The 56130-nt window shown below is 70.5% G+C and carries 53 protein-coding genes (1 of these 53 only partly in view); 21 read left to right on the top strand and 32 right to left on the bottom strand.

The window, feature by feature from the left end; all coding sequences use genetic code 11:
* The first annotated feature begins 215 nt into the window (after window positions 1-215).
* Complete coding sequence (locus DDV73_RS06690) at window positions 216-1319, top strand: hypothetical protein (protein WP_154402639.1); 1104 nt, start codon at window positions 216-218, stop codon at window positions 1317-1319.
* A gap of 4 nt (window positions 1320-1323) precedes the next feature.
* On the opposite strand, the gene DDV73_RS06695 is transcribed toward DDV73_RS06690, so the two are convergent.
* The 5 genes from DDV73_RS06695 to DDV73_RS06715 are packed head-to-tail and all read right to left on the bottom strand — an operon-like array spanning window position 1324 to window position 6999.
* Entirely contained in the window at window positions 1324-2505 is a 1182-nt protein-coding gene (locus DDV73_RS06695; RefSeq protein WP_109506478.1) for a hypothetical protein, read from the bottom strand.
* A gap of 1 nt (window position 2506) precedes the next feature.
* Window positions 2507-3661, bottom strand: coding sequence for a hypothetical protein (locus tag DDV73_RS06700; protein WP_109506479.1), 1155 nt, complete (start codon window positions 3659-3661; stop codon window positions 2507-2509).
* A 58-nt stretch (window positions 3662-3719) separates the two neighbouring features.
* The gene (locus DDV73_RS06705; RefSeq protein WP_109506480.1) at window positions 3720-4712 is read right to left on the bottom strand and encodes a uroporphyrinogen decarboxylase/cobalamine-independent methonine synthase family protein; all 993 of its coding nucleotides are present in this window, start codon (window positions 4710-4712) and stop codon (window positions 3720-3722) included.
* On the bottom strand, window positions 4709-5821 hold the full coding sequence (gene mnmA, locus DDV73_RS06710; protein ID WP_206050751.1) for a tRNA 2-thiouridine(34) synthase MnmA: 1113 nt from the start codon (window positions 5819-5821) through the stop codon (window positions 4709-4711). The genes DDV73_RS06705 and mnmA overlap by 4 nt, the downstream gene beginning before the upstream one ends.
* A complete protein-coding gene (locus DDV73_RS06715) occupies window positions 5818-6999 on the bottom strand; it encodes a cysteine desulfurase family protein (protein ID WP_109506481.1) in 1182 nt (393 codons plus the stop codon). The genes mnmA and DDV73_RS06715 overlap by 4 nt, the downstream gene beginning before the upstream one ends.
* A 100-nt stretch (window positions 7000-7099) precedes the next feature.
* Between DDV73_RS06715 and DDV73_RS06720 the strand changes: the two genes are divergently transcribed.
* Window positions 7100-9289 carry a DNA/RNA non-specific endonuclease gene (locus tag DDV73_RS06720; protein ID WP_109506482.1) on the top strand — a complete coding sequence of 730 codons (2190 nt, stop codon included), beginning with the start codon at window positions 7100-7102 and terminating at the stop codon, window positions 9287-9289.
* Between the two features lie 300 nt (window positions 9290-9589).
* On the opposite strand, the gene DDV73_RS06725 is transcribed toward DDV73_RS06720, so the two are convergent.
* Window positions 9590-10567, bottom strand: a complete 978-nt coding sequence (locus DDV73_RS06725) for an endonuclease/exonuclease/phosphatase family protein (protein ID WP_109506483.1) — start codon at window positions 10565-10567, stop codon at window positions 9590-9592.
* A 22-nt stretch (window positions 10568-10589) separates the two neighbouring features.
* Window positions 10590-11162, bottom strand: a complete 573-nt coding sequence (locus DDV73_RS06730) for a carboxymuconolactone decarboxylase family protein (RefSeq protein WP_109506484.1) — start codon at window positions 11160-11162, stop codon at window positions 10590-10592.
* 69 nt (window positions 11163-11231) lie between these two features.
* Between DDV73_RS06730 and DDV73_RS06735 the strand changes: the two genes are divergently transcribed.
* Window positions 11232-11558: a winged helix-turn-helix transcriptional regulator gene (locus DDV73_RS06735; protein WP_109506485.1), complete on the top strand. Its 327-nt coding sequence runs from the start codon at window positions 11232-11234 to the stop codon at window positions 11556-11558.
* On the opposite strand, the gene proB is transcribed toward DDV73_RS06735, so the two are convergent.
* From proB to DDV73_RS06770, 7 genes are all read right to left on the bottom strand, one after another.
* Complete coding sequence (gene proB / locus DDV73_RS06740) at window positions 11555-12670, bottom strand: glutamate 5-kinase (protein WP_109506486.1); 1116 nt, start codon at window positions 12668-12670, stop codon at window positions 11555-11557. The two genes, DDV73_RS06735 and proB, sit on opposite strands and share 4 nt — an antisense overlap.
* Window positions 12667-14214 (bottom strand): GTPase ObgE, encoded by a 1548-nt coding sequence (gene obgE, locus DDV73_RS06745; protein WP_109506487.1) that lies wholly within the window; start codon window positions 14212-14214, stop codon window positions 12667-12669. Before obgE ends, proB begins: the two co-directional genes overlap by 4 nt.
* A 91-nt stretch (window positions 14215-14305) precedes the next feature.
* Window positions 14306-14560, bottom strand: coding sequence for a 50S ribosomal protein L27 (gene rpmA / locus DDV73_RS06750; protein ID WP_109506488.1), 255 nt, complete (start codon window positions 14558-14560; stop codon window positions 14306-14308).
* A gap of 33 nt (window positions 14561-14593) precedes the next feature.
* On the bottom strand, window positions 14594-14896 hold the full coding sequence (gene rplU, locus DDV73_RS06755) for a 50S ribosomal protein L21 (protein ID WP_109506489.1): 303 nt from the start codon (window positions 14894-14896) through the stop codon (window positions 14594-14596).
* 203 nt (window positions 14897-15099) lie between these two features.
* The gene (locus DDV73_RS06760) at window positions 15100-18090 is read right to left on the bottom strand and encodes an Rne/Rng family ribonuclease (RefSeq protein ID WP_109506490.1); all 2991 of its coding nucleotides are present in this window, start codon (window positions 18088-18090) and stop codon (window positions 15100-15102) included.
* A 374-nt stretch (window positions 18091-18464) separates the two neighbouring features.
* Entirely contained in the window at window positions 18465-19181 is a 717-nt protein-coding gene (locus DDV73_RS06765; RefSeq protein WP_109506491.1) for a TIGR03936 family radical SAM-associated protein, read from the bottom strand.
* A gap of 26 nt (window positions 19182-19207) precedes the next feature.
* Window positions 19208-20419, bottom strand: a complete 1212-nt coding sequence (locus tag DDV73_RS06770) for a winged helix DNA-binding domain-containing protein (protein WP_109506492.1) — start codon at window positions 20417-20419, stop codon at window positions 19208-19210.
* Between the two features lie 51 nt (window positions 20420-20470).
* On the opposite strand from DDV73_RS06770, the gene DDV73_RS28370 reads away from it, so the two are divergent.
* Window positions 20471-21055, top strand: a complete 585-nt coding sequence (locus DDV73_RS28370; protein WP_154402640.1) for a hypothetical protein — start codon at window positions 20471-20473, stop codon at window positions 21053-21055.
* Between the two features lie 5 nt (window positions 21056-21060).
* Here the strand turns inward: DDV73_RS28370 and DDV73_RS06780 are convergent, their stop codons facing one another.
* The gene (locus DDV73_RS06780; RefSeq protein ID WP_109506494.1) at window positions 21061-21498 is read right to left on the bottom strand and encodes a hypothetical protein; all 438 of its coding nucleotides are present in this window, start codon (window positions 21496-21498) and stop codon (window positions 21061-21063) included.
* Window positions 21499-21619: 121 nt separating this feature from the next.
* Between DDV73_RS06780 and DDV73_RS06785 the strand changes: the two genes are divergently transcribed.
* From DDV73_RS06785 to DDV73_RS06795, 3 genes are read left to right on the top strand one after another with little or no spacing between them, the layout of a single operon-like run.
* The gene (locus DDV73_RS06785; RefSeq protein ID WP_109506495.1) at window positions 21620-22240 is read left to right on the top strand and encodes a hypothetical protein; all 621 of its coding nucleotides are present in this window, start codon (window positions 21620-21622) and stop codon (window positions 22238-22240) included.
* A 31-nt stretch (window positions 22241-22271) separates the two neighbouring features.
* Complete coding sequence (locus DDV73_RS06790) at window positions 22272-22532, top strand: type II toxin-antitoxin system Phd/YefM family antitoxin (RefSeq protein WP_109506496.1); 261 nt, start codon at window positions 22272-22274, stop codon at window positions 22530-22532.
* A complete protein-coding gene (locus DDV73_RS06795) occupies window positions 22529-22927 on the top strand; it encodes a type II toxin-antitoxin system VapC family toxin (protein ID WP_206050752.1) in 399 nt (132 codons plus the stop codon). The genes DDV73_RS06790 and DDV73_RS06795 overlap by 4 nt, the downstream gene beginning before the upstream one ends.
* A 2-nt stretch (window positions 22928-22929) precedes the next feature.
* Here the strand turns inward: DDV73_RS06795 and DDV73_RS06800 are convergent, their stop codons facing one another.
* The gene (locus tag DDV73_RS06800) at window positions 22930-23307 is read right to left on the bottom strand and encodes a nuclear transport factor 2 family protein (protein ID WP_109506600.1); all 378 of its coding nucleotides are present in this window, start codon (window positions 23305-23307) and stop codon (window positions 22930-22932) included.
* A 36-nt stretch (window positions 23308-23343) separates the two neighbouring features.
* Here DDV73_RS06800 and DDV73_RS06805 point away from each other — a divergent pair, with 36 nt between their 5' ends.
* Window positions 23344-23784, top strand: a complete 441-nt coding sequence (locus DDV73_RS06805; RefSeq protein ID WP_109506497.1) for a hypothetical protein — start codon at window positions 23344-23346, stop codon at window positions 23782-23784.
* Between the two features lie 23 nt (window positions 23785-23807).
* On the opposite strand, the gene DDV73_RS06810 is transcribed toward DDV73_RS06805, so the two are convergent.
* The 5 genes from DDV73_RS06810 to DDV73_RS06830 form a co-directional block, all read right to left on the bottom strand.
* Entirely contained in the window at window positions 23808-24038 is a 231-nt protein-coding gene (locus DDV73_RS06810; protein WP_109506498.1) for a hypothetical protein, read from the bottom strand.
* 603 nt (window positions 24039-24641) lie between these two features.
* Entirely contained in the window at window positions 24642-26627 is a 1986-nt protein-coding gene (locus tag DDV73_RS06815; protein WP_109506601.1) for a TIGR03960 family B12-binding radical SAM protein, read from the bottom strand.
* Window positions 26628-26727: 100 nt separating this feature from the next.
* The gene (locus DDV73_RS06820; RefSeq protein ID WP_109506499.1) at window positions 26728-27636 is read right to left on the bottom strand and encodes a TIGR03086 family metal-binding protein; all 909 of its coding nucleotides are present in this window, start codon (window positions 27634-27636) and stop codon (window positions 26728-26730) included.
* A gap of 20 nt (window positions 27637-27656) precedes the next feature.
* Window positions 27657-28631: a phosphotransferase gene (locus tag DDV73_RS06825; RefSeq protein WP_109506500.1), complete on the bottom strand. Its 975-nt coding sequence runs from the start codon at window positions 28629-28631 to the stop codon at window positions 27657-27659.
* Between the two features lie 66 nt (window positions 28632-28697).
* Window positions 28698-29174 carry a nitroreductase family deazaflavin-dependent oxidoreductase gene (locus DDV73_RS06830; protein WP_109506501.1) on the bottom strand — a complete coding sequence of 159 codons (477 nt, stop codon included), beginning with the start codon at window positions 29172-29174 and terminating at the stop codon, window positions 28698-28700.
* A 90-nt stretch (window positions 29175-29264) separates the two neighbouring features.
* On the opposite strand from DDV73_RS06830, the gene DDV73_RS06835 reads away from it, so the two are divergent.
* The 6 genes from DDV73_RS06835 (at window position 29265) to DDV73_RS06860 (ending at window position 35341) form a co-directional block, all read left to right on the top strand.
* Window positions 29265-30455 (top strand): amidohydrolase family protein, encoded by a 1191-nt coding sequence (locus DDV73_RS06835; protein ID WP_109506502.1) that lies wholly within the window; start codon window positions 29265-29267, stop codon window positions 30453-30455.
* Between the two features lie 301 nt (window positions 30456-30756).
* Entirely contained in the window at window positions 30757-31890 is a 1134-nt protein-coding gene (locus tag DDV73_RS06840) for an HNH endonuclease signature motif containing protein (protein WP_240617160.1), read from the top strand.
* Between the two features lie 204 nt (window positions 31891-32094).
* Window positions 32095-33285 (top strand): TIGR03118 family protein, encoded by a 1191-nt coding sequence (locus tag DDV73_RS06845; protein WP_109506504.1) that lies wholly within the window; start codon window positions 32095-32097, stop codon window positions 33283-33285.
* Between the two features lie 20 nt (window positions 33286-33305).
* Complete coding sequence (locus DDV73_RS06850) at window positions 33306-34424, top strand: calcium:cation antiporter (RefSeq protein WP_109506505.1); 1119 nt, start codon at window positions 33306-33308, stop codon at window positions 34422-34424.
* A gap of 6 nt (window positions 34425-34430) precedes the next feature.
* The gene (locus DDV73_RS06855) at window positions 34431-35114 is read left to right on the top strand and encodes a DUF2975 domain-containing protein (RefSeq protein WP_154402641.1); all 684 of its coding nucleotides are present in this window, start codon (window positions 34431-34433) and stop codon (window positions 35112-35114) included.
* Complete coding sequence (locus tag DDV73_RS06860; protein ID WP_109506507.1) at window positions 35114-35341, top strand: helix-turn-helix domain-containing protein; 228 nt, start codon at window positions 35114-35116, stop codon at window positions 35339-35341. Before DDV73_RS06855 ends, DDV73_RS06860 begins: the two co-directional genes overlap by 1 nt.
* Window positions 35342-35346: 5 nt before the next feature.
* On the opposite strand, the gene rodA is transcribed toward DDV73_RS06860, so the two are convergent.
* From rodA to DDV73_RS06885, 5 genes are read right to left on the bottom strand one after another with little or no spacing between them, the layout of a single operon-like run.
* Window positions 35347-36534, bottom strand: coding sequence for a rod shape-determining protein RodA (gene rodA / locus DDV73_RS06865; protein WP_109506508.1), 1188 nt, complete (start codon window positions 36532-36534; stop codon window positions 35347-35349).
* Window positions 36531-38666: a penicillin-binding protein 2 gene (gene mrdA, locus DDV73_RS06870; protein ID WP_109506509.1), complete on the bottom strand. Its 2136-nt coding sequence runs from the start codon at window positions 38664-38666 to the stop codon at window positions 36531-36533. The genes rodA and mrdA overlap by 4 nt, the downstream gene beginning before the upstream one ends.
* The gene (gene mreD / locus DDV73_RS06875; RefSeq protein ID WP_109506510.1) at window positions 38666-39208 is read right to left on the bottom strand and encodes a rod shape-determining protein MreD; all 543 of its coding nucleotides are present in this window, start codon (window positions 39206-39208) and stop codon (window positions 38666-38668) included. Before mreD ends, mrdA begins: the two co-directional genes overlap by 1 nt.
* A 7-nt stretch (window positions 39209-39215) precedes the next feature.
* On the bottom strand, window positions 39216-40136 hold the full coding sequence (mreC, locus tag DDV73_RS06880) for a rod shape-determining protein MreC (protein ID WP_109506511.1): 921 nt from the start codon (window positions 40134-40136) through the stop codon (window positions 39216-39218).
* On the bottom strand, window positions 40136-41164 hold the full coding sequence (locus DDV73_RS06885) for a rod shape-determining protein (RefSeq protein ID WP_109506512.1): 1029 nt from the start codon (window positions 41162-41164) through the stop codon (window positions 40136-40138). Before DDV73_RS06885 ends, mreC begins: the two co-directional genes overlap by 1 nt.
* Window positions 41165-41368: 204 nt before the next feature.
* Here DDV73_RS06885 and DDV73_RS06890 point away from each other — a divergent pair, with 204 nt between their 5' ends.
* From DDV73_RS06890 to DDV73_RS06910, 5 genes are all read left to right on the top strand, one after another.
* Window positions 41369-41923, top strand: a complete 555-nt coding sequence (locus tag DDV73_RS06890) for a DUF937 domain-containing protein (RefSeq protein ID WP_109506513.1) — start codon at window positions 41369-41371, stop codon at window positions 41921-41923.
* Window positions 41924-42040: 117 nt separating this feature from the next.
* Window positions 42041-45145, top strand: coding sequence for a M14 family metallopeptidase (locus tag DDV73_RS06895; RefSeq protein ID WP_109506514.1), 3105 nt, complete (start codon window positions 42041-42043; stop codon window positions 45143-45145).
* A 127-nt stretch (window positions 45146-45272) separates the two neighbouring features.
* Window positions 45273-45875 carry a class I SAM-dependent methyltransferase gene (locus DDV73_RS06900; protein WP_206050753.1) on the top strand — a complete coding sequence of 201 codons (603 nt, stop codon included), beginning with the start codon at window positions 45273-45275 and terminating at the stop codon, window positions 45873-45875.
* A gap of 43 nt (window positions 45876-45918) precedes the next feature.
* The gene (locus DDV73_RS06905; protein WP_109506516.1) at window positions 45919-46491 is read left to right on the top strand and encodes an RNA polymerase sigma factor; all 573 of its coding nucleotides are present in this window, start codon (window positions 45919-45921) and stop codon (window positions 46489-46491) included.
* Window positions 46484-47473: a CU044_5270 family protein gene (locus DDV73_RS06910; protein WP_109506517.1), complete on the top strand. Its 990-nt coding sequence runs from the start codon at window positions 46484-46486 to the stop codon at window positions 47471-47473. The genes DDV73_RS06905 and DDV73_RS06910 overlap by 8 nt, the downstream gene beginning before the upstream one ends.
* Window positions 47474-47482: 9 nt before the next feature.
* Here DDV73_RS06910 and ndk read toward each other — a convergent pair whose 3' ends face one another.
* Together ndk and DDV73_RS06920 are read right to left on the bottom strand one after the other, a co-directional pair.
* Window positions 47483-47890 (bottom strand): nucleoside-diphosphate kinase, encoded by a 408-nt coding sequence (ndk, locus tag DDV73_RS06915; protein ID WP_206050754.1) that lies wholly within the window; start codon window positions 47888-47890, stop codon window positions 47483-47485.
* Window positions 47891-47900: 10 nt separating this feature from the next.
* Entirely contained in the window at window positions 47901-48608 is a 708-nt protein-coding gene (locus tag DDV73_RS06920; RefSeq protein ID WP_109506518.1) for a pyridoxamine 5'-phosphate oxidase family protein, read from the bottom strand.
* Window positions 48609-48679: 71 nt separating this feature from the next.
* On the opposite strand from DDV73_RS06920, the gene pdxR reads away from it, so the two are divergent.
* Window positions 48680-50065, top strand: coding sequence for a MocR-like pyridoxine biosynthesis transcription factor PdxR (pdxR, locus tag DDV73_RS06925; protein ID WP_109506519.1), 1386 nt, complete (start codon window positions 48680-48682; stop codon window positions 50063-50065).
* 324 nt (window positions 50066-50389) lie between these two features.
* On the opposite strand, the gene DDV73_RS06930 is transcribed toward pdxR, so the two are convergent.
* Genes DDV73_RS06930 through DDV73_RS06940 form a run of 3 tightly spaced genes read right to left on the bottom strand, consistent with a single transcriptional unit; the run spans window position 50390 to window position 53064 of the window.
* The gene (locus DDV73_RS06930; protein WP_240617161.1) at window positions 50390-50794 is read right to left on the bottom strand and encodes a DUF4233 domain-containing protein; all 405 of its coding nucleotides are present in this window, start codon (window positions 50792-50794) and stop codon (window positions 50390-50392) included.
* Window positions 50791-52146, bottom strand: coding sequence for a bifunctional folylpolyglutamate synthase/dihydrofolate synthase (locus DDV73_RS06935; protein ID WP_109506520.1), 1356 nt, complete (start codon window positions 52144-52146; stop codon window positions 50791-50793). Before DDV73_RS06935 ends, DDV73_RS06930 begins: the two co-directional genes overlap by 4 nt.
* 24 nt (window positions 52147-52170) lie before the next feature.
* Window positions 52171-53064 (bottom strand): GNAT family N-acetyltransferase, encoded by an 894-nt coding sequence (locus DDV73_RS06940; RefSeq protein WP_109506521.1) that lies wholly within the window; start codon window positions 53062-53064, stop codon window positions 52171-52173.
* A 104-nt stretch (window positions 53065-53168) separates the two neighbouring features.
* Here DDV73_RS06940 and valS point away from each other — a divergent pair, with 104 nt between their 5' ends.
* A complete protein-coding gene (gene valS / locus DDV73_RS06945) occupies window positions 53169-55844 on the top strand; it encodes a valine--tRNA ligase (RefSeq protein ID WP_109506522.1) in 2676 nt (891 codons plus the stop codon).
* A 180-nt stretch (window positions 55845-56024) separates the two neighbouring features.
* Here valS and DDV73_RS06950 read toward each other — a convergent pair whose 3' ends face one another.
* Window positions 56025-56130, bottom strand: the 3' portion of a protein-coding gene (locus DDV73_RS06950; protein ID WP_109506523.1) for a hypothetical protein. The gene runs 653 nt beyond the window's last position; only the last 106 of its 759 coding nucleotides appear in the window; the start codon falls outside the window, past its right edge; its stop codon occupies window positions 56025-56027.

Below are 56130 nucleotides of genomic sequence, written 5' to 3' on the forward strand. Positions count from 1 at the left end.
TCGGTGTAGTTCTTCCTGGCCATGGGTGGATCTTCTCGCTCTCCCCAGCAGAACTGCTGGATTCAAGCGTGTCCACGATCCGGGGTCAGGCCCCCACCGACGGTCCCGAGGGCCCTGCCCACATGGCTGACCTCGTACGGCGCAGGCGCAGAGGCCGGACACACACCTTCACGGGGTGTCCGGCCCTCGTGCGTCCCGGCCCTAAGGTTGCCGGCATGCGACGTACCCCCGCCACCCTTCTCGTGGCCCTCTCGCTCACCGCCTCGGCGCTCAGCGCCTGCGGTGACGAGGGCGCTTCCGACAGCAACAGCAGTGAGGACCACCAGAAGCACGAGTGGCGGGTGGCCGGCGACCCGGACGCCACCGCGGACGAGATCATCGACGCCGGCAGCGCGGCGAGCGTCGCGACGAGTGGCGGACAGACCCTTGTCACCTACCGGGTCGAGTCCGACGACGACGAGGGCCCGCAGCAGGGGGCCTGGCGGCTGTACGACGACCAGGGCGAGCCGGTCGCCGACGAGAAGCTCGGGCAGGTCAGGGAGCAGGGCGCCGTGGCACGCGTCCGTGCGACCGACGGCGGCTTCCTGCTGGAGAGCTACACGGCGCCGGCACTGCTCCACGTCGCCGCGGACGGCACCACCACACCCGTCGAGGTGGCCAAGAAGCCGCGGCCGGTGCAGGCGGGCGACCTGCTCGTGCAGGGGGCCGAGGACGGCAATCTCGTGTACCGCCCGTCCGACAACGCGGCGTACCAGCTGCCGAAGCTGCCCACCGACCAGCCGCAGCGGATCGCTATCGACGAGGAGGGCGTGGTCTGGGTCGTCCTCGACTGGGCCGACGACCAGGTGAAGCTGGCGTTCTCGCCCGGCGGCACCGGGCCGTGGACCAAGGACCGGCTAGCCGCCGGCAAGGGCGGGTACCCGGTCTCCGAGATCCACACCGGGTCCGGCCGGCTGACGCTCGTCACCGGCCACGGCGGGGACGAGTACCCCGTGCTCGACTCGATCTGGACCCGTCCAGCAGGCCCGGGCAAGGTGGCCTGGCAGTCGAGCCCGCTGACCGGTGCGGACGGGTTGAAGGCGCTCGATGTGTACCTGGACACGCTGTCCGACGGGCGACTGCTGCTCGAGGGCGACGCCGAGGGCGCGTGGCTCCAGCAGGCCTCCGGCGACTTCGCAGAGCTGAAGCTGCCGGACAACCTCGGCTTCTTCCACAGCGTCTCGGCCGCCGGTGACCGGCTCTACACCACCGGCACCGAGAGCGGCGCCTTCCTGGTCAGCGACGACTTCGGCGAGAGCTGGGACGAGTTCGAGCGCTGACGCCTCACTCGCGCCACGCCCGAGTGATGCTGGTGTCTTCGGCGATCTCCGTGGTCGTCTGCAGGCCGATCGTCCCGACTCCCAGCTGCTGGTGGAGGTAGGCCCACTCGACCGCCGTCTCAACGGCAGCCAGCCTCGCCGGCACTCGGAAGCCGGTCTGGTGGAAGGCCACCAGCTGGTCCGGCCGCTGCTGGACCGCCCACACCTCCCCGGGTACGCCGGGAGCGGTCGGCGTCCACATCAGGTAGATCGGACCCGGGGCCGGAGGAAGCGGCGGTGCCATCTCGGCGATGCCGGCCTCGTACTCCTCGAAGGGCGCGTACTCCTTGCAACGACCGCGGAACCGGTCGGTGGCGCACGGGTCGCCCTTCAGCCAGGCCGGCGGCTGACTCGTGGCCAGCCAGTCGATGACGATCGGCGCCGTACCCAGCCCACCGCCGTGCAGCCGCGCACCGAGCGCCCCCTCCCCGAACATCGCCTTCAGTGGCGACGGCTCGATCGACGAGAACTCGCCGTACCCACCCCGAGTCGAGAGGTACGCCGCAGCAAGGGCACGGTCGGTCGAGGGGACGATGTCGCGGGCGTCCGGGTCGGGCTCGCCGCCCTCCCAGTCGTCGAGCTCCTCGCCGGCGGCGACGGCGTCCGGGCTGGTACGCAGCCGCAGCAGCGGGTCGCCGGCGGCGGCGATCAGGTCCTCGGCTGCGACCACGAGAGTCTGCTCGCGCGGATCCTCCTCGGTGAGGACGCTGCCCGACTCGCTGACCCTGATCTCGTCATCGCCACGGCGTACACGGACCCAGACGACGCCAGGATCCTCCTCCGGCTCCGCCGCCTGCCAGCCGAGCGTCATCGGTGTCCCGTCCTCGGCCTTCACCTCGATGCAGTCGACTGCGACCTCGCACATATCGTCCGCTTCACCCTCGGCCGGTTCGATCATGATCTGCACGGAGACCTCGCCGTAGTCGAGCTCAGCCCCCATCGCGTCGACGTACTGGTTGCCGCGGTCCATCGAGCGGCGGTGCTTGGTGCGCTCCGGGAGGTGCTCCAGGCCGATCGCGGCAATCGCCCGATCGGTGATCGGAACCCGCTCGCTCGCCTTCGGCAGCACCGCGTCGCTCAGATCGACGGACTCCTCGCCGCATGCCACGAGCACCAACAACATCCCGATCGCAGCGAGTCGTCGCACGTCAGCTCACCTCCTGCCACTTGCCGACGACGACGTCCGAGTCGGCGACGATCTCGAGCGTTGTCAGCCCGAGCACCGAGTTCGCGACGATGCCGCCCTGCCGGACCAGGTCGATCACCCGATGGACCTCCATCGCCCGGTGGGGGACGCGGAGGCCACTCCAGCGGAGCGCGACCACCTGGTCGACCCGCTGCTGCACCACCCAGATCTCGCCGCTCGGGCCGGGTCGCCACAGGATGTACACCGAGTTGTGGACAACCTTGCGGCGAGCGTCGCCGGTGAGCTCGGCGAAGGGCCAGGACGTGTCGCAGTAGCGGAAGCGCCTGCTCTCACACAGGTCGCCCGTCAGCCAGCTCGGACCCTCCTTGGCGGCCACGATGTCGAGGACACCGTCGCCGTGCAGGCGTGCGCCGATCGCACCAGCGCCGAAGTCCTTCTTCAGCGGTGACGGCTCGGCCCGGTTCACCTCGCCCGGGTCGCGCTGGTTCAGCAGGTACGCCGCGGCCAGGTCGCGGTCGCGTGCGGGTACCACGTCGGACCCCGCCGGATTGCCCTCGTCCTCGTCCCACCTGTCCAGCCGCTCGCCTGCGTCGACCGCCTCCTGGCTGGTCCGCAGCCGAAGCCGCGGGTCCTGGGCGATCTCGAGCGCCTGGTCCACCCACACTGACAGGTCCATCTCACGTGGATCGCCGAGGATCTCCTCCTGCCCGTGCAGCTCGATCCGCACCCGCTCGTCGCCGCGGTCCAGCACGACATCCACCACTCCGGGGTCCTCCTCGGGCTCCAGCTCCTGCCAGCGCAGGAACATCGGCGAGCCGTCGTCGGCCTTCAGCTCCTCACAGCCGTCGTACGGCTGCGGGCACGGCTCCTCGTCCACACGTGGGGAGACGAGCACGTCGAGAGAGACGTCGTCCTGCTCGCCGCCGTAGCCCAGGCGCGCTCCGGCCGCCCTCGGATCGTGGTCGACCGGACTCATCGGCTCACGCCGTTCGGTGTCAGCAGGGAGGTGGTCCAGCGCGATCGCGGCGATCGCACGTGAGGTGATCGGCACCCGGTCGCTCTCCGGCGGCAACGAGGTACCGGTGTCGGCCGCGGGGCCGGCGTCGTCGCACGCCATGAGCGTCAGCAGCAGTCCGACCAGGACCAGATGTCTCATGTGTTCCTCAACGAGGTGAGGATGTCGTTGGGTTGCAGGGGTGCGCCATTGACTTCGATCAGCCAAGATTCGCTGCTGCTTGACGGGCAAGCGCGAGCGCCTGGCGCGCCCAGGCGGGCGACGCACCGGCCAGGCCGCAGGTCGGCGTGACGACGAGTCGGTCGCCGACTTCCGCCGGGTCGAGGCCGAGCATGTCGAGCCAGCGCAGCACCTGTTCGGTGAGTCCCTTCTCGGTCGGCGCGGTGACCGGATCCAGCGCGGGTAGGACGCCGAGCAGCACCCGCTCACCCGCCTCCAGCGCCTCGGCGAGCCCGTCGTACGCGCTCGCGGCAACCGTGGTCAGATCCACCGACAGGCCGCGAGCGCCGGACTTGCGGAGCAGGTCGACCGGCACGTCACGGGCGCAGCAGTGCACGACCGGCGTCGCGCCGGACTCGCTGATCGCGGCGAGCACCCACTCGAGTGCCTCCGACGCGACCGGCAGGTCGACCGACCGGTGCCGATGAAAACCGGACGCGGTCGGCACCTCCCCGGAAAGTACGGCGGGCAGCGCCGGCTCGTCGACCTGGACCAGCAGCTCGGTGACGCCGGGCAGCCGGCGAAGGACGTCGGCGACATGGGTGCGCACCCCCTCGGCCAGCGCCTGGGCTAGATCGCGGCGGGCTCCGAAGTCGGACAGCACCCGGTCCCCGCGCGGCTTCTCGACGGTCGCGGCCAGCGTCCACGGGCCGGCGACCTGCACCTTGAACGCGCCTTCGTAGCCGGCCGCCTGCTCTTCCAGCCCGTCCAGGTCCTGGGCGAGCTGCGAGCGGGCCCGCCGGTGGTCGATGCCGGGGGCGTCGGTGAGCCGCCAGCCGGCGGGCTGCAGGTCGGCGCCGAGCTCGGAGACGATCGCCAGCGCGCGGCCGGTCAGGTCGGCGGGCGCACCGCGGCCGGGCACCTCGGGCAGGTGGGGCAGGTCGGGCACCTCGCCGAGCACCACCCGCAACGCCTCGGCGTACGCCGCATCGTCGTCGCCGGGATACGACCCGACGCCGGTCGCCAACGTCACGCGAGCGCCTCGCTGCGCGCGGTCTCGGCGATGGTGGCCGAGCCGACCACGCGGGTGCCGTCGTAGATCACCGCGGCTTGGCCGGGCGCGATCCCCTCGGCCGGGTCCAGCAGCTCAATGTCGACCTGGCTGTCCACCGTCGCCACGGTCGCGCGGTGCTCGCCGCCGTGGGCGCGCAGCTGGACGGTGACGTCGGGACCCGCCAGACGAGACGGGACGGTGCCGCACCAGCGCGCCTTGATGCCCCGGATCCGGTCGATCCGCAGCCGCTCGCGGGAGCCGACCGTGACGGTGCCGGAGACCGGCTCGATGTCGAGCACGAAGCGCGGCTTCCCGTCCGGCGCAGGGCGGCCGATCCGCAGACCCTTGCGCTGGCCGATGGTGAAGCCGAACGTACCTTCGTGCTGGCCGAGCACCTCGCCGGACGTCGCGTCGACGATGTCACCGCCGTGGTTGGGAGCCTGTTCACCGAGCTTCTCGCGCAGCCAGCCGGCGTTGTCGCCATCGGCGACGAAGCAGATGTCGTGGCTGTCGGGCTTGTCGGCGACCAGCAGTCCGCGCTCCTCGGCCTCGCGGCGTACGTCGGTCTTCACCGAGTCGCCCAGCGGGAACAGCGAGTGGGCGAGCTGCTCCTGGGTGAGTACGCCGAGCACGTAGGACTGGTCCTTGCCGTGGTCGACCGCGCGGTGCATCTCGATCAGCCCGTCGTCGCCGCGCCGCAGCTGTGCGTAGTGCCCAGTAGCGACCGCGTCGAAGCCCAGCGCGATCGCCCGGTCGAGGACCGCGGCGAACTTGATCTTCTCGTTGCAGCGCAGGCACGGGTTGGGGGTGCGGCCGGCGGCGTACTCGCTCATGAAGTCCTCGACCACGTCCTCGTGGAAGCGGTCGCTCATGTCCCACACGTAGAACGGGATGCCGATCACGTCGGCCGCGCGGCGGGCGTCGTTGGCGTCCTCGATGGTGCAGCAGCCACGGGCGCCGGTGCGGTACGACTTGGGGTTGCGCGAGAGAGCGAGGTGGATGCCGGTGACGTCGTGGCCGGCCTCGGCCGCCCGCGCGGCCGCCACCGCCGAGTCGACCCCGCCGGACATCGCAGCGAGCACCTTCACGACTTGATCCCCGCGGCTCGCGCCCGCTCCACGGCCGGGCCGATCGCCTCGACCAGCGCGTCAACGTCCTCCTGGGTCGAGGTGTGGCCGAGCGAGAACCGCAGCGAGCTGCGCGCCTCGGCGTCGGTGCAGCCCATCGCCAGCAGCACGTGCGACGGCTGCGGTACGCCGGCCGAGCATGCCGAGCCGGTCGAGCACTCGATGCCGCGCGCGTCGAGCAGCATTAGCAGCGAGTCGCCCTCGCAGCCGGGGAAGGCGAGGTGGGCGATGCCGGGAAGCCGATGGTCCGGGTTGCCGCGCGGTACGGCGTCCGGGACCACCTCGAGCACGCGGCGTACCAGGTCGTCGCGGAGCGCGCCGACCCGCACCGCGTGGTCGGCCTGCTCCTTGACCGCGACCTCGACGGCCGCGGCGAACCCGGCGATCGCCGGAGTGTCGATGGTGCCGCTGCGGATGTCGCGCTCCTGGCCGCCGCCGTGGACCAGCGGGGTGACCTCCAGCTCGCGCCGGACCACCAGCGCGCCGACGCCGTACGGGCCGCCGAGCTTGTGTCCGGTCAGGGTCAGCGCGTCGACGCCGGACGCCGCGAAGCCGACGGGCACCGCACCCACCGCCTGGACGGCGTCGGTGTGCACCGGGATGCCGTGCTCGCCAGCGATGGCGACCACCTCGTCGACCGGCTGGAGGGTGCCGACCTCGTTGTTGGCCCACATCACCGACACGAGCGAGACGGTGTCCGGCTCGCGCACGACGGCCGCCCTGAAGGCGGCCACGTCGAGCCGGCCGGTGTCGTCGACCGGCAGCAGCTCGATCTCCGCGCCGGACCCGCGCAGCCATTCGAGCGGGTCGAGGACGGCGTGGTGCTCGACCGCGGTGGTCAGGATCCGGGTACGGCGCGGGTCGGCGGCGTGCCGCGACCAGTGGATGCCCTTCAGCGCCAGGTTGTCGGCCTCGGTCCCGCCCGAGGTGAACACGATCTCTCCGGGCCGGCAGCCGAGCGCCTGGGCGATCCGCTCTCGCGACTCCTCGACCACCCGGCGGGCGTGTCGGCCGGATGCGTGCAGCGACGACGGGTTGCCGGTGCTGGTGAGCTGGGAGGTCAGCGCCTCGACCGCAGCCGGCAGCATCGGCGTGGTTGCTGCATGGTCGAGGTAGACGGTGGTCTCAGGGGCGCTCATCGCCTCCCAAGGGTACGGCGCTACGCATACCTCTGGTAAATGGCGCGAGTGTTAACCGAAGCAGACGTATCCGAGGTGTTATCAGACCCTCCTCACAGACATGGTGCTTCCCGACAACCTCCTCGCCGCGACCACCGAGCGGTTCGAGGAACGCACGGCCGAGCGCGCCGAGGTCGAGCAGAAGCTCGACGAGGTGAAGGCCGGCCGCGCCAGCGTGCTGGAGGTGGACTCCCCCGAGCGGGTCGCGCTGCGTGGCCAGCGGGTCGCAGCCCGCGACACCCTCGACGCCTCACCGGTCCCGGCCACCGAGAGCCCCGAGGTCCTCGAGCGGATCATCGACGGCAGCAACCTGCTGGCGGTGGCCTTCCTGGAGCTCGGCGCCCGGGTGGCCTCGACGGTCGGCCGGATCAACGTCCGTGACCAGGTGCAGCTGCGCGGCTTCGGCACCGGCTTCCTGGCCGCGCCGCGGGTGCTGATGACCAACAACCACGTGCTCTCCGACGCGGGCGAGGCCCGGTTCTCCCAGGTCGAGTTCGACCTGCAGAACGACATCGACGGCCGGCCGCGCCCGACGTACAGCTTCGACCTGCTGCCCGACGAGCTCTTCCTCACCAACCGCGAGCTCGACGTGACCATGGTCGCCGTCGCGCCCCGCTCCCGCGCGGACAGTACGGCGCCGCAGCGCGACCTGGCGGACTTCGGCAGCAACCGGCTCAGCCGCCTGCAGGGCAAGATTCTGCTCGGCGAGAGCATCAACATCATCCAGCACCCCGAGGGCCAGCCGAAGCAGCTGGCGCTGCAGCAGAACGAGTTGGTCGACCGGTTCGACGCCTTCCTGCACTACCGCAGCGACACCTCGCCCGGCTCGTCCGGGTCGCCGCTGTTCAACAACCAGTGGGAAGTGCTCGGCCTGCACCACTCCGGCGTACCGGCCAAGGACGCGCAGGGCCGGATCCTCGCCGTCGACGGCTCGGTCTGGGACCGCTCGATGGGCGACGACAAGATCAAGTGGATCGCCAACGAGGGGATCCGGATCTCCAGCGTGATCTCGTTCGCCGAGACCGAGGCCCCGAACCTCCCGCCGGCCGCCCGCGACCTGCTGCGGCTGGTCATCGACCCCGGCCCGGAGACCACCCCGATCACTCCCCTCCCAGCCGGAGTCGGCATCATCCCTGTCCCAGCCCCACCAAGCCCAGCCACGCTCGTCGGGTCCACCGAGACGCCGGCCGCGGCGACCACCACCTCGGTCGTCGCGGCCGCCCCGACGGCGGTCGCCCCGCAGGCGCCCGCTGGTACGGCGGACGTCACCGTCACGGTGCCGCTCAGGATCACCGTCCAGCTGGCCGGCCAGTCCGCTGCCGCGGTCACCCAGGCGGCGCCGGTCGCTGCGCCCGCCCTGGTCGAGGCGGTCAGCATCGACCCGGACTACACGACCCGCGCCGGCTACGACCCGGAGTTCACCGGCCTGACCGTGCCGCTGCCCGAGCTCACTGCCCAGCAGCGCGAGCAGGTCGCGATGAACCAGCAGCCGCTGCCCGGCCGCGATCCCGCCGTACTCGACTACCACCACTACAGCCTGGTCATGCACCGCGGCCGCCGGATCGCGTGGTACTCCGTGGTCAACATCGAGGGTGCGCTCTCGATGGAGCTCAACCGGGACCGCGACAAGTGGATCTTCGACCCGCGGATCGACCGCGAGGCGCAGATGGGCCCGGAGATCTACGAGGACAACGACTTCGACCGCGGCCATCTGGTACGGCGTCTCGACCCGGCCTGGGGCTCGGTGGAGAAGATCGCCCGGGTCGCCAACGACGACACCTTCCACTTCACCAACTGCTCGCCGCAACACAAGTTCTTCAACCAGGGCAAGACGCTGTGGGCCGGCCTCGAGGACCACCTGCTGCACGGCGCCCGCGCGGCCAAGCAGCGGATCACGGTGTTCAACGGCCCGGTGCTCAAGCCCGCCGACCCGATCTTCCGTGGTGTCCAGATCCCGCTGGCCTACTGGAAGGTGGTTGCCTTCCGGACCGCCGAGGGCAAGGGCGCCAGCGCGGCGTTCCTGATCAGCCAGAAGGAGCTGGTCGAGAAGGAGCTGGAGGCGGCGTTCGCGCCCGAGACCTTCCAGGTGCCGGTCCGCAGCATCGCCTCCCTGACCTCACTGGACTTCTCCCACCTGCGCGAGTTCGACTCGCTCGACGGCGAGCGCGAGGAGTCCGACGTGGTCGAGGAGTCCACCGACCTCCCCCTCCCCGGCGTCCGCCTCGGCTCGTACGACGACCTCCGCCTCTAACCCGACCCGGCCCGTCTTCACCCGTCAGCACGCCGACCCGGCCCGTCTTCACCCGTCAGCACGTCGACCCGGCCCGTCTTCACATGTCAGGCCAGCGACCCGGCCCGTGTTGACACGTTCTGCGTGAACACGAGCCGGGTCACCGTCGTACAGCGTCAACACGAGCCGGGTCAACGCCGTACAGCGTCAACACGAGCCGGGTCAGCGCCGTACGGCGTCAACACGAGCCGGGTCAGCGCCGTACGGCGTCAACACGGGCCGGGTCAGCGCCGTACAGCGTCAACGCGGGCCGGGTCGGCGTCAGACGAAGGCGACGTCGGCGATCACGGCCCGGTGGTCGGTGCCGGTGATGTCGACGGTGCGGGTGTCGAGGGCGGTGAGCCGCTCCCCCACCAGCACGTGGTCGATCTGGACGACCGGCGGCGAGGGCAGCCCGACCATCGACCCGTTGGCGGGCCAGGTCGGCTGCCAGCCGGCGTTGGCGACCTCGGCCGCGTCGCGGAAGCCGGCGTCGTAGATCCCGCGCATCGGGGCGTGGTCCGGAGTCGCGTTGAAGTCTCCGGCGAGCAGGTCGACCCGGTCGTCCGCCGTTTTCTCGATCACGCCGAGCTCGCCGGACCAGACGTCGGCGTTGTGCGGTGGCACCGGGTGTACGCCGAGCATCCGCACCTCGCCCTGGGGCAGCGCGACCGTCGCGGCGTACGAGCCCATGTGGGTGTCCAGGCGCGAGACCTCGGTGATCTCCCCGACGCTCAGGATCATCGTCCCCATGACCCCGAACCCCGGCTCGCCGGCCCGCTCCGGCAGTGCGGTCGACAGCCCGGCCTCGTCTAGCGCGGCCAGCGCCTCCGGAGTTACCTCCTGCAGCACCAGGATGTCGACCTGCTCGTTGGCGATCGTCTCCATCACCTCGAGCGGGTCCGCGTGGCCGGTCAGCAGGTTAGCGGTCATCACCTGGAAGGTCCGCGCGTCAGCCGCTGCGGCCGGCTGGCCGCCCGAGAACTGCGGCGCCAGCCACCAGCCGTGCAGGCCGAGCGGGAGCAGCGCGGCCACCGTCGCCGCCACCCACACCCGCCGCTGCCGGCCGGCGGGCCAGGCGATCCGGGCGAGCAGGAGTACCAGCGCCGCGGCGTACAACGGCAGCGCGAGCGGCGCGAACGACACGCCCCGTACCGCCGTACCGACGTCCGGCGTGGTCAGCCGCAGCACGGTCAGCAGCAGCGCCGGCAGCGCCAGCCCCGCCAGCACCACCCAGAACAAGACCCCCCGGACCCGCATGCCGCGAAACTACCCGGCAGATTCAAGGGGCCACCCGGGCCACCGCAGGCACCGGCGCCCAGGGCTCCGGCTCGATGCCGATGGCATTCACGTAGTACGAGACGCCTCGGTACTGCCCGGCCAGGGCAAGCAACTCCAGCAGCTGCGCCGGCGAGTGGGACGCGGCCAGCGCTGTCCAGATCCGGTCCGGAACGGCCGCGCTGTCGTGGAGCGCGTCGCTCAGCTCGAGGATCAGCCGGTCCTCGACACTCAGGCCCTCCGGCGTGAGCGGTACGACGGTGGTGGCGTGGACAGCTGCGTCGTCCAGCCCGACCTGGGCGGCGAACACTTCCACGTGCACCGACCACTCGTACCAAGCCTCGCACCGAGCGGTGGTGCGCAGGATGACCAGCTCGCGTTCGCGCGGGGCGACGTCGCCGTAGTTGAGCAGCAGCGTGCCCATGGACCGGAACCGCTCCAGCAGCTGCGGATGGTGGGCGATGGTGCGGAAGAGGGCGAGTGGCTCGGCGTCGACCCCGCCCATCAGCCGCCGCAGCGTGGTGGCCAGCTCCTCGTCGTACGGCGGCTCCAGTGGCCGGATCCGGGGTGCATCCATGACTTGCCCTCCTGCTTCGATTTTCGTAGCGTGAGGCTGTGAACCTAACACTACGGAATCCGTAGCGCAATGGCAGAGACCCCGCTTCCGGGCCGCCCCTCCCGGACCACGCGAACCGGCCGTCCGCTGCCCGCGCTGCTCGACCTACTCGGGCGACGCTGGTGCCTGCGCGTGCTCTGGGAGCTGCGCGACGGCGACCCGCTGACCTTCCGCGAGCTACGCGACCGCTGCGACACGATGTCGCCCAGCGTCCTCAACGACCGGCTCCGCGAGCTGCGCGAGGCAGCGTTCGTCACGTCCGGCCCGGACGGCTACGTCCTGACGAGTCAGGGGCGCGATCTGCTGGCGGCCCTCGCCCCCCTCGGCGCCTTCGCCGAAGGCTGGACGGCCAGCTAGAGCAGCGCCATGTCGTCGCGGTGCACGACCTCGCGCTCGTACGCCGCACCCAGCTCCCGCTTGAGCTCCGACGTCGAGCGGCCGACCAGGGCCGGCACCTCGGCGGCGTCGAAGTTGACCAGGCCGCGGGCGACGGCGATCCCGTCGGGGCCGACGAGGTCGACCGGATCGCCGGCGACGAAGGTGCCGGTCGCGCCGGTCACGCCGGCAGCCAGCAGCGACGCCCGGCGCTCGACGACGGCCCGCACAGCACCGGCGTCGAGCAGCACCTGGCCCTTCGGGTCGGTCGCGTGGGCCAGCCACAGCAGCCGGGTCGGGCGGCGGCGGCCGGTGGGGTGGAACAAGGTGCCGACCTCGTCGCCGGCCAGCGCGGCCGCGGCCTGCTCGGCCGCGGTGAGTACGACGGGGATCCCGGCGCCGGTGGCGATCCGGGCAGCCTCCACCTTGGTCTGCATGCCTCCGGTGCCGACCCCGGCCGCACCCGACGAGCCGATCCGGATCGCGGTCAGGTCGCCGTCGCCGGCCACCTCGCGGACCAGGGAGGTGCCGTCGTGCGCTGGGTTGCCGTCGTACAGGCCGTCGACGTCGGACAGCAGCACCAGCAGGTCGGCGTGCACCAGATGCGCGACCAAGGCAGCCAGCCGGTCGTTGTCGCCGAACCGGATCTCGCCGGTCGCGACCGTGTCGTTCTCGTTGACGATCGGCAGCACGCCGAGCTCCAGCAGCTTGGCGAAGGTCTGGTAGGCGTTGCGGTAGTGCGAGCGCCGGGTCACGTCGTCGACGGTGAGCAGCACCTGACCGGCGGTGATGCCGTGCCGGGCCAGTTCCTCGGTATAGCGGTGCACCAGCAGCCCCTGCCCCACCGACGCCGCGGCCTGCTGCGCGGGCAGCCCACGCGGCCGCTTCTTCAGGCCGAGCGGGGCCAGCCCGGCCGCGATCGCACCCGACGACACCAGGACCACCTCGGCGCCACGGCCCCGGCTGGCGGCCAGGTCGTCGACCAGGCGGCGTACTCGATCCGGGTCGATCCCGCCCGCGGCGGTGGTCAGTGACGACGAGCCGACCTTGACCACGATCCGCCGCGCGGCGGTGACGACGCCGCGCACCGTCACCGCTCGGCGTCCGGATCGGGCTGCGCTGGATCAGACTCGGCCCAGTCGGCGTCCGGGTCGTCGACCGAGCCGATGTCGTACGACGTCGGGCCGGTGTCGACTCGCCGGGCCACGTCGGCGCGGGCTTCGTGCTCGGCACGCTCGCCCATCGCCTCGTCGATCGCGCGGCGGCGCTGAGCGGCCGGCCGCGACTCCTCGAAGCGCTGGTCCTCGCCGCGGCGGCCGAGCATCTCGACGCCGGCGTCGATGCCGGGCTTGAAGTCGAACACCACCGAGTTGTCCGGGTCGCCGATGAGTACGGCGTCGCCCTCCTGCGCGCCCAGCTCGAGCAGCCGGTCCTCGACACCGAGCCGGTTGAGCCGGTCGGCGAGGAAGCCGACCGCCTCGTCGTTGCTGAAGTCGGTCTGCCGCACCCAGCGCTCCGGCTTGGTGCCCCGCACCCGCCAGCCGTCCGGAGTCTCGGTGACCACGAACTCCTCGCCGCCGGTGCCGGCCGGCCGGATCACGATCCGCGGCGTCACCTCTACGGCCTGGTCGGCCCGCGCCCGGGCCACGATCTCGGCCATCGCGAAGGTCAGCTGGCGCAGTCCCTCGGTCGACATCGCGGACACCTCGATCACCCGCAGCCCGCGCTCGCGCAGCTCGTCGATCACGAACGAGGCGATGTCGCGGCCGTCGGGTACGTCGACCTTGTTGAGGGCCACCAGCCGCGGCCGGTCCTCGAGGCCGCCGTACTTGGCCAACTCGTTCTCGATCACGTCCAGGTCGTCGACCGGGTTGCGACCCGGCTCGATGTTCGCGGTGTCGATGACGTGCACGATCGCCGCGCAGCGCTCGATGTGGCGCAGGAAGTCGTGGCCGAGGCCGCGGCCCTCGCTGGCGCCCTCGATCAGCCCGGGTACGTCGGCGACGGTGAACGTGAGGTCGCCGGCGGTGACCACGCCGAGGTTGGGCACGAGCGTAGTGAACGGGTAGTCCGCGATCTTCGGCCGGGCTCGCGAGATGGCCGCGATCAGCGACGACTTGCCGGCGCTCGGGAAGCCGACCAGCCCGATGTCGGCGACCACCTTCAGCTCGAGCACGATGTCGAGCTCCTCGCCCGGGTCACCGAGCAGCGCGAAGCCAGGGGCCTTCCGCTTGGCCGACGCGAGCGCCGCGTTGCCGAGCCCGCCGCGGCCGCCCTCTGCGATCACCATCTCGGTGCCGGCACCGACCAGGTCGGCCAGCACGTTGCCCTTGGTGTCGGACACGACGGTGCCGTCCGGGACCAGCAGCACCAGGTCGGCGCCGTGGCCGCCGTTCTTGTGGGCGCCGGCGCCGTGACCGCCGTGCTCGGCGCGGCGGCGCGGGCTGTGGTGGTAGTCGAGCAGCGTGGTGACGGCCTGGTCCACCCGGAGGATCACCGACCCGCCGGGCCCGCCGTTGCCACCGTCCGGACCGCCGAGAGGCTTGAACTTCTCGCGGTGCACCGACGCGACGCCGTTACCGCCGCGACCGGCGCTGACGTGCAGCGTGACCTGGTCGACGAACGTCGGCACAGCCATGAAGAATCCTTTGCTCGAAGGCACAAAGCCGAAGGCGCCCCCAGAAGTCTAGGGACGCCTTCGGTTGAAGCTGGGGATGTGACGCGTCAGGTCACTCGCCCGGGACGACGTTAACGACGCGACGGCCGCGCTTGGTGCCGAACTCGACCGCGCCGGGGACCAGCGCGAACAGGGTGTCGTCACCGCCGCGGCCGACGCCGCTGCCCGGGTGGAAGTGAGTGCCGCGCTGGCGGACGATGATCTCGCCGGCGTTGACGACCTGGCCGCCGAAGCGCTTCACGCCGAGGCGCTGGGAGTTGGAGTCGCGACCGTTCTTGGTAGAAGCCGCGCCCTTCTTGTGTGCCATGAGTTCAGTCCTTTATCTAAGTTCGGCGAGCGATCAGGCGGTGATCGCGGTGACCTTGACCTGGGTGTACTTCTGACGGTGACCCTGGCGCTTCTTGTAGCCGGTCTTGTTCTTGAACTTCTGGATGACGATCTTCGGGCCCTTGGTGGCGCCCAGGACCTCGGCGGTCACCGACGCCTTGTCCAGGCCGGTCGAGGTGACCTTCTCGCCGTCGACGAGGAGCACCACGGGCAGGGTGAGCGACTCACCAACGCCGGTCGAGACCTTGTCGATCTCGATGACGTCGCCCACGGCAACCTTCTGCTGAGTCGCCCCAGCCTTCACGATCGCGTACACCGCGGTCTCCTTCGTCGAATCACTGCTTGAGAACTGTCGAAATCTGTGTGCCTGCGGCGCCTCCAGACCCGCCGGCGCAACCAAGTTGGTGGTACGCCGGGTGGAGGGGCAACGCAGAACCGGCGCATGGGACGCGCGCCGAGGGTCAATACTACGGATCGCGCGGCCACTCCGCAAAACGGCCGCGCGACCCGTGGAATCGCCTAGCGCCGGCGCGATCCACGCTTCTTGATCGGCACGTGCAGCTCCAGCTGAGGAGTGTCGTCACCGAAGTCGAGACTGTCCTGCTCACTGCCCTGCTCACCGTTCTGGTCGATCACCGCGACCGCACCTGCCACCGCACCCGCCTCGGCCGCAGCCGGGCCGGCGGGCCGGCTGGCGCTGCGCCTGCGTGTCCGGGTGACCACCTTCGGCGGCTCGACCGCGGGCGGCGCACTGTCGTCGGCCGCCTCGGCGGCCGGCTCGGTGTCATTCACGGTCACCGGAACGGCCACCACCGGCGCCTCGACCGGCGTGGACGATCCGGCAGCGCGGCGGGCGACGCGACGGGTCCGAGTGATGACTTTGGGCGCCGCTGCCACCTCGGGCTCCACCTCGGGCTCCGGCTCCGGCTCCGGCTCGGCCGCAACCGGCTCCACCGGGGCCGCCTCGTCGGGAACCTCGGCGACCGGCGCCTCCGGAGCCTCAGTCGGCTCGGTCGGCTCGACGGTCCCTACGGGCTCGGCGGGCTCTTCGTCGGCGGCCGGCTGCTCGGCGTTCTCAGGACGTGCGACGGCGGCGACGTCCTTCGGCGACGGCGGCCGGGCGGGGGTCGCCTCGGCGGCGTTGTCGCCCTTGCGGCCCCGGCCGCGACGGCCGGAACGCCGGCCCTCGTCCTCGGCCTTGCGGGGCTCGATCGGCATGTCGTGCACGAGTACGCCGCGGCCCTGGCAGTGCTCACAGGTCTCGCTGAACGCCTCGAGCAGACCGGTGCCGATCCGCTTACGGGTCATCTGCACCAGGCCGAGCGAGGTCACCTCGGCAACCTGGTGGCGGGTCCGGTCACGGCCCAGGCACTCCACCAGCCGGCGTAGCACCAGGTCGCGGTTGGACTCCAGGACCATGTCGATGAAGTCGACCACGATGATGCCGCCGATGTCGCGCAGCCGGAGCTGGCGGACGATCTCCTCCGCGGCCTCGAGGTTGTTCTTGGTGACCGTCTCCTCGAGGTTGCCGCCGGAGCCGGTGAACTTGCCGGTGTTGACGTCGACCACGGTCATCGCCTCGGTGCGGTCGATGACCAGCGAGCCGCCCGACGGCAGCCAGACCTTGCGGTCCACGCCCTTGGCGATCTGCTCGTCGATCCGGTACGCCGAGAAGACGTCGCCGTCCTTGTCGTAGCGCTCCAAGCGGGTCTCCAGGTCGGGAGCGACGTGGGAGACGTAGCCCTGCACGGTGTCCCAGGCGTCGTCGCCCTGGATGACCATCTTGGCGAAGTCCTCGGTGAACAGGTCGCGGACGACCTTGAGGGTCAGGTCGGGCTCGCCGTACAGCAGCTTCGGCGCGTTGCCGGACTTGACGCTCTTCTCGATGTCGTCCCAGCGGGCCTTGAGCCGCTCGACGTCGCGGGTCAGCTCGTCCTCGCTGGCGCCCTCGGCGGCGGTGCGGACGATGACCCCGGCGGTGTCGGGGACGATCTCCTTCAGCAGCGTCTTCAGCCGGGTGCGCTCGGTGTCGGGGAGCTTGCGCGAGATGCCGCTGGTGGTGCCGTCGGGCACGTACACCAGGAAGCGGCCGGCCAGACTGATCTGACTGGTGAGCCGGGCGCCCTTGTGACCCACCGGGTCCTTGGTGACCTGCACCAGCACCGCCTGGCCGGACGACAGCACCGACTCGATCTTGCGCGGCTGGCCGTCCTTGTGGCCGAGGCTGGACCAGTTGACCTCACCGGCGTACAGCACCGCGTTGCGGCCCTTGCCGATGTCGATGAACGCCGCCTCCATGGAGGGCAGCACGTTCTGGACGCGGCCGAGGTAGACGTTGCCGATCAGCGAGGTCTGCGACTCGCGGGCGACGTAGTGCTCGACGAGCACCTTGTCCTCGAGGACGCCGATCTGGGTCAGGTCGTCGCGCTGGCGGATCACCATCACCCGCTCGACGGACTCGCGGCGGGCCAGGAACTCGGCCTCGCTCACGATCGGCGCGCGGCGGCGGCCGGCCTCGCGGCCCTCGCGACGGCGCTGCTTCTTGGCCTCCAGGCGGGTGGAGCCGGAGAGCGAGGTGATCTGGTCCTCGCCGGTGCGGCCGGTCCGGACCCGGACGACGGTGTTGGCCGGGTCGTCCGGCGCCTCGCCGGAGTCCTCGCCCGCACGTCGGCGGCGCCGCCGCCGGCGGGAGCCCGCAGCAGTCTCGCCGTCGTCGGCGGACTCCTCGTCGGAGCCGCCGTTGCCCTGCTCGTCCGACTCGGTGTCGTCGGCACCGTCCCCACCCTTGCGGCGACGGCGGCCGCCGCGGCGACGGCGACGGCGGCTGGTGCCACCCTCGGTTTCGTCGGCGGAGTCCTCGGTGTCGGTCTCCTCGGCGGCCTCGGTGTCGGCGGCTTCGGTCTCCTCTGCGGGCTTCGGTGCGGCCTTCTTGCGGGTACGCGTGGGCTTCTTGGCCGGCTCCTCGGCCGGCTCGGCCTTGGCCTCGGTCTCCTCGACCTCGACCTCGGGCTTGGCCTCGGGCTTGGCCTCGGGCTTGGCCGCGGCCTTGCGGGTACGGCGTACCGGGGTGGCCTTGGCGGCGTCCGGTGCCTGGAACAGCGGCACTGCGAGCGCGGCCGCCGCGGGGGCGGCCGCCTCCTCCACCTGCGGCGTCTCGAGCGGAAGCTCGGCCGAGGCGACCTTCTTGGTCGTGGCCTTCTTCGCCGCCGTCTTCTTGGCGGCCGTCTTCTTGGCGGCCGCCTTCTTGGCGGTGGTCTTCGCAGCCGTCTTCTTGGCCGCGGCCTTCTTCGCCGGCGCCTTCTTGGCCGCCGGCTCATCGGCGGTCTCGGCGGTCTCGGCGACCTCCGGAGCCTCGGCCGACTTCGCGGCGGCCTTCTTGGCGGTGGTCTTCTTCGTCGTGGCCCGCTTCGTGGCGGTCTTCTTGGCCGCCGTCTTCTTCGCGGGGGCCGCACTCTCTGCGGCGGCCGGTTCCGCCGAAGCGGTCTCGATGGTGTTGTCCTCGTCGAGCAAGGGGTACTCCTCGGCTCCGGCCTGGCGGTCCTCACCGCGATCCGGAGCGTGTCCGACGCCAACCGGTCCGCTAGGGAGCCGGCGGCGTTAAGCCTTCGTGTGGCGGCGACTCCTCCGCTGGGAGCGTCAACCGGCGCCGGTCAAGTCACCTGCCGCGGTCGCTGGGCTCGGGCCTGAGCCTGGAAGCGGATGCCGCCGCTGTCACCGGCAAGCACCCAGCCGCGTCGCGGTCTGGTGACGACCTTCGCCCATCGTGCCGGTGCCTCCGGAACTCAATCCGCGGACTCCGGCGAAGCGTCGTCGGGTCGTGGTGCGCGGCGGCGCCGCACAACATCAACCAAGGTCGAGTATCGCACACCGGGTGACGGTTGCCGCTATCCCCGACTGCCGAGCGGGTCGCCGACCTCGCCGGTCGACTCATCGTACGGACCCTGCGCGAGGCGGGTCAGCAGCGGTGATTCACCGGCTTCCAGGCCGCCGGCGGCGGCCAGTCCGGTGAGCACGTCGTCCGGCCGGACCGCGGGTACGACGTGCCGCAGCAGGAGGTCCAAACGGGCGCCACCGGCACGCTCGACGACGGTCAGCGACGCCACCGCCGCGCGACAGTTGAACTCCCTGACGCCCTTCTTGGTCATCCGCTGGACCAGCACCTCGTCGCTCGCCAGGAACGCCGCGACCGCGGCAGCGGCAGCGGCCTGATCCGCGGTGGTGTCGATCAGCCAGCGGCTCGCGGTGAGCAGGTCGGCCAGCGAGCCGCCGGGCGACTCGACGACCTCGAGCACGTCCAGCCCGTCGGGGAGCGCCTCCTCGAGGAGAGCCTTGATCGCGGCCGGGTCGGCCACCTCGGCCAGCCCGATCTCGAGGTACTCCGCCTCGCTCGCCGAGCCGGTCGGCGCCGCGCCGGCGTACGAGATCCGCGGGTGCGGGTTGAACCCCGACGAGTAGGCCATCGGCACCCGCGCCCGGAAGATCGCCCGCTCGAAGGCCCGGCTGAAGTCGCGGTGGCTGGTGAACCTCAGGCGGCCTCGCTTGGCGTAGCGGATCCGAAGTCGCTGGACCGGAGGGGCTTGCTGCTCGGGTTGTTCACGCACCCGGTCACCCTAGTCGCGCGTCGGGGTCAGGGCAGGCGTGCCTGCTTCATCAGCACCGAGTTGTAGATCGTCGACACCTTGACCCCGTCGAGCCATTCGGTGAGCCGGGCCGCCTCGACGTCGAACGCCGCCTTCGCCTCGGCCCCGAGGTCCTCGCGCAGCAGCACCTTGACCACGCCGTCGTCGTCGTGCACCCAGCAGCCGACGATCCGGCCGTGCCACCACGCGGTGGTGCCGGCGTTGCCGGCGGTGTCGAAGAGGTATGGCGTGTGCGCGGGGTCGAGGTAGAACTCACGGTTCCGCCAGCCCATCGTGGTCGGATCCAGGACCGGCACCAGCGCAGCCCACGGCTCGACCGCGGGTACCGGGTCGAGGTCATCGGGCAGCACCCACCCCGCCAGCCCGCCGTCGAGGCTCACCGGCACCGCGCCGATGTCGGCCAGCGCCTGACGTACTGCGGTCTTGGTCGAGCCGAGCCACCACACGAGGTCGGCCTCGGTGCCGGGACCAAAAGTCCACAGCCAGTGGCGCACGAGCTCGGCGTACCCCTCCTCGACGGAGAGCGGGGCGGCCGGCTCGCCGAGCCAGTGCTCGGTGAGCGTCCATTCGTGGCGGGAGAGCCGCCAGTGACCGGTGTTGTTGCCGCGCACGATCAGCGCCTCGGCCCCGAGCGCGCTGAGGATCCGTGGGCCGAACGAGAACGTGCCGCCCCACTTCTTGCCCTCGCCCATCGTGAACTTGGCCTGAAGCTCGGCCACCTCCTCGCGCAGCTGCAGCGCGGTGAGTGCGTCGCCGTCGGCCAGCCGCGCCAGCACCGCGGCCCGGGCCGCGGCGAGCCAGGCTTCTGCGTCGTCGGACAGGCCGGAGGCGGCCACGTCCTTGAGCACATTGCGCCTTTCCTGCTGAGCAACCCGCGCGGAGATGCTGCCCCAGGCCGCAGGCAGCAGATCGCGCGGGAAGACGAACATCGTGCGGCGCATCGCCAGCTGCTTGACCAGCGCCCGGTCGTCGTAGAGCAGCTTGTCGATCTCGTTGAGCGTGACGTCGTGGACGCGGGCGAACAGCGACAGGTACGGGCTCGGCGGCTCCGTGGCGTGCAGCACCGTCATCGCCCGGGTCGCGGCCTCCGGGTCGTCGTACCGGTGCTGCGGGGCGAGGCCGTGCCGCCGGGCCAGCCGAGCGCGGCGCTCGTCGTCGTCGATGTGGCGGACCGGGTCGGGAACGGCGTACTTGGGCATGGTGGGTCCAGCATGCCGGACCGACCATCGGCGGTGGCTACGCTGAGCGCCATGTCGTACCCGCCGTCGTACCCACCGCCGGGAGGCCAGTCGGGTGGCCAGCCGCCCCAGCAACCGCCGTACGGCAGGCCGCCGCCGGGCTACTCCGCCCCGGGTCAGCCTCCTGCGCCTGGCGTTCTGCCGCGACGGCGAAGGGCCTGGCTGGGGCCGGTCATCCTGGTCGCCGTGCTGCTGCTGGTGGCCGGAGCCGTGGTGCTGGCGATCCTGCTCGCCCGAGGCAACGGAGTCTCCGTCGCGACGCTGGACGAGGGCGACTGTCTGGTCAGCTCCGACCTGGCCGCCGGCAACGGCTCGGTGGGCGAGATCGAGACCGCGGACTGCGCCGGCGCACACGACGCCGAGATCTTCGCGACATTCGAGCTCGACGACGACGAGGCGGACGAGTACGACGACGCCGCGCCGGCAAGGTGCGCCGAGCTGCTCGCCGAGCAGGACAGCTCGCTCGACCAGCTCGCCGAGGACGACCTCGAGGTCCGACCACTCACCCAGGACGAGGAGCCGGCCGCTGGCGACCAGGTGGTCTGCCTGGTCCGGCACACCGAGGGCGACGAGCTCGACGGGCCGGTCTTCGAGTAGAGCAGTTAGGCGCTCAGGGCCGGGGTGCGCCCTGCGAACTTCGTCATGAAGTCGGTCCAGCCGTGCTCGGTCACCAGGATCACGTCGCCGGTGTGGGCGCGCGACAGGTGGTTCGCGTAGCGCCAGGCGCTGAACCAGTGGGCCTCGTTGGGCCCGAACACGCAGAGTCCGGGTCGGACGACGACAGTCATTACCGCATGCCGCGTCGGCCAGGTATCTGGCACCGGCATGAGCTCCACGCGCTCTCGCAACTCCTCCCGAGCGGCCTCGCAGTCGTAGAGCACAGCGGGAGTGTCCAACCGCTCGACCAGAACGATTCTCTGCTCGGTCGCCGGGTCGACGACCAGGACGAGGTACGCCGTGCCCGGCGCCATCGGCACGCGCGCGGCCAGGTCGTTGATCAGTGCGCTGGGATCTCGGAACTCATAGGTCTGGAGTGTCATGCCGACGAGAGTGCCCGATCCGAACGTCAGCCGCTTTGGTTATCCACAGGCGCCGAATTCATCCGTGAGAAGCGGCGCGACTTCGGCAAGGCTCTGGGAACGACACAGCAAGGAGCCAGCTATGGGATACACCACCGACTTCGTCGGGCACGTCGACATCGACCCCGCTCTCAACGAGGACGAGATCAACTATCTGACCGCCTTCTCGGCGTCACGCCGGTTCGACCGCGCCGGTGGGCCGTACGCCGTACCCGGCAACCCAGCGGCCGAGCAGCGTGGCGAGACCGCCATCGAGGCCTACAACCGCTCCGCGCCAGGTCAGCCTGGGCTGTGGTGCCAATGGACACCCTGCTGGGACGGCTGCTGCCTCGCGTTCGACGGGACCGAGAAGTTCTACAGCCCGGTGCGGTGGATGAGCTATCTGATCGAGCACTTCCTGAAGCCGGGCGCCCAAGCATCGAGATCGGACGATCCGCAGTTCGCCGGATTCACATTCGACCACGTTCTCGACGGGATGATCGTCGGCTGTCGACGCGACAACAAGGAGCTGTACTCGATCACGGTGACCAACAACCGAGTGCGCGAGACGGTGCTACGGCCCTCCGACACCCGATACCTCGACTACCCGCCCCTGCCCTACGAGTCGGCCATCGACCGCCAGCGCGCCGACCGGGCCCGGCGACGACGGGGAACCCAGCGGCCGGACGGCATCGCCGACCTCGCGTCACCACGATCCGGCTAGGGGGTGTGGCAAGAATGCTACGGTTGGCTACATGGGTACCGTCGCGTCTCGGGATCTTCGCAACCACACCGCTGACGTGCTTCGTCGCGTGGCCGAGGGCGAGCGTGTTGCGGTGACGGTTCACGGCGAGGTGGTCGCGGAGATCGCGCCACCGACCGACCGTCGGGCAGCCTTCCTTCGGAAGGATGAGCTGATGGCGCTGATCGAGAAGAGGCAGGCGGACTCCGGGCTTCGCGACGACCTCGAAGCCCTGGCCGGCGACACCACTGACGATCTGGGACCGATCGGGTGACGCTCAGCGGACTGTTGGACACCAGCGTCTTCATTGCCCAGGAGTCGGGACGCTCCATCGACAGCCTGCGGCTTCCGCACCACAGCTATATCTCGGTGGTCACGATCGCCGAGCTCCAGGCCGGCGTGCTCGCCGCCAAGGACACCGACACCAGATCGCGCCGAATGGCCACCCTGGACGGTCTCGCTCCTCTGATGCCATTAGCTATCGATTCGACGGCCGCGGCCCACTGGGCCCGGCTGCGAGTGCGGCTCCACGAAGAGGGGCGGCGGATCAACGTCAACGACCTGTGGATCGCGGCCGTGGCGCTCGCCAACGACCTGCCGGTCGTCACCCAGGACGATGACTTCGCCGTGCTCAACGACCTCGGCCTACTCGAGGTCATCGCTGTTTAAGGTCAGTAGCGCTCGAAGAGGCCGGCCACCCGCTCCGGAGGGTCGTAGGGCTCGGGCCAGAAGTCGGTGACCTTGGTGATCAAGCCGTCGCTGCCGAACTCGAGGAACACCTGCGCATCACCGGGCTCCTCGTCGTCGACGCGCCAGGCGAACCACACCACCGCGCGCTCGGCGTCGCCGATCACCACCTTCGGCGTCAGGTGCCAGTCGCCCGGGTAGGTCTCGTTGAACTTCCGGTACGCCGCCCGGCCGCGGATCCGCTCCCGGGTCTGCGGCATCTCGTAGACGACGTCCTCGCTCAGCAGCGCCGCCCAACCGTCCCAGTCCCGAGCCTCCAGGCGCTCGACCAGCTCCCGCGCCACCCCCGCCGTGTCAGTCATGCCAGCGACCGTACCCAGCAGCACCGACAATGAAGCATGACTCCGAGACCGCTGCTGCTCGCCGCAGTCCTGCTCGGCCTCGCCGTAGTGCCCTTCCCGCAACCGCTCGCCTCGGCGTCGTGTGCGGCGCCGTACCTCAAACTCAATGAGCGGCCGGTCCTTGAGCGCGGCGCTACCGCGACGGTCGAGGGGCGCGCCTTCGTCGACGGCTGTCGGGACAGTATGAGCTGCTCGGAGGGCCTGGGTTGCGACTCCTGCGAGTACGACGACCCGCCCCCGAAGCCGCTGACGGACGTGGTGCTACGGCTGGTGCAGGGCGACCGAAAGTGGCGACTCGACGTCGCGGACGCGGGCACGGCGGACGACAACCAGCAGGGCCACGTGACCTGGACCTTCAAGCTCCCCGCGGACGCAAAGCCGGGCCCGGCGAAGCTGGCCGCGGACCACGCCCACCCGGTCCAGATCCGGGTCCGCTGACCGCCGACCTCGGTAACGCCGAGCTAGCCGCCGTCGCGGATCACGGCAAGGACCCGCGGCAGTACCTGACAGAACTCGCCACCACCCCACGAGTCGACCAGTCCGCCCGCTCGCTCGAGCGAGTCCCAGAGCGGCTCGGACGATCGGACGATCTCCGCTGCGTGAACCTCGTCCACGCCGAGCGTCGCTTGCACTGCGGCGACGACCTCATGACGCGACTCTTCGGGCATGTCATTCAGCGGATCGCGATTCATGTTCGACAGTCTCCTGTGTCGACAAAACTCCGCGACGCGTGGTCAGTCGACGCTGAGTGGCAGCAACTTCCGGCCGGTCGGGCCGATCCGGATCTCGGTGTTCATCTCGGGGCCAGATGGACAACACGAACAGAAGCATCCAGCGCCATTTGGGACGCACTCAGCTGCCGATGAGCGATCACATGCGGATCCCCGTCAGTTCGACGAGTGCGAGGTTATTCGCGAGCCCGCAGGAAGGTCCTCGGGAAGCGCTCCGGACAGGAGCACACACGGTCCTTCGCCTGGCTCGTCTGCCACGGGAAAGTCCAATTGAGCTTCGTACAGGGCGGGCTCGCTGTCACCAGGGCGTAGCACCTCAGCGAGGAAGGGGGTCACGAGTGTTCCTGCCGCTGGGCTACTAGGCCCCGCCACGAGCGCTCCGAAGACCGTGATGAACCCGCCTTCCCGCTTGCCGCTCGGCTCGTAGATCCGACCGTCGCTAACGAACTCAATCAACCCGGCTCCGCGGCTTTGTCCACACGGTGATGGTCTCACCTCAGGCATCCGACCGCGCCTTGGTTTCGAGACGGTCGCTGAGCGACCTCCTCAACCGGCGGCACCAGGTCAGACCACGCTGAGAGGCAGCAGCTTCTGGCCGGTGGGGCCGATCTGGATCTCGGTGTTCATCTCGGGGCAGACGCCGCAGTCGTAGCAGGGGGTCCAGCGGCAGTCCTCGACCTCGCCGACGTCCTCGCCGTCGGCCTGGGCGAGGGCGTCCTCCCAGTCGGCCCACAGCCAGTCCTTGTCGAGGCCGGAGTCGAGGTGGTCCCAGGGCAGGATCTCGTCGTACTCCCGCTCTCGGATGGTGTACCAGTCGAGGTCGACACCGGACAGCGCCTGCTCGCAGGCCGCGACCCAGCGGTCGTAGGAGAAGTGCTCGCTCCAGCCGTCGAACCGGCCGCCGTCACGCCAGACCTGTTCGATGACGGCGCCGACCCGGCGGTCGCCGCGGGAGAGCAGGCCTTCGATGATGCCGGGCTTGCCGTCGTGGTAGCGGAAGCCGATCGCGCGGCCGAACTTCTTGTCCTGACGGACGGTGTCGCGCAGCTGCTGCAGCCGGTCGTCGGTGGTCTCGTGGTCAAGCTGCGCGGCCCACTGGAACGGAGTGTGCGGCTTCGGCACGAACCCGCCGATCGACACCGTGCAGCGGATGTCGTTGCGGCCGGACACCTCGCGCCCCTTGGCGATCACCTTCTTCGCCAGGTCCGCGATGGCGAGTACGTCCTCGTCTGTCTCGGTCGGCAGGCCGCACATGAAGTAGAGCTTCACCTGCCGCCAGCCGTGGGAGTACGCCGTCGCAACGGTGCGGATCAGGTCCTCCTCGGTGACCATCTTGTTGATCACCCTGCGCATACGCTCGCTGCCGCCTTCGGGCGCGAAGGTCAGCCCCGAGCGCCGACCGTTGCGGGAGAACTCGTTGGCCAGCGTGATGTTGAAGGCGTCCACCCGCGTCGACGGCAGGCTCAGGCTCACGTTGGAGCCTTCGTAGCGGTCCGCGAGACCCTTCGCGACGTCGCCGATCTCGGTGTGGTCGGCGCTGGACAGCGACAGCAGGCCGACCTCCTCGAAGCCGGACTTGCGGATGCCGTTCTCCACCATGTCGCCGATGGTGTTGATCGAGCGCTCGCGCACCGGCCGGGTGATCATCCCGGCCTGGCAGAACCGGCAGCCGCGGGTGCAGCCGCGGAAGATCTCGACGCTGAACCGCTCGTGCACGGTCTCGGCGAGCGGCACCAGCGGCTTCGCCGGGTACGGCCAGGCGTCGAGGTCCATCAGGGTGTGCTTGGCGACCCGCCACGGCACGCCCTGGACATTTGGTGTGTACGACGAGATCGCAGCTCCGCCACCAGCAGCCCCGCCGTACGCGACGTCGTAGAACTTCGGGACGTAGACGCCGCCGCTCACCGCCAGCCGGCGCAGCAGCTCGTCACGGGCGCTCGGCATCTCGCCGGCCGGGCAGCCCTGCGCCTTCCACTCGCGGATCACCTCGGAGATCGCGAGCACGACCTCCTCGCCGTCGCCGAGCACCGCGGCGTCCAGGAAGTCGGCGATCGGCTCCGGGTTGAACGCGGCGTGGCCGCCGGCGAGCACGATCGGGTCGGCGTCTGTGCGGTCCACGGCGTGCAGCGGGATCTGCGCCAGGTTGAGCGCATTGAGCATGTTGGTGTAGCCCAGCTCGGTCGAGAAGCTCAGGCCGAGTACGTCGAAGGCGCGCACCGGCCGGTGACTGTCGACGGTGAACTGCGGGATCGGGCCGTGCTGGTCGCCGTCGCGGAGCACCTGCTCCATGTCCGGCCACACCGCGTAGGTCCGCTCGGCGACGATCCAGTCGCGCTCGTTCAGCACCTCGTAAAGGATCTGAACGCCCTGGTTGGGCAGGCCGACCTCGTAGGCGTCGGGGTACATCAGCGCCCACCGCACCGTGGGCCCGTCCGGCGCACAGTCCCAGTCCTTCAGGGTCGAGTTCAGCTCGCCACCGACGTACTGGATCGGCTTCTGCACCGACGGCAGCTTCGGCTCCAAGCGCGCGAAGACGCTCTCGACGGACACAGGCTCGACAGGCACAGCCTCGACGGACACGGGCACCTCAGGGTGAGTTGGGGACGACTCACCAGGGTACGGCGGTCGCCGCGGCCGCGCACATCGCGACTCAGCCCTTGACGTAGCTGTACTTCTCGCAGATCTTTCCGTCGCGGAACCGGATCACGTCGACACCGCGCGTGTGGCCGGGCGTCTCGCCGGCCCACGCGTAGGTCCAGCGGACCACGGCACGGTCACCGGAGACGAACGACTCCTCTTCGGTGAACGCCATGCCCGGCGTCCCCATCACCTCGCGCCACGCGGCGGCGACCGCCTCCCTGCCATCGACGCGCAGCCCGTCGGGAGCCGGGCTCGTGCTCTCGAAGGCGATGTCGTCGGTGATCAGCTCCATCGCGGCGGACAGGTCGCCGGCCCCGAAGGCGTCACCGAACCGGGCGAGTACGGCGTGGTTCCGGCCCCAGTGGCCGTCGCGGCCGAACCTCGCGAGCAGGTCGCGCTGCGGGTCGCCGCCGAGCGCGAGCTGGGGTCCGGTCGCACCGCCCTCGCGGTACATCGCCTCGCGCTCCACGAACCAGTCCGCGACCGCGTGCACCAGCATCGGGTCCATCCTGGTGTCGCCACCGGTCGCGGCAGCAAGATCCCAACCGTGGACGAGGTGGTCGGCGGCAAGCTGGAGCGCGTACTCGGCCACCTGCTCCTCGCCGTACGACAGGTGCACGGTGCCGCCTTCCGCCAGCCTTCTCGCGGTGGCGGGTACCGCTTCGCGGGCGGCAGCCAGCGACCTGCCGACCGGATCGTCGCCGAGCTGGTCACCTTCGAAGGCGGCTCCCACCTCCTCGACCGTGCTGCCCTTCATGAGCGGCACCGTCCACAGATCCTCGTAGGTCACGTGGTTGACCAGCTCGCGCACCGTCCACTCGCGGCATGGCGTCGGGTCGCCCCACTGGTCGTCCTTGACCGCGTTGACTCGATCCGCCCACGCCTCGACGGTGCGGTGGTAGAGCGTGTTCACATCCATCAGCTGCCTCCCTCTTGATGTCAGGCCTCTTGGATCAGGCCGGTCTCGAAGGCGAGCTCGGCCTGGTGCAGCCACCACGGGAGGGCGGCACGTTCACGATCGCGGACCTCAGGGTCCGGATGGTCGACGATGTCGAGGGCCTTGTTCCACCCCAGCCAGGTCAGACCACTCAGCAGTCCCAGCCGCAGCGCCGCATCGTCGTACGCCGGTCCGGCGGCCTCGCGGTGCACCGCGAGCAGGTCGTCGAAGCCGAGTGTCATGAGATGCGCGCAACCGGCCAACAACCGGCCGACGTCGAGCTCCGCGGGGCCGCGGGTCGCTATCCCCCAGTCGATCAGCACCAATCCCGGATCCAGTGCCATGTTCACCGTGGACAGGTCGCCGTGCAGGAGCGTCGCGGGCAGTCGCTCCAGCGCCGCGACCAGCGGGGTCACGTCCTGGGCCAGCGCGAGCACCCGCTGCCCCACCTCGCCTGGTGCGACCTCGGCGAACAGCTCCCAGCCGCGCAGGGCGAAGTTGACGAGCTGGTTGCCGGCCAGCGGACGGATCCGGGCGGGCTGGAAGAGCCCCACGACGTCAGACAGCGGCATCAGGCCGTCGAGCTCGCGGCCCAGGTAGGCCGCGTGCAGGTCCGCAACGGCGCACAGCACCGTGCTGATCTGGCCGGCCGAAAGCGTGTCCTTCCAGGTGAACACCCGGTCACCGAGGTCGCGCATCACGAGCACGCCATGTCCGGCGTCGTCGTACCAGCTGGCCAGGATCGGGTGGGCGACGCTGGCCGGGAGACCATCGAGCAGGCCGCTCTGATGGAGGTCCACCTCGCGCCCCGAGGAATCGTCGACGAGCCGCATCACCACATCGGTTGCCGGATCGAATCGCTTGACGATGACGGTCCGTCCGTCAGCGAGGCGCACGCGCTCCAGCGTCGCACCGGAACGGCCGTCGTCGTTGACCGGTGCGCGATCCACTGCTGCCTGCAGGATCGCCGGATCCACACAACCATCGTGGCCCTCCGCGTCCCTGCGAACAGCCCCAGAGCCTTACGGGCCGGTGACGGATAGTCACATTGGGCCGTGCTGCAACTTGACCACGGCGATCTCCCGGTCGGTGCGCTCGGCGTACTTCGCATAGTTCGGCCAGACCTTGAGCATCCGCTGCCAGGCCTCGGCGCGCTCGTCGCCCGACAGCCGGACGGCCGAGCAGACGGCACGGCGCCCGCGGTACTCGACCTCGGCCCGGTCGGCCGCGAGCAGGTTGCCGAGCCAGGCCGGCGGCTTGGGCTGGCCCCAGTTCGATCCGGCCACCAGCCATCCGCCGTCGACCGGGACGCACAGCAGCGGTGTCGTGCGGATGATCCCCGACCTGCGGCCCGGCACGATGAGGAAGAGCTCGGGGATTCCGGAGAGCGTCAGCAGCGTCAGCCGGCCGCGGCTCAGCCTGCGCAGCAGTCGGTCCAGCGCCGGGATCCAGCGGCCGCCAATTCGGGGCAGCCAGGGCTGCCCGCCCAGCCAGATGGCGAGCGCGCGAAACGGGTTCATAGTCGGTGACCCTAGTGAACGTGTCGAGTCAGATCCCGGTAGTCACAACGGGCAGTAGCGGGCGAGGCGCTGGCCGGGGACAGTGGAGAGATGCACGCATGGCGAGCTCGGGTTGCCTTCGACGGGGAGCGGTTCCTCGACGGCGGCGCCACCGTGCTGGTCGAGGGCGAGGAGATCGTCGGCGTCGAGCCGGCGGCGTACGACGTCCCGCACGACTGTGCGGTCACCGAGTTCGAGGGCACGCTGCTGCCCGGCCTGTTCGACTGCCACGTGCATCTGGTTGCGGACGGCACCGTCGGCGGCCTGGAGCGTGTCGGTGAGTACGACGACGCAACCCTGGACCGAGTCATCGTCGAGTCGCTGTCGGCCCAGGTGGCGATGGGCGTGACCACCGTCCGCGACCTCGGCGACACCGGCTACCGGACACTCGCGCACCGTCTCGACCCCGGCCTGCCGCGTGTGGTGGCCGCCGGTCCCCCGCTGACCGTGCCGGACGGGCACTGCCACTTCCTCGGCGGCGTGGTGACCGCGGACGGGATCAAGGACGCGATCGCCGAGCACGCGGACCGCGGCGTGGACGTGGTCAAGGTGATGGCCTCCGGCGGGATGCTGACTCCGGGCACCGACGTACTCGGCATCCAGTTCGACCCCGCCGAGCTCCGGCAGCTGGTCGAGATCGCCCACGACCTCGGTCTGTCCGTGCTCGCCCACGCGCACTCGCTGGCCGGCATCCAGCACGCGATCGCAGCCGGCGTCGACGGCATCGAGCACTTCACCGGCCTCACCGCGGAGGGCGTCCAACTGCCCGACGCCGTGCTCAGCCTGGTCGCCGCCGGCGGCATCGTCGTCGATCCCACTCTGGGCACCGATCTCGCCAAGCTCGCCGAGATCGGCGAGCCGCCACCGGCCATCAAGGCGGTGATGGAGCGGCTCGGCCTGGACCCGATGGACATGTTCGAGGGCCGGATCGCGCTGCTGTCCCGCTTCCGCGAGTACGACGTACGCCTGGTCACCGGTACCGACGCCGGGATCGGGCCACCCAAGCAGCACGGCAACGCCTGGCTCGCGGTCATGGATCTGGTCCGCGGCGGCTACCCCGTCGACGAGGCGCTTGCCACGGCCACCAGCGGCGCCGCCGACGCCTGCGACCTCACCGGCATCACCGGCCGGATGGCGCCCGACCATCTGGCCGACCTGCTCGCCGTCGACGGCGACCTGCGGACGGACCCGAACGCTCTCGGCCGACCCGCGACGGTGATGGTGCGCGGCTTGCAAGGCTGAGGGCTGTTGTGGGCTCGGGGCTTTGACTACCGATTTGCGTGGTTACTGTCGGCGGTGGTTGCGGTACCTGGTTCGGCTGCTTTTCGACTTACGGTTTGCTCGGGTCAACGGTCTGTGGTTGCGGTTTCCAAACCTTTGACTATCGCTCGAACGTATGTACAGTTGACGTAGTCAGTCATCGTCGGTACACCATGGGGGAGGTGCCGGAGGAATGCTCGTCAATTCACCACATCCGGTGCTCGCCTGTGCCGCTGCTATTGAGGCCGCGTTGCAGGACGTTAACGGCGTCGAACCGGCTTTCATGCGGACTTCGGAGAAGGCCGATGCGCTGCTCGCCCTCGCCCGGCTGGAGACTCAGCTGGCCGCGTTGCGGCTGAAGGTGATGGCCGCCGCGGACGACGTCGCCGAGGAGTCCGGGGCGCGTGATGTGGCGGCCTGGCTGGCCCATGAATCTCACGATGCCCCGGCCGCTTGTCGGGCCGACCTGCATCTCGGCACCGCACTTGACTCCCGGTGGACCCGCTTGGCGGCCGGCATCACGGCCGGTGCGGTGAACCTGGCCCAGGCCCGGGTGATCGCCCGCGCTCTCGACGAGCTGCCCGACGATCTCGACCCGGCGCTGCTGGTGCAGGCCGAGGAGCACCTGGTCGAGGCCGCCGGCGAGTACCGGCCCGACCAGTTGCGGGTGCTGAGTCGGCGGATCCTCGACGTGATCGCGCCCGAGATCGGCGAAGCCGAGGAAGCCAAGCAGCTCGCGCGGGAGGAAGAACGCGCCTGGGAGACCACCAGCCTCACCCTGACCAGGCGCGGAGACGGCACCACCCGCCTGACTGGCCTCCTGCCCGACGCGGCCGCGGTCCGGCTGGCCACCTACCTCGACGCCTTCACCTCACCCCGCCAGCAGTCCACCACCGCCATGCCACAGCATCGCGCGCGGGGGCAGGCGTTCTGCGCACTGCTGGAGCACCTCGACCCGGCCAAGCTCCCCGACCACGGCGGCGACGCCACCACAGTCATGGTCACCATTGACCACGCTGCACTCGCCAAGGACCTCGCGGCCGCCGCCGGGTTGGTCGGCACCGACGACAAGATCACCGCCGCCCAAGCCCGACGGCTCGCCTGCACCGCCCAGATCATCCCCGTCGTGCTCGGCGGGAAGTCCGAGATCCTCGACCTCGGCCGCACCCGGCGCCACTTCTCACCCGCCCAGCGCAAAGCCCTCCGACTTCGTGACCAGCGGTGCCGCGGCGAGAATTGTACGGTTCCGGCATCGTGGTGTGAGGCCCATCATTGGAAGCCATGGTCAAAAGACGGAAAGACCAACCTCGCCGACGGAATCCTGCTTTGCAGTCACCACCATCACCGAGCACACGACAATCGCTATTCATCGGAACGAATGCCCAACGGCGATATCCGATTCCACCGGAGAAACTAATAGACCGCAACCACAGACCGTTGACCACAACGGCGCGCAAGAATAGGCGACCACACTGAGTTGTACCGCAACCAAAAGACAACGGTAACCACGTAACTCGGTAGTCACCTCGAGCCAAGAAGCCCAGGCATGGATGCCACCGGGGTTGGCACGCGCGACGACGTCACTTAGGGTTGCCTAACCTAAGTCTCGGGAGGAATCCGCATGACCACGCGCCCCACGCTTCGCCGTACCGCTCCCCTGGCCGTCGCCGCGCTCGCACTCGGCCTGCTCGCCAGCTGCTCGGCTGACGAGAGCGACGCCAACACCAACTCCGAGAACAAGGCCGCCACCGAACCCGGCTATGTCCAGACCAACCTGGTCGCGAACTGGGAGGCGTACCACCCGCAGATCGTCGAGCCGGAGCTGGAGAACGCCTGGGGTATCTCGCTGCGGCCGGCCGGAGCGGGCGGGCACTTCTGGATCACCGCGCAGGCCAGCGGCAAGTCTTTCGAGTATGTCGGCGACGTCGGCGGCAAGAAGCTGTTCCAGGACGAGCTCAAGGAGGTGACGATCCCGGAGGTCGCGGCGGACACCGGACCCACCGGCACGGTCTTCAACGAGAAGGGCGACGGGTTTGTGATCACCCAGAAGCTCGAGGATGCCCCTGCCGGTGAGGACAGCATCACCGCGCCGGCCAAGTTCCTCTTCGCCACCGACTCCGGGATCGTCACCGCCTGGACCGAGCGCGAGAACGAGGACGGGACCAAGTCGTTCCCGGCCACCTCGGAGATCGTGTTCAACCAGTCCAAGCAGGGCTCGTCGTTCCTCGGCATGGCCATCACGCCGGCCAACGACAAGATCCTGCTCGCCGACTTCGGCGAGAGGCCCGGCCTGGTTGTGGTCGACGACAAGTTCCAGGTGGTCAAGAGCCCCGGCTTCCAGAGCCCGTTCTCGAAGGAGTACCAGCCCTTCAACGTGCAGACCATCGGCGAGTCGATCTTCGTCACCTACGCCGCGTGGGGCTCGCCAGGCGAGGAAGAGCCGGCTCCGGGCGAGGGCAGGCTCGCGGAGTTCTCGGCGGACGGCAAGCTGATCGCCGAGTGGGAGGGCGGCAAGTACCTCAACGCTCCGTGGGGCGTCACCCAGGCACCGGAGAGCGGCTTCGGCGAGTACGACGGCGCGCTGCTGGTCTCCAACTTCGGTGACGGCACCATCGCCGCACTCGACCCGGAGACGCACCAGGCGATCGACTTCCTGCGCCGGCCGGACGGTCACCGGGTGGAGATCGACGGGCTGTGGGACATCAAGTTCGGCAACGGCAAGAGCCTCGGCCGCGACGACGCCCTCTACTTCGCGGCCGGACCAGGCCCTGAGGCGGACGGCATCTTCGGCCGCCTGACCTGGGAGAAGTAGCTGCCTCATAGGCTTCGGGCATGACAGCCACCGCGACGCTTCGCCGCAACAGCTGGACGAACTGGACCACGGCGGTCCCGATCGTGGCTGCGGTGGTGCTGGCAGCGACCTGGGGCCGCTACCCACCCGACTGGGTGCTCGTGATCGTCGGGTTGGCGCTGATCGGTGCCGTGCTGGCCGCCGTACAGCACGCCGAGGTGGTTGCCCACCGGGTCGGCGAGCCGTTCGGGTCGCTGCTGCTCGCGGTGGCGGTGACGGTCATCGAGGTCGCGCTCATCGTGACCCTGATGGTGTCCGGCGGCAAGGACACCTCGTCACTTGCCCGGGACACCGTCTTCGCGGCGGTGATGATCAGCGTCAACGGCATCGTCGGACTGGTGCTGCTGGTGAGTGCGCTGCGCCACCACCTTGCGGTCTTCAACCCGGAAGGCACCGGCGCCGCGCTGGCGACGGTGATCACGCTCGCGAGCGTCTGCCTGGTGCTGCCGACGTTCACGGTCACCACGCCCGGCCCGGAGTTCACGCCAGGCCAGCTGGCGTTCGCGGCGATCGCGTCGCTCGCCCTATACGGCCTGTTCGTGTTCACCCAGACCGTGCGGCACCGCGACTTCTTCCTGCCGGTCGACAAGGACGGCGTCACGCTCAACGACGAGGACCAGGACGGCCACGCCGACCCGCCCTCGGACCGCACCGCGCTGGCCAGCCTCGGCCTGTTGCTGGTCTCCCTGGTCGCCGTCGTCGGCCTGGCCAAGGTCGAGTCGCCGGCGATCGAGGACGCCGTCGCCGCCGCCGGCTTCCCGCATGCCTTCGTCGGCGTGGTGATCGCACTGCTGGTACTGCTGCCGGAGACGATCGCCGCGGTCCGCGCGGCCGCCCGCGAGGAGGTGCAGATCGGCCTCAACCTCGCCTTCGGCTCCGCAATGGCTTCGATCGGGCTGACCATCCCCACCATCGCGGTTGCCTCGATCTGGCTCGATGGTCCGCTCACGCTCGGACTGGACCCGATGCAGATCGTGCTGCTGATGACCACCGTCGTGGTGGCCGTGCTCACCGTCGTACCGGGCCGCGCCAAGCCGCTGCAAGGCGGCGTACACCTGGTGCTCCTCGCGGCGTTCGTCTTCCTGTCGATCTCTCCGTAGGGCCTCGTGCCCAGCCACGGGCTTGCCGTATCGAATATCGATGTTATCGTTTTTCGACAACATCGATATTCGACATGGGGGCGGCTGATGAGTACACCGACGTTCACGGCGCGGAAGTACACCTTCATCCAGATTGCACTGTGGCTCACGCTCGTCATGGTCCCGGGCGTGACCCTCGGTCAGCACATATCGGACTGGTTCGAGCACAGCTGGTTGTCGTGGACCTTCGACACCGGTCGCATGAGGGTCCTGCCAGCTTCAGCTGCCGCACCCGGAGCAGACGCTCAGCTGAGCTGGGGCGGCCAGGTCCACATGAACCTTCACAATCCGTCGGCGAGCGACCGGTTGACGGCGATGCTGCCGTCTGCTGCGGTGTCGGCGCTGGTCATGACGGCCAGCGCAGTCCTGCTGCGGCTGGTCGATGCCGCCCAGCGGGGTCGCCCGTTCGCGCCGGCGAGCGTCGGTGGGATCAGGTTGCTCGGGGCGCTGGCGGTCGTCGGCGGCGTCGTCGTGCCCCTAGCCAACGGCTATGCGGACAGCCGACTGGCCGACCGTGCGCTCGCCGAGCCAATCGGCTTCGAGGCACACTTTCCCTTCGCCTGGTTCGTGGCTGCCGGACTGCTGTTCGCGCTGGCCGAGGTCTTCCGTGTCGGCAACCGGCTCGAGGCCGAGGTCGAAGGGCTGGTCTGATGCCGGTCGAAGAACCACACCGCGTCGTGTGCCGCCTCGACGAACTGCTGGCCGAACGTGGGATGAGCGTTACCGCCTTGGCCGAGACGATTGGTGTCACCAACGTCAACCTGAGCGTGTTGAAGAACCAGCGGGCGAAGGCGATCCGGTTCTCCACATTGACCGCGATCTGTGAGGCGCTGGATTGCCAGCCAGGTGACCTCTTCGTCGTCGGCGATCGGACCTGACTGACTCAGCGAGAGACCAGCGTACGGCGTGGCGCGACGACGTACCGAGTGGGCAGGGCGGCGGTCGAGCGCAGGTGGATGTTCTGGAGCAGGCCGACGGCGAGCAGGCTGGCGAACAGCGACGACCCGCCGTACGACACGAACGGGAGGGGTACGCCGGTCACCGGCATGATGCCCAGGCACATGCCGATGTTCTGGAACGCCTGGAAGCCGAACCAGCAGGCGATGCCGGCCGCGGCCACCCGGCCGAAGGTGTCGTCGGTGTGCGCGGCGATCGCCAGCGCCCGCCAGATCACCACGCCAAGGAGCGCAATCAGGACGGCTCCCCCGATCAGGCCGAGCTCCTCGCCGGCGACGGTGAAGACGAAGTCGGTGTGCTGCTCGGGCACGAAGCCAGCCCGGGTCTGCGAGCCGTCGAAGAGACCCTGACCGAACAGGCCGCCGTTGCCGACCGCGATCCGGGCCTGCTCGACGTTGTAGCCCGCGCCGCGTGGGTCGAGGGTCGGGTCGGTGAAGGCGAGGAACCGGTCCAGCTGGTAGTCCTTCAGCAGCCCGAGCCGCACCACCGCGACGGCGCCCGCGACACCGGCGACCACCAGCCCGGCGAGCCAGGCCCGGGCCACGCCCGCGATCGCGAGCGCGCCGAAGACGGTCGCGGCGAGTACCAGCATGGTGCCGAGGTCCGGCTGCAGCAGGATGAGTACGGCGGGGATGCCGGCGATCACCAGCATGCCGATCACGTCGACGCTCCCCACGTGGGTGCGGGACGCGCCCTCGGCGCGCTCGGCCACCAATAGCGCCATCCCGATCACGACCGCGAGCTTGGCGAACTCCGACGGCTGGGTGGACAGCCCGCCGAGCATCAGCCACGAGCGGGACCCGTTGACCGAGGTGCCCATCACCAGCACCAGCACCAGCCCGAGCACCGACGCCAAGTAGACCAGCGGCGCCACGATCCGGACCCAGCGATGGTCGGTAGCCAGCACCATCACCAGCAACACCAGGCCGATGGCGATGTTGACCAGCTCTTTCTTGAGGTACGCCGCGGGGTCGCCGAGGTTGAGGTCGTCGCGGTGGATGGTGGCCGACCAGATCAGCACCGCGCCGAACAGCAGGAGCGCGACCACGGCCGTCATCAGCAGCCAGTCCAGGCCCGGCACACGCAGGCCCGAGCGGGTCGGCCGCGGCTTCATCGGCGGGCTCCGGGCGGAGGCGGCAGGATGCCGCCGTCGGACTCGAACGTCGGCAGCGCGGCGGGCGGGACGGTGCCGGGGATCGCGGCCCGCGCCGGCAGCACCCGGTCGCCCTGCACGCCGTACAGCGCCTCCCAGATCTTGCGCACCGCGGGCCCGGACGTGCCGGAGCCGGTGCCGCCCTGGGACACCATCATCACGACCACGTAGTCCTCGGTGTACGACGCCACCCACGACGTCGACTGCTTGCCGTAGACCTCGGCCGAGCCGGTCTTGGACCGGATCCGGACGTCGTCGAGCGGGAAGCCGCCCATCCGCCACGCCATGGTCCCGACCCGGGTGACGTTCTGCAGCGCGCCGTCGATGTAGTCGCGGACGCCGCGCGGCAGGTCCAGCCGGCCGTTCGGCTTCGGCTCGATCTCGCGGACCAGCCGGCCGCTCGGGCTGACGACCGCCTTGCCGATCCGCGGGGCGTAGAGGGTGCCGCCGTTGGCGATCGCGCCGTACGCGCGGGCCAGCTGGAGCGGGGTGACGATGGTGTCGCCCTGGCCGATCGCGAAGTTCACCGCGTCACCCGCCCGGTAGTAGTTGCCCTCGAGGCAGAATTCGTGGGCGAAGAGCTCCAGGAAGCCGCCGCTGTCCTTCTCGTCCTCGTCGATCTTGCAGTAGTAGTCCTTCATCGACTCGTAGTAGGACTGCTTCCAGTGCCGGTCGGCGATCCGGCCGCTCGCCTCGCCGGGCAGGTCGACACCGGTCTCGCGGCCGAAGCCGAACTCCTTCGCCTCAGCCACGAGCGGGTCGCGCGCATCGATGTCGGCGGGGTCGGAGCCGAACCGCTGCCAATAGTCGAGCCCGACCCGGTAGAAGAAGGTGTTGCAGGAGACCTCGAGCGCCTTGTCGAAGCCGATGTAGCCGTAGGCGCCGGACTCGTAGTTCTTGAACGCGCGGTTGCCGACCTGCAGCGCCGAGGAGCAGTCCAGCCGGGTGTCGGTGCCGTAGCCGTTGGTGAGCGCGCCCGCGGTCATGAACGGCTTCCAGGTCGAGCCCGGCGCGTACTGCCCCTGCGTGGCCCGCGAGAGCAGCGGCGTCCCGGCCTTCTCGGAGTAGAGCCGCGCCAGCTGCTTCTTGCTGACGCCACCGGCCCAGAGGTTGGGGTCGTACGACGGCTGGCTGGCCATCGCCACGATCCGGCCGGTCTTGGCCTCCAGCACCACGGCCGCCCCGGCGTCGGCGACGTAGTTGCGCTCGGTGACCTCGTCGAAGGTCTTGCGGGCGGTCTGGATGGTTCGCCAGAGCTGCTGCTCCACCACCGACTGCACCCTGGCGTCGATGGTGGTGACGAGCGTGTCGCCAGGGCGGGATCGCGCCGTACTGTCGTCACCGAGCACCCGGCCCATCGAGTCGACCGCGACCCGGCGGTAGCCCGGCATCCCGCGCAGCCAGCGGTCGTACTGCTTCTCCACGCCGGCCCGGCCGACCGACGAGGCGCCGTTGACCGAGGCGTCGTCCGCCTTCTTGGCGGCGTCGAACTCATCCTCGGTGATCGGGCTGAGGTAGCCGAGCAGGTGCGCGGCGTTGACGCCGTACGGCTCGGGGTAGGCGCGCACGCTCTGCTTCTCCGCGAGCACCGACGGGTAGTCCTCCGGCTGCTCCAGGATCCGCAGCGCGACCTTCTCCGGGACGTCGGTGGCGACCGGGACGGGCTGGTACGGCGAGCCGTTCCAGCAGGTGCCGGCGATCGCGGCGGCGTCGCCGCAGACGTGCAGGCGGTCTTCAATCTCTCGCTGGGTCGTCTGGGTCAAGGCAGCGACGCGGCCCAAGACCGTCTGCTGCTCGGCGTCGGTCAGCTTGCCGAGGACGGTGCGGTCGACGGCGATGACGTGGGAGGTGCGGTTGGCGACCAGCGGCCGGCCCATCGCGTCCACGATCAGCCCGCGGTGCGGCTGGACCACGATGTCGCGGACCGACTGCGCCGCGGCCTTCGCCTGGTAGGCCTCGCCACCGTGCACCTGCACCACCCACAGCCGCGCGAACAGTGTCGCGAACAGCGACAGCACCAGTGCCTGCAGAACGATCAGCCGCAGCCGGCCGATCCGGGTCGCGTTCCGGGCCGCCGGACGGCGCGCGGCCATTACGCGACCGCCACCCGCTGCGGCGGCCACAACCGGCCGAAGACGGCCATCACCAGCGGCAGCACGAGCGGGGTGAGCAGCACGTCCCACACGACCGCGATCAGGATCACCTGGAGCATCTGGCCGACCGAGGCGCCGACATCGTCGAGCAGCAGCCCGGAGAGGGCGAAGACCGAGGTGCCAATGAACGACGACGCGGCCACCGCGATCACCACGGCGGTGGCGCCGGGCCGGCCCCCGGCACCGGTGTCCGTGCTGATGTCCGAGCGGATCCGGCCGGCGACGTACCCGACGACGACCAGGGCCAGCGCCCAGCGGCCGGCGATGTGGTCGGCCGGCGGCGCCAGGTCCACGAACAGGCCGGCCGCGAAGCCGAGCACCGCAGCGAACTCCGGGCCGCGGGTCAGCGCGGCGGCGACCACCACCAGCAGCGCCAGGTTGGGGACCACGCCCTCCCAGGCGAAGTGTGGGAACAGGCTCACCTGCAGTACGACGGCCACGCTCACCATCGCCAGCGCGAGTACGGCGCGCAGTGCCGTCATCGGGCGATCACCGGACTCCCCCGTCGGCGCGGACCAGCGAGCGGTCGCCCTCGGTGTCGTCCGGGACCACAACGCCGACCACGTCGAGTGCGCTGAAGTCGACGTACGGCTCGATCACCGCGCGCTTGGCGGTCTCACGCGGGCTGCTGTACACCTCGGTCACCCGGCCGATCGGGATCCGCTCGACGTACGGCGCGCCGCCCTCGCTCCCCCAGCTCACAACCGCGTCGCCCTCGCTCGGGGTGACCGCGTGGTCGACCAGTTCGAGGTCGAGGCGGCCGGCCTCGCCGACCTCGCCCCGGCCACGCAGGAAGCCCAGCTCGCGGCTGACGCCGATCCGGCCGCCGACCACCGACTCGCCGTCCAGGATCAGCAGCACGGTCGCGGTCGTGCGAGTGGCGCGGATGACCCGGCCGACCAGGCCGTCGCTGCACAGCACGGTCTGGTCCGGGCGGACGCCGGCGTCGGTGCCGGCGTCGATGGTGACGGTGCGCTTGAAGGACTGGCTGGGGCCGAGCGCGATCACCCGGGCGGGTGCGAGCGCGTAGCCCCACGTCGTGGCGGCCCGGGTCAGGCCCTCCAACTGCTCCAGCCGGGAGCGGTCGAACCCGGAGGCGGCGACCTTGCTGCGGAGGTCGGCGTTCTCCTGCTCCAGCCGGTCCACCTCGTCGCGCAGCGAGTCGCGGCTGCGGAACAGCTCAGACAGGCCGGCGAACGGGCGGACGCCGCTCGCGGTGGCCGACTCGACGGGTCCGAGAGCCTCGCCCATCACCCGTCGGGCCGGCTCGACCGGAGACGACTGCCCGCCGCGGTAGTCGAGTGCCATCAAGACAGCGCAGGCCAGCAGCAGCGCGGCGAGCACCGACAGCCGCGGACGTCGTACGCCGTCCCGGCGCTCTCGGTCGAGGCCGCTTCTCCGCAGGCCCATCAGAACCGCCGGGGCTCGGACACGAGCACCTGCTGCAGTGCCTCGAACTCCTCCACGCACTTGCCGGCGCCGAGCGCGACCGAGGTGAGCGGGTCCTCGGCGACGTGGACCGGCATCCCGGTCTCGTGTCGCAGCCGCTCGTCGAGGCCGCGCAACAGGGCGCCGCCGCCGGTGAGCACGATCCCGCGGTCCATGATGTCGCCGGCCAGCTCGGGGGGCGTCTGGTCAAGGGTGGTGCGGACCGCGTCGAGGATGTTGTGGAGCGGCTCCTCCAGCGCCTGCCGCACCTCCGCACTGGACACCAGCACCGTCCGCGGCAGCCCGGACACCATGTCCCGGCCGCGGATCTCGGCCTCCGGCTCCTTCGGCAGCGGGAACGCCGAGCCGAGGGTCATCTTGATCTCCTCGGCGGTGCGCTCCCCCAGCATCAGGGAGTACTCCTTCTTCATCCACCCGATGATCGCCTGGTCCAGGTCGTCGCCGGCGGTCCTGATCGACAGGCTGGTGACGATGCCGCCGAGGGAGATCACCGCGACCTCCGTCGTACCGCCGCCGACGTCGACCACCATGTTCCCGGTCGCCTCGTGGACCGGCAGCCCGGCGCCGATCGCGGCGGCCATCGGCTCCTCGACGATGTAGACCCGGCGCGCGCCGGCCTGGTAGCCGGCCTCCTTGACCGCTCGCTGCTCAACAGCGGTGATCCCGCTCGGCACGCACACGACCAGCCGCGGCTTGGCGAAGTAGCGGCGCCGGTGGACCTGCTGGATGAAGAACCGCAGCATCTGCTCGGTCGCCTCGAAGTCGGCGATCACGCCGTCCTTGAGCGGCCGGATCGCGGCGATGGTGTCGGGCGTGCGCCCGATCATCCGCTTCGCCTCGTGGCCGACGGCGAGGATCTCGCCGGTGCTGGTGTTGAGGGCGACCACCGACGGCTCGTCGAGCAGCACGCCCTTGCCGCGGACATAGACCAGCGTGTTGGCAGTGCCGAGATCCACGGCCATGTCGCGGCCGATGAAGCTGTTCGCCATGTCGTGATGCCTCGCAACGTGGTCGCCGGTCGGGACTGTGTCGTTTTGGGGGTAGGGGTACGCCGCAACGCACGGACCCAGATCGAGCCTAAAAGCGGACATGCGCCTTTCCCGGGAGCCACGCCGGGCAGGCCGGGCTGGGGCCTCGGAGCCGTCCGGACAGTGGTGCTTCCCACGGCGAGGGGCAGCGGATACGTTGCAGCCATGTCCGACGTTGACGAGATCCTCTCCAGCCTCCCCATCGACAAGATCGCCGCACAGATCGGCGAGGACCCGGAAGCGGTGGAGGACGCGGCGGCCGCCGCCGTACCTGCTCTGCTCGGCGGCCTCGACGCGAACGCCGGCGACCCGGCCGGCGCCGCCTCGCTCCTCGAGGCGATCGGCCAGCACGCCGACAAGTCCATCGACCCGTCCGACGTCGACGCCGCCGACGGCGAGAAGGCCGCCGCGCACATCTTCGGCGGCAACCAGGAGCAGGTGGTCAACCAGCTCGCCGGCACCGGCGTGAGCAGCACGCTGGTCAAGAAGCTGCTGCCGATCCTGGCGCCGATCGTGCTGTCCTGGCTGGCCAAGCGGGTCCTCGGCGGTAAGGGCGGGGCTGCCGCACCGAGCGCTGACGGCGGCGGCCTCGGCGGGATCCTGGGCGAGGTGCTGAAGGGCGCGGTGCAGGGCGGCGGCGGTGGCCGCGGGTCGGTGCCCAACGCCGGCTCGATCATCAGCGACGTCCTCGGAGGCCTGCTCGGCGGCGGCCGGCGCTGAGCGGCATCCAGATTTCCGCCGTACCAACTAGGTAAAGCCAGTTCACAACGCTTGACCTGTGGGCGGGGCGGCATGAGGCTGGGGCATCCCTGCCCCGAGATTGGGAGGCCCCCAAAGATGAGAGCCCTCACGGTCCCGCTCACAGCGCTTGCGCTGGCTGGCGGCATGCTCCTTGCCAGCCCGCCCGCAGCGCCGAACGCAACCGCCGCACCACCCGATAACAAGGATCTCGACGTGTACGTCGTCGAGGCCGCCCCAGACCAGCTCGGATCTCTGGCCGACGCCGGCATCGATGTCACCCACATCGCCCAGCACAGCGCCGGCGCCGGCAAGGTCGTCTTCGACGCGGTGACCACCGCCTCACAGGCCGACAAGCTGCGCGACGCCGGCCTGGACGTCGACCTGAAGAAGATCGACGGCAAGACCGTCGCCCAGCTGTCGCGGGCCCAGAACCTCGAGGGCCACGCCGTCTACCGCCCCTACAGCGGTGAGGGCAACATCGCCGACGAGCTGCGCCAGATCGCGGCCGAGAACCCGCGGATCACGAAGCTGGTCTCGATCGGCAAGAGCGTCCACGGCCAGGACATCCTGGCCATCAAGGTCACCAAGGACGCCCGCCAGGTCAAGGACGGCAAGCGCCCATCGGTGCTGTACGGCTCCGCCCAGCACGCGCGCGAGTGGATCACCCCGGAGATGACCCGGCGACTGCTGCACAAGTTCATCGATGACTACGGCACAAGCGCCGAGATCACCCGGCTCGTGAACACCACCGAGCTGTGGTTCCTCCCCGTGTCCAACCCGGACGGCTACGACTACACCTTCACCACCGGTAACGACGACGCGCGGATGTGGCGCAAGAACCTGCGCGACAACAACAACAACGGCACGGTCGAGGCCGGCGACGGCGTGGACCCGAACCGGAACTTCGCCACCAAGTGGGGCTGGGACAACGAGGGCTCCTCGACCGACCCGGCCAGCGAGACCTACCGCGGCACCGGCCCGGCTTCGGAGCCCGAGACCAAGGCGCTGAGCAGGCTCTTCGACCGGATCGGCTTCGAGTTCTACATCAACTACCACTCGGCCGCCGAGCTCCTGCTCTACGGCATCGGCTGGCAGGTCAGCACCCCGTCGCCGGACGACGAGATCTACAAGGCGCTGGCCGGTACCGACGACAACTCCGCGGTGCCCGGCTACGACCCGGACATCTCCGCCGAGCTCTACACGACCAACGGCGACACCGACACCCACGCGACCGTCGCCGCCGGCACCCTCGGCTTCACCCCGGAGATGACCACCTGCCAGGTGGTCTCCGACTCGATCCCGGACGACGAGTGGGAGGCCGAGGACTGCGGCAGCGGCTTCCACTTCCCGGACGACGAGGAGCTGATCCAGGCCGAGTTCGCCAAGAACATCCCGTTCGCGCTGTCGGTCGCCAAGTCGGCCCACGACCCGGACGACCCGGTCTCCTCGATCGGGCTGAAGGCGCCGGACATGGTCTCCGACCCGTTCAACGTCTCGCACGGCCGCACCCAGCCGGTCGCAGTGACCGCGAAGCGGGCTCTGCGCAACATCACGCTGAACTACCAGATCAACGGCGGCAAGGTGCGCACCGAGCAGGCGCGGGTCTGGCACGGTGGCGAGCGGTACGGCAAGACCCACGACGACTACTACGCCGAGTTCCGCGCCAAGGTGCGCAACACCAAGGCCGGTGACTCGGTCAAGGTGTGGTTCACGGGCAGGAAGAGCGGCAAGCCGGTGAAGACCGAGCCGTTCACCTACCAGGTGGCCAGCGACATCGGAGGCGACGTACTCATCCTCGCGGCCGAGGACGTCACCGGCATCAGCCCGGCGCAGGGAGTCACGTCGGCGAAGTACGCCGACGACTTCGCCACCGCGCTCCAGGACGCCGGCTACACCTCCGACGTGTACGACGTGGACGCCAACGGGCGGGTCGCACCGCACCACCTCGGCGTACTCAGCCACTACGACGCGATCGTGTGGGAGTCGGGCGACGACATCATCACCCGCGCTGTGGGACAGGTCCCCGGTACCGCCGACGACCTCGCCCTGCAGCTGGAGCTGACCGTCCGCGACTACCTCAACGAGGGCGGCAAGGCGCTGGTGACCGGCAAGTACAACCAGTTCGCGCAGTCCCAGGAGGTGTACGACTACAACCCGTTCGCCGCGGAAGGTCAGCCGGAGTGCACCACGCCGGACACCTACCCGTGCCTGCCGCTGCTGAACGACTTCCATCAGTACTGGCTCGGCGCGCACACCTATGTGAGTGACGGCGGCACCGGCGAGACCGGGCCGTTCCCGATCACCGGGCGGGCGGACGGTCCGTTCGCCGGCTTCTCGAGCACCTTCAACGGTGGCGACTCGGCGGACAACCAGGACCACACCGCGTCGCTGATCGCCACGTCGAGCCTGCTGCCGCCTGCGGAGTTCCCGCAGTTCCGGAGCTCGGCACCGACCAGCTGGGACCGGCCGGGCGCGGCGCCGTACGACCCGCACACCGGCGCCTGGGCGATCTTCAGCCAGTGGGCGGACCAGAGCTGGAAGCGGCTCACCCGCACCGTCGACCTGACCGGGAAGACGAGCGGCGAGCTGCAGTTCTGGACGTCGTACGACACCGAGACCGACTGGGACTACCTGACGGTCGAGGCGCGGACGGTCGGCCAAGAGGACTGGACCACGCTCCCCGACGCCAACGGCCACACGGCCCAAGGCACCGGTGAGTCGTGCGCCAGCGGCTGGCGTGACATCCACCCGCACGTCAGCCACTACCAGGGCGCCGACTGCTCGCCGACCGGCACCACCGGCGCGTGGCACGCCGCCACCGGCAACAGCGCGGGCTGGCAGGACTGGAAGATCGACCTGACGGCGTACGCCGGCAAGCAGGTCGAGATCTCGATCAGCTACGTCAGCGACTGGAGCACCCAGAAGCTCGGCGTGTTCATCGATGACGCGAAGGTGCTGGCCGACGGCGCGGTCGTCGACGAGACGTCGTTCGAGGACGGTCTCGGTGCCTGGACCACGCCCGGACCGCCGGCCGGATCCAGGGTGACCAACACCTTCATCCGGGCCCAGCAGGCGTTCGAGGAAGGCTCGACCACGGTCACCAACGACACCGTGTACACCGGCTTCGGCGCCGAGGGCCTGACCACCGCCGCGCAGCGAGAGGAGTTCGTCCGCAAGGCCATGGCTCACCTGCTCGACTAACCGCTGACCGGGCACAAATGGTCTGAGAAACACGCTGACCGGGCACTTCTGGCGACAGAAGTGCCCGGTCAGCGCATTCCAGGAACCATTCCTGCCCGGTCGGCGATGAGCGCCTATGATCCCCGACATGCCTTCACAGGACTCGACCGCCGGCCAGGACTACACCGACCGGCTGCGCGGGCTCGAGCAACCCATGTGGAAGCGGGTCCTGGACGTACAGCGGCCGTACCGCTGGAACCTGCGGCGCCTGTTCGGCGACCGTGAGGTGCTCGACATCGGTTGCGGGCTCGGCCGCTGCCTCGCCCATCTGGCGCCTCGCGGGGTCGGCGTCGACCACAACCCGCACTCGATCGCCGAGTGCCGCGAGCGCGGGATGACGGCGTATACGACGACCGAGTTCCCGGACAGCGAGCACGCCGTGCCCGGGCGGTACGGCGGCATGCTCGCCGCGCACCTGGTCGAGCACATGCCGCACGCCCAGGCCGTCGAGATCCTGACCGGCTATCTCGACTACCTCGCGCCCGACGCCCGGCTGGTGCTGATCTGCCCGCAGGAGGCCGGCTACAAGAGCGACGCCACCCATGTGGAGTACGCCGACCTCGACGCGCTCACCGACGTCGCCGGACAGCTGGGCTTCACGCCGGTCAAGCGTTCCTCGTTCCCGCTCCCCCGGCCCGCCGGGAAGGTGTTCAAGTACAACGAGTTCGTGCTGGTCGCCGACAGGTCCTGAGCCCGGACGTGAACTCCATCGGGGGCATCGGGCAACAACGGGTGTGAACGACGACAACGAGATTGTGGGCAGGTCGTGGGGCGATCCCCCGGCCTTCGCCGGACTGTTCGACCGCTACGCCACCACCATCCACCGCTACGCCGCCAGGCGAGCGGGCACCGCCGTCGCCGACGACGTCGTGGCGGAGACCTTCCTGGTGGCCTTCGAGCGGCGTCGTGCCTACGACCTCGCCGTACCCAACGCCCGGCCCTGGCTCTTCGGCATTGCCTCCAACCTCCTCGGCCGGCACGCCCGGCAGGAGGCGCGGCAGTGGCGGGCCTACGCGCGGCACCCCCGGACCGAGTCCGGTGACGACCACGAGGAACGCACGGTGGCCCGGCTCGACGCCGAGGCCGCCCGCGCCGACCTCGCCCGGTTGCTGGCCGAGCTCGACCCGGCCGACCGCGACGTACTCCTGCTCTACGCGTGGGCAGAGCTGCCCTACGACGAGATCGCCACGGCCGTCGGCATTCCGGTCGGCACCGTCCGTTCCAAGCTGCACCGTCTCCGCCGGCGCCTGAGACAGCAGCTCGACCTACCACTCGACGAACTGACGGAGGAGAACAGTCATGGATGAGTTGACCCTGGTCCGCGAGATCGGCGCGGATACCCCCGAACCCGAGACGCTGGCCCTGCGCCGCGCCCGCAAGCAGTTGCTGACGGCGTCCGAGCGCGAGCAACGGCCCCGAGTACGCCGCCCGCTGATCCGCGTCGCAGCAGCCGCGGCTGCCGTGGCACTGGTCGCCGGCGGCGTCGTCGTCGGCGAGACGTTCTGGCGCGACGGCAGCCACCGGGTGGTGGCCTCGGCCGACGCCGTCGACGTACTCGACCGGGCGGCTAAGGCCGAGCTCGCCCAGAACGACCCTGTCGTCGGCCCGGACAAGTACCTCAAGGTGGCCTTCAAGGAGCAGTACCTCGGCGAGGGAGAAGGCGCCGACGGCAACCGCGCCGCGTGGCTCGAGGAGGGCAGGCAGACGCTGTATGTTCCTGGCGACCCCGACCGGGACTGGGTGCTGGAGCTGACCGCGCGGCGGATCGTCGATGTGTACATCGGCGATCCCGTGCCGAGCACCGGCTCCGGCGAGACACTGCGCGCCCGCGACGGGGCGTTCTACCACCCGCTCGGTGAGGACTGGGGCAGCCCGAGCCCGGACTTCCTGGACTCGCTTCCGCGGGACCGGGACGAGTTGCGCGACCGGCTGTACGACGACAGCGCCGGCGGCGGTCAGTCCGTGGACGGCGAGGCCCTTGTCTACATCGCGGACCTGCTGCGCAGCGGCCGGGTGCCAGCCGACCTGCGGGTCGCGCTGTTCGAGGTCGCCAAGACGATTCCCGGGGTGACGGTGACCGATGACGCAGTGGTCCTCGACGGTCGGCGCGGAGTGGCGATTGGCCGCACCGAGGGCGAGAACGGTGTCCGCACCGAGCTCGTCTTCGACCGACAGTCCGGGCTGCTCATCGGCGAGCGGGGGGTCACCACCACCGACCGCTTCCTGCCGGTCGGCACGGTCACCACCTCGACGGCGGTCTCCGCATCCGTCGTCGACGAGGCGCCGTAGCGGCTAGGCCTAGAGCTCGGGAAACCACAGCTTGATCTCACGGGCCGCGGACTCGGGTGAGTCGGAGCCATGGACCAGGTTCTCGCGGTTGGAGATCGAGAGGTCGCCCCGGATCGAGCCCGGGGCGGCCTTCCGGCCGTCGGTGGCGCCGTTGAGCGCGCGCACGATCTCGACTGCCTCGTCACCCTCGAGTACGGCGGCGACCAGCGGGCCGCTGGTCACGAAGTCCCGCAGCGGCGGGTAGAAGTCGCGCTCGACGTGCTCGTAGTAGTGCTCGTCGGCGACGGCCGCGTCGATGGTGCGCTGCTCGAGCGCGACGATCGTGAGCCCCTTGGACTCGTACCGCGACAAGATGTTGCCGACCAGGCCGCGGCGGACGGCGTCGGGCTTGAAGAGAACCAGGGTGCGCTGCGTCATGCCGCGCAGCCTACAAGCCGCGCGCTCCCCACTCGGCGGCACAGTCGTCGACCTCGGCCGGGACCGGTCCGACTGCCTGCTCGTCCGGGATCGGGCTGTCGGCGACGGTGTGCAGCGGGATGTGGCCGGCCCAGCCGCCGGCGGCGTAGTCCTCGGGCTCGTCGACGGGACCCCCGGCGCGAGCCTTCACCGACGCCTCGTACAGCGGTACGGCGACGATCGCGGTCGCGGCGAGCTCCTTGCGGGTGTGCGGCCGCAGGGTCGAGGCGCGGCCGGGGATCATGTGGTCGATCACCAGGTCGAGCGCGTGCCGCTTCTCCGTGTCGTCGGTGACCAGCCGCGCCGTACCCAGGATCACCGCGGAGCGGTAGTTCATCGAGTGGTGGAACGCCGACCGGGCGGCGACCAGGCCGTCCAGCACGGTCAGGGTCACGCAGACCGTCACCTCGGACGACCGGGTCAGGATCCGGGAGGCGACCGAGCCGTGCACGTAGAGCGAGCCACCGGCGTCCGGGCCGTCCGGGTCGTAGCCGAAGGCGGTCGGCAGCACGAGCGGGTGCCCGACATCGACGCCGAGGTGACAGATCAGGGCGGTGTCGAGCACGTCGTACAGCGCGGCTCGCTCACTCACCACCCGCTCCTTTCCACGGGTCACCGTGGTCCGGGCGGTCGGCGACAGCGGCGGGTCATAGGTGGAGGTCGTGGCTACGGCGGTCATGTCTAAGATCGTGACCGAGGATTGGCCTGGAGTCCCGGTCCAATCATGCGCAATCTGAACAGGACACTTCGTTGGCGACGCCCGCACCCCTGCCTCTCGTGGTACGCCGCGGCGCGGGGACCCCGCTGCCCGCGCAGCTCGCCGCGCAGGTGCGCGAGCTGGTCACCCGCGGCACGCTGTCCAGCGGCACCCGGCTGCCCAGCTCCCGCGCGCTGGCCGCGGACCTCGGCGTCTCGAGGGCGGTCGCCGAGCAGGCCTACGAGCAGCTGCTCGCCGAGGGCTGGCTGGAGGCACGCCGCGGGTCCGGCACGTTCGTCGCCGCCGTCTCGCCGGCCGGTCGCCCGCACCCGCGACCGACGCCGCGGCCGGCCGCCTCCGCCGAGCCCGTGATCCGGCTCGGCACCGGCACGCCCTGGATCGACCCGCGCCAGCAGGCCGGCTGGCGCCGAGCCTGGCGCGACGTCGCCCACGCCGACCCGCCGACCGGCTATCCGGACCCGGCCGGGCTGCCCGAGGTGCGGGCGGCGATCGCGGCGTACGTCGCACGGACCCGAGGGCTGGACTGCGGGCCGGACGAGGTGCTGGTGACGCTCGGCACCGGCGACGGGCTCCGGCACCTGCTCCCCACGCTGCCGCCCGGCGCCGTCGCCTTCGAGGACCCCGGCTACCGGGCGGCGGTCGCCGCCTGCGAGTTCGCCGGACGCCGGGTGCACGACCTCCCCGTCGACGCCGAGGGCGCCTCGGTCGAGGCGCTGGCCGCGATGCCGGACGACGTCCGCGCCGTCTACGTCACCCCCGCTCACCAGCACCCCACCGGTATCACCATGTCCGCGGGCCGCCGGCTGGCGCTGCTCGAGGAGGTGCGGCGCCGCAACGCGTGCGTGGTCGAGGACGACTACGACTCGGAGTTCCGGTACGACGTGGCGCCGCTGCCCGCGCTCGCCACCCTCGACCCGGAGCGGGTGGTCCACCTCGGCACCGCCTCGAAGTCGGTCTCCCCCGGGCTGCGGCTGGGCTGGCTGGTCGCCGACAGCGGCCTGGTGGCCGAGATCGCCGAGCGCCGCGACCTCGCCCACGACGTACCCTCCTGGCCGGCGCAGCGGGCCTGGCTGTCGATGCTGCGCGACGGCCACGTCGACAAGCTGGTGCGCTCCGCGCGCCGGGTGTACGCCGCCCGCGCGGGCCTCGTGGTGGCCGCCCTGTCGCCGTACGGACAGATCGGCCAGCCGGTCGCCGGCATGTACCTCACCCTGGCCCTGCCCGGCGACGTCGTCGAGGCCGTGACCCGCGACTGCCTGGCCGCCGGCTTCGACGTACCGTCCCTGGCCGAGACGACCCGCAGCTCCCCCCGGACCGGCCTGGTGGTCGGCTTCGGCGGAGTCAGCGATGAGGAGCTCGCCCGTGCGCTCGACGTACTGACGACCGCGCTGACGACGGCCCTGGCCCGGCACACCTAGGCTGTCCGCACGACCCACCACGGAGGAGACCGCGACCGGCTTCCTCGACGAGGTCGACGACGGCGACGCCGCCAAGGCGTGCGAGTACGTCGCCACCCCGGACGGCGAGCCCGTCGACGAGGGCAGTGACGAGGCGGACGCGTGCGAGCAGAGCATCGAGGACCTGCTCAACCAGGCCGCCCAGCACTCGCTGGACGCGTGGCTGGACTCCGACACCGAGGTCACCGAGAAGGGTGCTGAGGCGACGGTGGAGTTCACCGGCGCCGACGGCAGCGTCGGGCTGACCAAGATCGACGACAAGTGGTATGTCGTCGACACCAGCCTCTACCCGGAGGCGCTCGCCCCGTCGTCATAGGCGGCGTACGCCGCGGCCCGCTCGCGCTCGATCTTCTTGCCGAGGAAGTACGCCGAGCCCCAGAGGATCGCGAAGATGGTGCCGAGCACGAACATCATCGGCACCAGGAAGCCGAGCGCGATCGCGGCGACCTGAATCGCCCAGCCGAGCCAGTAGGCCCACTCCGCGCGCAGCAGGCCGGACACCACGATGCACAGCACGCACAGCCCGACGCCGATCACCAGCGCCCGGCCGAGCGGTACGTCGCCGAGGGTGACCATGCCGGGCGTGGTGAGGCCGAGCACGATCGCCTCGAGGAACAGGATCGCCGCGCACATGCCGCGGCGCGGCGAGCGCTGCGGCGGCTGGGACGACGGTGCGGCCTCCTCGCTCACGACCGGCCCTTCAGCATCGCGCGGGCCTCGCCCACGGTGACCACCGAGCCGGTGACCAGCACCGCGCCGGAGCCGAGGGATGCCGAGTCGTCGGCCTCGGCGAGCGCCGCCGCCTGCTCGATGGCGTCGGCGAGCCGCGGCACGACCGTGACCCGGTCCTCGCCGAAGATCTCCCTCGCGGTCGCCGCCAGTGTGGTCGCCGGCAGCGCTCGCTCGGTGGCGTTCTGGGTGCAGACGACGTGGGCGAGGTAGGGCTCGAACTCGGCGAGCAGGCCGTCGGCGTCCTTGTCGGCCATCACTCCGATCACGCCGATCAGCGGGTCGAACGTGAAGGAGTCCTCCAGGGCGGCGGCGGCCGCGGCGGCGCCGTGCGGGTTGTGGGCGGCGTCGAGCAGGATCGTCGGGCTCCGCCGGATGATCTCCAGCCGGCCCGGCGAGGTGACCTCGGCGAACGCGGTCCGGACCAGCTCGTCGTCGAGCGCAGTGTCGCCGAGGAACGCCTCGACCGCGGCCAGCGCCACCGCGGCGTTCTGGGCCTGGTGGGCGCCGTACAACGGCAGGAAGACCTCGTCGTACCGCGCCCGCAGTCCCTGCAGGGAGACCAGCTGGCCGCCGACCGCTGGGGTCCGCGACACCACGCCGAACTCCTGGCCCTCGCGGGCCACGGTCGCGCCCACCTCTGCGGCACGCGTCTGCACCACCTCGGCGACGTCGGTCTGCTGCTGGGCGAGCACCAGCGTCGCGCCCTCCTTGATGATGCCGGCCTTCTCCTGGGCGATGCCGGCCGGCTGGTCGCCGAGGTACTTCGCGTGGTCGACCGCGATCGGCAGCACCACCGCCACCTGGGCATCGACGACGTTGGTCGCGTCCCACGACCCGCCGAGCCCGACCTCGACCACGGCCACGTCGACCGGGGCGTCTGCGAACGCGGCGTACGCCATCCCCACGATCGTCTCGAAGAACGACAGCGGGTGTGCCTCCTGCTCGTCGACCAGGTGCGTGTACGCCGCCACGTCGTTGAACGCGCGCACGAACTCCTCGTCGGTCAGCGGCTCGCCGTCGATGGAGATCCGCTCGCTCATCCGCTCGACGTGCGGGCTGGTGAAGCGACCGGTACGCAGGTCCAGCGCGCGCAGCAGCGTGTCGATCATTCGCGAGGTCGAGGTCTTGCCGTTGGTGCCCGTGAGGTGGATGACCGGATAAGCGGTCTGCGGGTCACCGAGCAGCTCGGTGAAGGCGCGGATCCGGTCCAGCGACGGCTCCAGCCTGGTCTCGGGCCAGCGGGACAGCAGCGCGTCCTCGACTTCGGCGTACGTCTCGGCGGGCCGCGCCTGCGGATTCAGCTCAGTCATCTCGCCCCGAAGTCTAGGCCGCAGTCACTCGATCACGACCTCGACGGTGTCGACGACCGGCCGGTAGCCGAGGGCGTGGTAGATCGCGTTCGAGGTCGGGTTGGCCTGGTCGGTGAAGAGGATCGGTCGCGCGCCCTCGTCGAGGATCAGCTGCGAGATCGCGGCGACCGCGCTGCTCGCGTAGCCGTGACCGCGATGCTCCTTCGGCGTGTAGACGGGGCCGATCCGGGCCGCACCGAAGCTCGGCGAGTTGGCGGCGGTGAGGTGGACCCGCTCGCCGCTCTCATCCAGCCACAGCCAGATCCGGCCGGCCTCGATCCGGCGCCGGACGTCATCGACCGGCGGGTGGTGCGGCTCCCCCGCGTCCCGCCCGGCCTGCTCGTCGGCCTCGATCCGGAACCGCTCGAACCACTCGGCCACCAGGTCGAGATCCTCGATGGTCGCGGGCCGCAGGGTCCCGCGCGCCGGCCGTGCCGGCGCCGTCAGCTCGCGCAGCTCGTGCAGCCGCATGTGTACGTCGATCTGCGCGGCGCCCCCGCCCAGCCTCGCCAGCTCACCGGCCACCAGCTCCGCGGCCGGCCGGAAGCCGTTGATCGCCGTCGGCCGCTCGCCGCGCTCGTGGATGACCCGCGCCAGCTCACGGGCGGCCTCCTCCGGCATCGCCTGGACCAGCATCGGATACGGCGCGAACGGCGCCGTCCGCATCGCGACGCCGACGATCGCACCGGCCTCGTCGCGCGCCGCGGCGTACCAGTGCGAGATCTCGGGATCACGCTCGACTCCGGCCGCGGTCTCCGCGGCGGTCCGCTCTGCGACGGTGGCGATGACGGTGTTCACGATCGGCTCGCGCGCGAGGTAGCCACCAGCGACCGCCAAGAACTCGGCGGGCTCGGTCCAGAACTCCCAGGTGTACGCCATTCCCGCAGGTTAGGGGCCACTTGGCGGAGCCGCACCCGCATTTAGCACGGCGCGCCCCCTAACTGAGTGTCGGTCTGGGATCACTGATCTCTAAGATCACCCCTATGAATGAGAACGCACCGAGCCCCGCCGAGGGCACCGAGCAGTCCGACCCGACGACCGCCGAACCGCGCGCGGTCGTCGTACCGGACAAGCCGGCGCTCGAAGGGCTCGAGGCGAAGTGGCTGGAGACCTGGAAGGCCGACGACACCTACGCCTTCGACCGCAGCCAGCCGCGCGAGAACGTCTACTCCATCGACACCCCGCCGCCGACGGTTAGCGGCAGCCTGCACGTCGGCCACGTCTTCTCCTACACCCACACCGACCTAATCGCGCGCTACCAGCGGATGCGCGGCAAGGCCGTGTTCTACCCGATGGGCTGGGACGACAACGGGCTCCCGACCGAGCGCCGGGTCCAGAACTACTACGGCGTGCGCTGCGACCCGTCGCTGCCGTACGACGCCGACTTCACCCCGCCCGATCAGAGCACATTGAAGGGCAAGGACGCCAAGAAGCAGATCCCGATCAGCCGGCCCAACTTCGTCGAGCTCTGCGAGGAGCTCGTGGTCCAGGACGAGAAGGTCTTCGAGTCGGTCTGGCGCACGCTCGGCCTCTCGGTGGACTGGACCGACACCTACACCACCATCGGCCCGAAGGCGCAGGTCGTGAGCCAGCGCGCGTTCCTGCGCAACTTCGCCCGCGGCGAGGCCTACCTCCAGGAGGCACCCACGCTGTGGGACGTCACCTTCCAGACCGCGGTCGCCCAGGCCGAGCTGGAGGCGCGCGAGACCACCGGCGCCTATCATCGGGTCGCCTTCCATCGCGCCGATGGCAGCCCGATCCACATCGAGACCACCCGCCCGGAGCTGATCCCGGCGGTGGTCGCGCTGATCGCGCACCCCGACGACGAGCGGTACGCCGAGCTGTTCGGCTCGACGGTCACCTCGCCGGTGTTCGGAGTCGAGATCCCGGTCCTCCCCCACCCCGCGGCCGAGCCCGACAAGGGCGCCGGCATCGCGATGTGCTGCACCTTCGGCGACCTGACCGACGTCCAGTGGTGGCGCGAGCTGGCGCTGCCGGTCCGCACCGTGATCGGCCGCGACGGCCGCTTCCACCGGGAGACGCCGGACTGGCTGACCCACAGCGACGCCGCCGCCGCGGCGTACACCGAGCTCGCGGGCAAGACCGTGTTCTCCGCCCGCGAGGCGATGGTGGCCAAGCTCCGCGAGTCCGGTGACCTCGACGGCGACCCGCAGCCGACCCAGCGGATGACGAACTTCTACGAGAAGGGCGACAAGCCGCTGGAGATCGTCGCGACCCGCCAGTGGTACATCAAGAACGGCGGCCGCGACACGGCCCTCCGCGACGAGCTGGTCGCCGAGGGCGAGCACATCACGTGGCTGCCGCCGCACATGAAGCACCGCTACGAGAACTGGGTGGGCGGCCTCAACGGCGACTGGCTGGTCTCCCGCCAGCGGTTCTTCGGCATCCCGTTCCCGGTCTGGTACCCGCTGGACGGCGACGGCGAGCCCGACTACGACCACCCGCTGCTACCGACCGAGGCCGAGCTGCCTATCGACCCGTCGACGGACGCGCCGCGCGGCTATGAGGAGAGCCAGCGTGGCAAGGCCGGCGGATTCCTCGGCGACCCCGACGTGATGGACACCTGGGCGACGTCCTCGCTGACGCCGCAGATCGCGGGCGGCTGGGGTTCCGACGACGACCTGTTCGAGCGGGTCTTTCCGATGGACCTGTGCACGCAGGCCCACGACATCATCCGCACCTGGCTGTTCTCCCGCGTGGTCCGCGCCCACCACGAGCAGGGCGTGGTGCCGTGGTCACACGCGCTGATCTCCGGCTTCGTGATGGACCCGGACCGCAAGAAGATGTCGAAGTCCAAGGGCAACGTGGTCGTCCCGACCGAGATCCTGGACAAGTTCGGCTCGGACGCGGTCCGCTGGCGCGCCGCGATGGCCCGGCCAGGTCTGGACTCACCGTTCGACGAGAGCCAGATGAAGGTCGGCCGCCGGCTGGCGATGAAGGTCCTGAACGCGTCGAGGTTCGTGCTCGGCTCGGTCGGCGCGACCAACCCGTCGCCGACCGCGGTCACCGCGCCGCTCGACTGCGCGCTGATCGGCCGACTCGAGGAGGTCATCCGCAGGACGACCGAGGCGTTCGACGACTACGACTACACCACCGCGCTGGAGACGGTCGAGAAGTTCTTCTGGGAGTTCTGCGACGACTACCTCGAGCTGGTGAAGGAGCGGGCGTACGGCGGGCCCGGCGACGCCGAGGACGCGACCGGCAGCATCGCCACCGAGTCGGCCAAGGCCGCACTCGCGGTGGCCCTGCACGTCCAGCTCCGGCTGCTGGCGCCGTTCCTGCCCTACGTCACCGAAGAGGTCTGGTCGTGGTGGCGTGAGGGCTCCATCCACCTCACCACCTGGCCGGCGCCCACCGACCTCGGCAGTGCCGCGGCCGCGGACGGCTCGATGATCGACGCCGTCGGGAGCGCCCTGGCGGGCATCCGCGGCGCGAAGTCGCAGGCCAAGGTCTCGATGCGTGCGGAGCTGTCTCGGGTGGAGATCTCGGGTCCGGCGGCGCTGGTGGCGGCGGCCGAACAGGCAGCCGATGACCTGCGCGCCACCGGCAAGATCACCGGCGACCTGGTCTTCACCGTCGTCGAGGACGCGGAAGACGGCGAGCTGACGGTTGCCGCCACCCTCGCCGAGTCGGACTGAGCAGGCGAGCGACGAGCTAAGCCCGGATCCAGCGATGGGCGTCGTTCGCTGCGCGTCACCAGGCGGGTGTGATGGCAAGGCGGCGAAGCGAAGGCGGGCCGGAGGCCCGTCGAGTCTTTGCCAACGCAGCCAGCGCGCCCGCATGGTGGCGCGCAGCAGGCGCCCATCGGTGGATCCGGGCTAGGGCAGCGGGGCGACCGGGTCGGTCGCGGCCGGTGGCTCCGTGCTGGTGCGGGTGTCGGCGGTGTCGCCGCTGTCACCGCCGTCCGACGGGTCGACCGGCATC

The organism is Nocardioides speluncae (assembly GCF_003121585.1).
Taxonomy (GTDB): domain Bacteria; phylum Actinomycetota; class Actinomycetes; order Propionibacteriales; family Nocardioidaceae; genus Nocardioides; species Nocardioides speluncae.

What these genes read in the sequence shown, in the direction of transcription:
- DDV73_RS06690 (WP_154402639.1), top strand. Translation starts at nt 216, where the DNA reads ATGCGACGTACCCCCGCCACCCTTCTCGTGGCCCTCTCGCTCACCGCC.
- DDV73_RS06700 (WP_109506479.1), bottom strand. Translation starts at nt 3,661, where the DNA reads ATGAGACATCTGGTCCTGGTCGGACTGCTGCTGACGCTCATGGCGTGC.
- DDV73_RS06715 (WP_109506481.1), bottom strand. Translation starts at nt 6,999, where the DNA reads ATGAGCGCCCCTGAGACCACCGTCTACCTCGACCATGCAGCAACCACG.
- DDV73_RS06720 (WP_109506482.1), top strand. Translation starts at nt 7,100, where the DNA reads ATGGTGCTTCCCGACAACCTCCTCGCCGCGACCACCGAGCGGTTCGAG.
- DDV73_RS06725 (WP_109506483.1), bottom strand. Translation starts at nt 10,567, where the DNA reads ATGCGGGTCCGGGGGGTCTTGTTCTGGGTGGTGCTGGCGGGGCTGGCG.
- DDV73_RS06730 (WP_109506484.1), bottom strand. Translation starts at nt 11,162, where the DNA reads ATGGATGCACCCCGGATCCGGCCACTGGAGCCGCCGTACGACGAGGAG.
- DDV73_RS06735 (WP_109506485.1), top strand. Translation starts at nt 11,232, where the DNA reads ATGGCAGAGACCCCGCTTCCGGGCCGCCCCTCCCGGACCACGCGAACC.
- obgE (WP_109506487.1), bottom strand. Translation starts at nt 14,214, where the DNA reads ATGGCTGTGCCGACGTTCGTCGACCAGGTCACGCTGCACGTCAGCGCC.
- rpmA (WP_109506488.1), bottom strand. Translation starts at nt 14,560, where the DNA reads ATGGCACACAAGAAGGGCGCGGCTTCTACCAAGAACGGTCGCGACTCC.
- DDV73_RS06770 (WP_109506492.1), bottom strand. Translation starts at nt 20,419, where the DNA reads ATGCCCAAGTACGCCGTTCCCGACCCGGTCCGCCACATCGACGACGAC.
- DDV73_RS28370 (WP_154402640.1), top strand. Translation starts at nt 20,471, where the DNA reads ATGTCGTACCCGCCGTCGTACCCACCGCCGGGAGGCCAGTCGGGTGGC.
- DDV73_RS06780 (WP_109506494.1), bottom strand. Translation starts at nt 21,498, where the DNA reads ATGACACTCCAGACCTATGAGTTCCGAGATCCCAGCGCACTGATCAAC.
- DDV73_RS06785 (WP_109506495.1), top strand. Translation starts at nt 21,620, where the DNA reads ATGGGATACACCACCGACTTCGTCGGGCACGTCGACATCGACCCCGCT.
- DDV73_RS06790 (WP_109506496.1), top strand. Translation starts at nt 22,272, where the DNA reads ATGGGTACCGTCGCGTCTCGGGATCTTCGCAACCACACCGCTGACGTG.
- DDV73_RS06800 (WP_109506600.1), bottom strand. Translation starts at nt 23,307, where the DNA reads ATGACTGACACGGCGGGGGTGGCGCGGGAGCTGGTCGAGCGCCTGGAG.
- DDV73_RS06805 (WP_109506497.1), top strand. Translation starts at nt 23,344, where the DNA reads ATGACTCCGAGACCGCTGCTGCTCGCCGCAGTCCTGCTCGGCCTCGCC.
- DDV73_RS06810 (WP_109506498.1), bottom strand. Translation starts at nt 24,038, where the DNA reads ATGAATCGCGATCCGCTGAATGACATGCCCGAAGAGTCGCGTCATGAG.
- DDV73_RS06820 (WP_109506499.1), bottom strand. Translation starts at nt 27,636, where the DNA reads ATGGATGTGAACACGCTCTACCACCGCACCGTCGAGGCGTGGGCGGAT.
- DDV73_RS06830 (WP_109506501.1), bottom strand. Translation starts at nt 29,174, where the DNA reads ATGAACCCGTTTCGCGCGCTCGCCATCTGGCTGGGCGGGCAGCCCTGG.
- DDV73_RS06835 (WP_109506502.1), top strand. Translation starts at nt 29,265, where the DNA reads ATGCACGCATGGCGAGCTCGGGTTGCCTTCGACGGGGAGCGGTTCCTC.
- DDV73_RS06840 (WP_240617160.1), top strand. Translation starts at nt 30,757, where the DNA reads ATGCGGACTTCGGAGAAGGCCGATGCGCTGCTCGCCCTCGCCCGGCTG.
- DDV73_RS06845 (WP_109506504.1), top strand. Translation starts at nt 32,095, where the DNA reads ATGACCACGCGCCCCACGCTTCGCCGTACCGCTCCCCTGGCCGTCGCC.
- DDV73_RS06850 (WP_109506505.1), top strand. Translation starts at nt 33,306, where the DNA reads ATGACAGCCACCGCGACGCTTCGCCGCAACAGCTGGACGAACTGGACC.
- DDV73_RS06860 (WP_109506507.1), top strand. Translation starts at nt 35,114, where the DNA reads ATGCCGGTCGAAGAACCACACCGCGTCGTGTGCCGCCTCGACGAACTG.
- rodA (WP_109506508.1), bottom strand. Translation starts at nt 36,534, where the DNA reads ATGAAGCCGCGGCCGACCCGCTCGGGCCTGCGTGTGCCGGGCCTGGAC.
- mrdA (WP_109506509.1), bottom strand. Translation starts at nt 38,666, where the DNA reads ATGGCCGCGCGCCGTCCGGCGGCCCGGAACGCGACCCGGATCGGCCGG.
- mreD (WP_109506510.1), bottom strand. Translation starts at nt 39,208, where the DNA reads ATGACGGCACTGCGCGCCGTACTCGCGCTGGCGATGGTGAGCGTGGCC.
- mreC (WP_109506511.1), bottom strand. Translation starts at nt 40,136, where the DNA reads ATGGGCCTGCGGAGAAGCGGCCTCGACCGAGAGCGCCGGGACGGCGTA.
- DDV73_RS06885 (WP_109506512.1), bottom strand. Translation starts at nt 41,164, where the DNA reads ATGGCGAACAGCTTCATCGGCCGCGACATGGCCGTGGATCTCGGCACT.
- DDV73_RS06890 (WP_109506513.1), top strand. Translation starts at nt 41,369, where the DNA reads ATGTCCGACGTTGACGAGATCCTCTCCAGCCTCCCCATCGACAAGATC.
- DDV73_RS06895 (WP_109506514.1), top strand. Translation starts at nt 42,041, where the DNA reads ATGAGAGCCCTCACGGTCCCGCTCACAGCGCTTGCGCTGGCTGGCGGC.
- DDV73_RS06900 (WP_206050753.1), top strand. Translation starts at nt 45,273, where the DNA reads ATGCCTTCACAGGACTCGACCGCCGGCCAGGACTACACCGACCGGCTG.
- DDV73_RS06910 (WP_109506517.1), top strand. Translation starts at nt 46,484, where the DNA reads ATGGATGAGTTGACCCTGGTCCGCGAGATCGGCGCGGATACCCCCGAA.
- ndk (WP_206050754.1), bottom strand. Translation starts at nt 47,890, where the DNA reads ATGACGCAGCGCACCCTGGTTCTCTTCAAGCCCGACGCCGTCCGCCGC.
- DDV73_RS06920 (WP_109506518.1), bottom strand. Translation starts at nt 48,608, where the DNA reads ATGACCGCCGTAGCCACGACCTCCACCTATGACCCGCCGCTGTCGCCG.
- DDV73_RS06935 (WP_109506520.1), bottom strand. Translation starts at nt 52,146, where the DNA reads ATGACTGAGCTGAATCCGCAGGCGCGGCCCGCCGAGACGTACGCCGAA.
- DDV73_RS06940 (WP_109506521.1), bottom strand. Translation starts at nt 53,064, where the DNA reads ATGGCGTACACCTGGGAGTTCTGGACCGAGCCCGCCGAGTTCTTGGCG.
- valS (WP_109506522.1), top strand. Translation starts at nt 53,169, where the DNA reads ATGAATGAGAACGCACCGAGCCCCGCCGAGGGCACCGAGCAGTCCGAC.